This window comes from Polaromonas sp. P3_A5, assembly GCF_056403055.1.
Window position 1 is genome coordinate 1,624,137 of record NZ_JBFUGF010000001.1, and the last position, 55,852, is coordinate 1,679,988.

The 55,852-nt window shown below is 62.9% G+C and carries 52 protein-coding genes (2 of these 52 only partly in view); 21 read left to right on the top strand and 31 right to left on the bottom strand.

The features are described 5' to 3' along the window. From AC1DU8_RS07780 to AC1DU8_RS07790, 3 genes are all read right to left on the bottom strand, one after another. Nucleotides 1-1,257: the 5' portion of a PhoH family protein gene (locus AC1DU8_RS07780; RefSeq protein WP_457280422.1), read on the bottom strand. Its footprint begins 426 nt before the window's first position; 1,257 of the gene's 1,683 nt are visible here — the first part of the coding sequence; it begins with the start codon at nt 1,255-1,257; the stop codon falls past the left edge of the window. 178 nt (nt 1,258-1,435) lie between these two features. Continuing rightward, on the bottom strand, nt 1,436-1,912 hold the full coding sequence (locus AC1DU8_RS07785; protein ID WP_457280423.1) for a peroxiredoxin: 477 nt from the start codon (nt 1,910-1,912) through the stop codon (nt 1,436-1,438). Nucleotides 1,913-2,035: 123 nt separating this feature from the next. Next, nucleotides 2,036-2,434 carry an Mth938-like domain-containing protein gene (locus AC1DU8_RS07790; RefSeq protein WP_477665775.1) on the bottom strand — a complete coding sequence of 133 codons (399 nt, stop codon included), beginning with the start codon at nt 2,432-2,434 and terminating at the stop codon, nt 2,036-2,038. A 197-nt stretch (nt 2,435-2,631) separates the two neighbouring features. Here AC1DU8_RS07790 and AC1DU8_RS07795 point away from each other — a divergent pair, with 197 nt between their 5' ends. From AC1DU8_RS07795 to moaD, 6 genes are all read left to right on the top strand, one after another. Next, nucleotides 2,632-3,855, top strand: a complete 1,224-nt coding sequence (locus AC1DU8_RS07795) for a pyridoxal phosphate-dependent aminotransferase (RefSeq protein ID WP_477665776.1) — start codon at nt 2,632-2,634, stop codon at nt 3,853-3,855. Nucleotides 3,856-3,951: 96 nt separating this feature from the next. Continuing rightward, nucleotides 3,952-5,274 carry a homoserine dehydrogenase gene (locus AC1DU8_RS07800; protein WP_457280973.1) on the top strand — a complete coding sequence of 441 codons (1,323 nt, stop codon included), beginning with the start codon at nt 3,952-3,954 and terminating at the stop codon, nt 5,272-5,274. Then, nucleotides 5,274-6,689 (top strand): threonine synthase, encoded by a 1,416-nt coding sequence (gene thrC / locus AC1DU8_RS07805; protein ID WP_477665777.1) that lies wholly within the window; start codon nt 5,274-5,276, stop codon nt 6,687-6,689. The genes AC1DU8_RS07800 and thrC overlap by 1 nt, the downstream gene beginning before the upstream one ends. A gap of 95 nt (nt 6,690-6,784) precedes the next feature. Beyond that, nucleotides 6,785-7,333 (top strand): molybdopterin-guanine dinucleotide biosynthesis protein B, encoded by a 549-nt coding sequence (mobB, locus tag AC1DU8_RS07810; protein ID WP_457280427.1) that lies wholly within the window; start codon nt 6,785-6,787, stop codon nt 7,331-7,333. A gap of 60 nt (nt 7,334-7,393) precedes the next feature. Next, the gene (locus tag AC1DU8_RS07815; protein ID WP_477665778.1) at nt 7,394-8,677 is read left to right on the top strand and encodes a molybdopterin molybdotransferase MoeA; all 1,284 of its coding nucleotides are present in this window, start codon (nt 7,394-7,396) and stop codon (nt 8,675-8,677) included. A 22-nt stretch (nt 8,678-8,699) separates the two neighbouring features. Continuing rightward, nucleotides 8,700-8,951, top strand: a complete 252-nt coding sequence (gene moaD / locus AC1DU8_RS07820; RefSeq protein WP_457280429.1) for a molybdopterin converting factor subunit 1 — start codon at nt 8,700-8,702, stop codon at nt 8,949-8,951. Nucleotides 8,952-8,970: 19 nt separating this feature from the next. Here moaD and dapA read toward each other — a convergent pair whose 3' ends face one another. After that, the gene (gene dapA, locus AC1DU8_RS07825) at nt 8,971-9,882 is read right to left on the bottom strand and encodes a 4-hydroxy-tetrahydrodipicolinate synthase (RefSeq protein WP_477726599.1); all 912 of its coding nucleotides are present in this window, start codon (nt 9,880-9,882) and stop codon (nt 8,971-8,973) included. Between the two features lie 318 nt (nt 9,883-10,200). Between dapA and AC1DU8_RS07830 the strand changes: the two genes are divergently transcribed. The 4 genes from AC1DU8_RS07830 (at nt 10,201) to AC1DU8_RS07845 (ending at nt 15,474) form a co-directional block, all read left to right on the top strand. Further along, nucleotides 10,201-10,773: a molybdenum cofactor biosynthesis protein MoaE gene (locus tag AC1DU8_RS07830; RefSeq protein ID WP_477726600.1), complete on the top strand. Its 573-nt coding sequence runs from the start codon at nt 10,201-10,203 to the stop codon at nt 10,771-10,773. Between the two features lie 184 nt (nt 10,774-10,957). Continuing rightward, nucleotides 10,958-11,359: a hypothetical protein gene (locus AC1DU8_RS07835; RefSeq protein ID WP_457280432.1), complete on the top strand. Its 402-nt coding sequence runs from the start codon at nt 10,958-10,960 to the stop codon at nt 11,357-11,359. Between the two features lie 305 nt (nt 11,360-11,664). Continuing rightward, nucleotides 11,665-14,265 carry an ATP-dependent chaperone ClpB gene (clpB, locus tag AC1DU8_RS07840; RefSeq protein ID WP_457280433.1) on the top strand — a complete coding sequence of 867 codons (2,601 nt, stop codon included), beginning with the start codon at nt 11,665-11,667 and terminating at the stop codon, nt 14,263-14,265. Between the two features lie 276 nt (nt 14,266-14,541). After that, a complete protein-coding gene (locus AC1DU8_RS07845; RefSeq protein ID WP_457280434.1) occupies nt 14,542-15,474 on the top strand; it encodes a histone deacetylase family protein in 933 nt (310 codons plus the stop codon). 36 nt (nt 15,475-15,510) lie between these two features. Here AC1DU8_RS07845 and AC1DU8_RS07850 read toward each other — a convergent pair whose 3' ends face one another. From AC1DU8_RS07850 to AC1DU8_RS07880, 7 genes are all read right to left on the bottom strand, one after another. Next, nucleotides 15,511-16,224: a YebC/PmpR family DNA-binding transcriptional regulator gene (locus AC1DU8_RS07850; protein ID WP_457280435.1), complete on the bottom strand. Its 714-nt coding sequence runs from the start codon at nt 16,222-16,224 to the stop codon at nt 15,511-15,513. Between the two features lie 288 nt (nt 16,225-16,512). Beyond that, nucleotides 16,513-18,405: a PAS domain-containing hybrid sensor histidine kinase/response regulator gene (locus tag AC1DU8_RS07855; RefSeq protein ID WP_477702106.1), complete on the bottom strand. Its 1,893-nt coding sequence runs from the start codon at nt 18,403-18,405 to the stop codon at nt 16,513-16,515. Between the two features lie 59 nt (nt 18,406-18,464). After that, on the bottom strand, nt 18,465-19,184 hold the full coding sequence (locus tag AC1DU8_RS07860; RefSeq protein ID WP_477702087.1) for a glutathione S-transferase N-terminal domain-containing protein: 720 nt from the start codon (nt 19,182-19,184) through the stop codon (nt 18,465-18,467). A 110-nt stretch (nt 19,185-19,294) separates the two neighbouring features. Then, on the bottom strand, nt 19,295-19,801 hold the full coding sequence (locus AC1DU8_RS07865; protein ID WP_477726601.1) for a CreA family protein: 507 nt from the start codon (nt 19,799-19,801) through the stop codon (nt 19,295-19,297). 178 nt (nt 19,802-19,979) lie between these two features. Then, on the bottom strand, nt 19,980-21,080 hold the full coding sequence (locus AC1DU8_RS07870) for a DNA alkylation repair protein (RefSeq protein ID WP_477726602.1): 1,101 nt from the start codon (nt 21,078-21,080) through the stop codon (nt 19,980-19,982). A 77-nt stretch (nt 21,081-21,157) separates the two neighbouring features. Next, the gene (locus tag AC1DU8_RS07875; RefSeq protein ID WP_477665783.1) at nt 21,158-21,472 is read right to left on the bottom strand and encodes a chaperone modulator CbpM; all 315 of its coding nucleotides are present in this window, start codon (nt 21,470-21,472) and stop codon (nt 21,158-21,160) included. Continuing rightward, on the bottom strand, nt 21,469-22,464 hold the full coding sequence (locus AC1DU8_RS07880) for a DnaJ C-terminal domain-containing protein (protein ID WP_457280440.1): 996 nt from the start codon (nt 22,462-22,464) through the stop codon (nt 21,469-21,471). The genes AC1DU8_RS07875 and AC1DU8_RS07880 overlap by 4 nt, the downstream gene beginning before the upstream one ends. A 211-nt stretch (nt 22,465-22,675) precedes the next feature. Between AC1DU8_RS07880 and AC1DU8_RS07885 the strand changes: the two genes are divergently transcribed. From AC1DU8_RS07885 to AC1DU8_RS07900, 4 genes are all read left to right on the top strand, one after another. After that, nucleotides 22,676-24,100, top strand: coding sequence for a coniferyl aldehyde dehydrogenase (locus tag AC1DU8_RS07885; RefSeq protein ID WP_477665784.1), 1,425 nt, complete (start codon nt 22,676-22,678; stop codon nt 24,098-24,100). 201 nt (nt 24,101-24,301) lie between these two features. After that, entirely contained in the window at nt 24,302-24,526 is a 225-nt protein-coding gene (locus tag AC1DU8_RS07890; RefSeq protein ID WP_477665785.1) for a hypothetical protein, read from the top strand. After that, the gene (locus AC1DU8_RS07895) at nt 24,523-24,885 is read left to right on the top strand and encodes a carboxymuconolactone decarboxylase family protein (protein WP_477665786.1); all 363 of its coding nucleotides are present in this window, start codon (nt 24,523-24,525) and stop codon (nt 24,883-24,885) included. The genes AC1DU8_RS07890 and AC1DU8_RS07895 overlap by 4 nt, the downstream gene beginning before the upstream one ends. A 63-nt stretch (nt 24,886-24,948) precedes the next feature. Then, the gene (locus tag AC1DU8_RS07900) at nt 24,949-25,695 is read left to right on the top strand and encodes a hypothetical protein (protein ID WP_477665787.1); all 747 of its coding nucleotides are present in this window, start codon (nt 24,949-24,951) and stop codon (nt 25,693-25,695) included. Nucleotides 25,696-25,721: 26 nt separating this feature from the next. On the opposite strand, the gene AC1DU8_RS07905 is transcribed toward AC1DU8_RS07900, so the two are convergent. Further along, entirely contained in the window at nt 25,722-26,558 is an 837-nt protein-coding gene (locus AC1DU8_RS07905; protein WP_477665788.1) for a CAP domain-containing protein, read from the bottom strand. A 186-nt stretch (nt 26,559-26,744) separates the two neighbouring features. Continuing rightward, a complete protein-coding gene (locus AC1DU8_RS07910; RefSeq protein WP_477726603.1) occupies nt 26,745-27,581 on the bottom strand; it encodes an AraC family transcriptional regulator in 837 nt (278 codons plus the stop codon). Nucleotides 27,582-27,714: 133 nt separating this feature from the next. Between AC1DU8_RS07910 and AC1DU8_RS07915 the strand changes: the two genes are divergently transcribed. The 3 genes from AC1DU8_RS07915 (at nt 27,715) to AC1DU8_RS07925 (ending at nt 30,464) form a co-directional block, all read left to right on the top strand. Beyond that, nucleotides 27,715-28,950, top strand: coding sequence for an MFS transporter (locus AC1DU8_RS07915; RefSeq protein ID WP_457280447.1), 1,236 nt, complete (start codon nt 27,715-27,717; stop codon nt 28,948-28,950). Nucleotides 28,951-29,062: 112 nt separating this feature from the next. Then, on the top strand, nt 29,063-29,860 hold the full coding sequence (locus AC1DU8_RS07920; protein WP_477665789.1) for a MipA/OmpV family protein: 798 nt from the start codon (nt 29,063-29,065) through the stop codon (nt 29,858-29,860). Nucleotides 29,861-29,885: 25 nt separating this feature from the next. Then, entirely contained in the window at nt 29,886-30,464 is a 579-nt protein-coding gene (locus AC1DU8_RS07925; RefSeq protein ID WP_477665790.1) for a histidine phosphatase family protein, read from the top strand. Between the two features lie 15 nt (nt 30,465-30,479). Here the strand turns inward: AC1DU8_RS07925 and AC1DU8_RS07930 are convergent, their stop codons facing one another. The 8 genes from AC1DU8_RS07930 to AC1DU8_RS07965 form a co-directional block, all read right to left on the bottom strand. After that, a complete protein-coding gene (locus AC1DU8_RS07930) occupies nt 30,480-31,358 on the bottom strand; it encodes a sugar phosphate isomerase/epimerase family protein (RefSeq protein WP_477726604.1) in 879 nt (292 codons plus the stop codon). A gap of 32 nt (nt 31,359-31,390) precedes the next feature. Beyond that, nucleotides 31,391-32,287, bottom strand: a complete 897-nt coding sequence (locus AC1DU8_RS07935; RefSeq protein ID WP_477665792.1) for an NAD(P)-dependent oxidoreductase — start codon at nt 32,285-32,287, stop codon at nt 31,391-31,393. Between the two features lie 4 nt (nt 32,288-32,291). After that, complete coding sequence (locus tag AC1DU8_RS07940) at nt 32,292-32,993, bottom strand: SDR family NAD(P)-dependent oxidoreductase (RefSeq protein WP_477665793.1); 702 nt, start codon at nt 32,991-32,993, stop codon at nt 32,292-32,294. A gap of 11 nt (nt 32,994-33,004) precedes the next feature. Beyond that, entirely contained in the window at nt 33,005-33,970 is a 966-nt protein-coding gene (locus AC1DU8_RS07945) for a Bug family tripartite tricarboxylate transporter substrate binding protein (protein ID WP_477665794.1), read from the bottom strand. A 159-nt stretch (nt 33,971-34,129) separates the two neighbouring features. Further along, complete coding sequence (locus tag AC1DU8_RS07950) at nt 34,130-35,311, bottom strand: dihydrodipicolinate synthase family protein (RefSeq protein ID WP_477665795.1); 1,182 nt, start codon at nt 35,309-35,311, stop codon at nt 34,130-34,132. A gap of 63 nt (nt 35,312-35,374) precedes the next feature. After that, nucleotides 35,375-36,538 (bottom strand): Gfo/Idh/MocA family protein, encoded by a 1,164-nt coding sequence (locus AC1DU8_RS07955; RefSeq protein WP_477665796.1) that lies wholly within the window; start codon nt 36,536-36,538, stop codon nt 35,375-35,377. Between the two features lie 94 nt (nt 36,539-36,632). Beyond that, nucleotides 36,633-37,613: a Bug family tripartite tricarboxylate transporter substrate binding protein gene (locus tag AC1DU8_RS07960; RefSeq protein WP_457280463.1), complete on the bottom strand. Its 981-nt coding sequence runs from the start codon at nt 37,611-37,613 to the stop codon at nt 36,633-36,635. A gap of 160 nt (nt 37,614-37,773) precedes the next feature. Further along, nucleotides 37,774-38,424, bottom strand: coding sequence for a TetR/AcrR family transcriptional regulator (locus AC1DU8_RS07965; protein ID WP_477702102.1), 651 nt, complete (start codon nt 38,422-38,424; stop codon nt 37,774-37,776). A 145-nt stretch (nt 38,425-38,569) separates the two neighbouring features. Here AC1DU8_RS07965 and AC1DU8_RS07970 point away from each other — a divergent pair, with 145 nt between their 5' ends. Together AC1DU8_RS07970 and AC1DU8_RS07975 are read left to right on the top strand one after the other, a co-directional pair. Next, nucleotides 38,570-38,878: a hypothetical protein gene (locus AC1DU8_RS07970; protein ID WP_457280465.1), complete on the top strand. Its 309-nt coding sequence runs from the start codon at nt 38,570-38,572 to the stop codon at nt 38,876-38,878. Nucleotides 38,879-39,120: 242 nt separating this feature from the next. Then, nucleotides 39,121-40,827 carry a thiamine pyrophosphate-binding protein gene (locus tag AC1DU8_RS07975; RefSeq protein WP_477726605.1) on the top strand — a complete coding sequence of 569 codons (1,707 nt, stop codon included), beginning with the start codon at nt 39,121-39,123 and terminating at the stop codon, nt 40,825-40,827. Between the two features lie 32 nt (nt 40,828-40,859). On the opposite strand, the gene AC1DU8_RS07980 is transcribed toward AC1DU8_RS07975, so the two are convergent. From AC1DU8_RS07980 to yedA, 8 genes are all read right to left on the bottom strand, one after another. Next, nucleotides 40,860-43,085, bottom strand: coding sequence for a DNA/RNA non-specific endonuclease (locus AC1DU8_RS07980; RefSeq protein WP_457280467.1), 2,226 nt, complete (start codon nt 43,083-43,085; stop codon nt 40,860-40,862). Nucleotides 43,086-43,323: 238 nt separating this feature from the next. Beyond that, on the bottom strand, nt 43,324-44,961 hold the full coding sequence (locus AC1DU8_RS07985; RefSeq protein ID WP_457280468.1) for an ABC transporter substrate-binding protein: 1,638 nt from the start codon (nt 44,959-44,961) through the stop codon (nt 43,324-43,326). Between the two features lie 136 nt (nt 44,962-45,097). After that, a complete protein-coding gene (locus AC1DU8_RS07990; protein ID WP_457280469.1) occupies nt 45,098-46,108 on the bottom strand; it encodes a peptide ABC transporter ATP-binding protein in 1,011 nt (336 codons plus the stop codon). Then, complete coding sequence (locus tag AC1DU8_RS07995; RefSeq protein ID WP_457280470.1) at nt 46,105-47,121, bottom strand: ABC transporter ATP-binding protein; 1,017 nt, start codon at nt 47,119-47,121, stop codon at nt 46,105-46,107. The genes AC1DU8_RS07990 and AC1DU8_RS07995 overlap by 4 nt, the downstream gene beginning before the upstream one ends. A 132-nt stretch (nt 47,122-47,253) precedes the next feature. Then, nucleotides 47,254-48,153, bottom strand: coding sequence for an ABC transporter permease subunit (locus AC1DU8_RS08000; RefSeq protein WP_457280471.1), 900 nt, complete (start codon nt 48,151-48,153; stop codon nt 47,254-47,256). Beyond that, nucleotides 48,150-49,160, bottom strand: a complete 1,011-nt coding sequence (locus AC1DU8_RS08005; RefSeq protein ID WP_457280472.1) for an ABC transporter permease subunit — start codon at nt 49,158-49,160, stop codon at nt 48,150-48,152. The genes AC1DU8_RS08000 and AC1DU8_RS08005 overlap by 4 nt, the downstream gene beginning before the upstream one ends. 415 nt (nt 49,161-49,575) lie before the next feature. Then, complete coding sequence (locus AC1DU8_RS08010) at nt 49,576-50,034, bottom strand: SWIB/MDM2 domain-containing protein (protein ID WP_122956824.1); 459 nt, start codon at nt 50,032-50,034, stop codon at nt 49,576-49,578. Between the two features lie 110 nt (nt 50,035-50,144). Beyond that, complete coding sequence (gene yedA / locus AC1DU8_RS08015) at nt 50,145-51,068, bottom strand: drug/metabolite exporter YedA (RefSeq protein WP_457280473.1); 924 nt, start codon at nt 51,066-51,068, stop codon at nt 50,145-50,147. Between the two features lie 92 nt (nt 51,069-51,160). On the opposite strand from yedA, the gene AC1DU8_RS08020 reads away from it, so the two are divergent. Both AC1DU8_RS08020 and rraA read left to right on the top strand, forming a co-directional pair. Continuing rightward, nucleotides 51,161-51,652 (top strand): Lrp/AsnC family transcriptional regulator, encoded by a 492-nt coding sequence (locus AC1DU8_RS08020; RefSeq protein ID WP_007873193.1) that lies wholly within the window; start codon nt 51,161-51,163, stop codon nt 51,650-51,652. Beyond that, complete coding sequence (gene rraA, locus AC1DU8_RS08025; RefSeq protein ID WP_457280474.1) at nt 51,649-52,161, top strand: ribonuclease E activity regulator RraA; 513 nt, start codon at nt 51,649-51,651, stop codon at nt 52,159-52,161. Before AC1DU8_RS08020 ends, rraA begins: the two co-directional genes overlap by 4 nt. 204 nt (nt 52,162-52,365) lie before the next feature. Here rraA and fdhF read toward each other — a convergent pair whose 3' ends face one another. Both fdhF and AC1DU8_RS08035 read right to left on the bottom strand, forming a co-directional pair. Next, entirely contained in the window at nt 52,366-55,203 is a 2,838-nt protein-coding gene (gene fdhF / locus AC1DU8_RS08030) for a formate dehydrogenase subunit alpha (RefSeq protein ID WP_457280475.1), read from the bottom strand. 109 nt (nt 55,204-55,312) lie between these two features. After that, nucleotides 55,313-55,852: the 3' portion of an NAD(P)H-dependent oxidoreductase subunit E gene (locus AC1DU8_RS08035; protein ID WP_477665803.1), read on the bottom strand. The gene runs 1,155 nt beyond the window's last position; 540 of the gene's 1,695 nt are visible here — the last part of the coding sequence; the start codon falls outside the window, past its right edge; the stop codon is at nt 55,313-55,315.

Genomic DNA, 55,852 nt, shown 5'->3' on the forward strand with positions numbered 1-55,852 from the left:
GGTACCCGGCAGGAAACCGATGTCTTCGCCAACGCTCACGGTGGCGCGCGTCATGATGATCTCGGTGTAGCGACGGTCATCCAGCACCTGCGTGAGGCCGCTGGCCAGTGCCATCAGCGTCTTGCCAGTGCCTGCCGTGCCGGCTAGCGTGACGAAGTCCACTTCGGGGTCCATCAGCAGGTTCATCGCGAAGTTTTGCTCGCGGTTGCGCGTGGTGACGCCCCAGACGGCGTTTTTGAGGTGGTTGTAGTCCTTCAGGGTCTTCAGAACGGCGGTTTTGGCCCGAATTTCCGTCACGCGGGCATACAGCGGGGGTTCGCCGGGGGCTTCAAAAAAAACAAACTGATTGATCAGCAGGCTACCCACGATGGGGCCCGTGATGCGGTAGAAGGTGTGGCTGCCTTGCTGCCAGCTTTCGACGGTTTTGCTCTGGCGCGTCCAGAAGTCAGCCGGCAGGGCCAGCGAGCCCGAATACAGCAGGTCGCCATCTTCCAGGGTTTTGTCGTTCTGGTAGTCGTCTGTGGCCAGGCCCAGGGCGCGGGCCTTGACGCGCATGTTGATGTCCTTGGACACCAGAACCACCTCGCGCGGCGCGTATTCCTTGCGCAAGGCCTCGACCACGCCCAGGATCTGGTTGTCGGCCTTGCCCTGCGGCAGGCTCATGGGCAGGGTGTAATCCAGCGGTTTGGTCTGGAAAAACAGGCAGCCACCAGCTTCAGGGTGGCCGGTGGTGTCCAGTTTCAGGCCTTTGGCAATGTCAGCGCCCTGGGTGCCTGCCAGCGCGTCCAGCGTCCGGCTGGTCTGGCGGGCGTTGCGCGCCACCTCGGTCATGCCCTTTTTGTGGCCGTCGAGCTCTTCAAGCACGATCATGGGCAGGAAGATGTCGTGCTCCTCAAACCGGAACAGGCACATTGGGTCGTGCATCAACACATTGGTGTCGAGCACGAACAATTTGGTGGGGCCGGTGCGCTTGGCCTTTTTGGGCTTGGCAGCCGGCTGCGGCAGTGGAATGCTCTCTTTTTTATAGCTGCTTGCGCTCGTCCTTGAAGGGTTGGCAGGCTCTTTTCCTTGAAACGCTGACGGATGCTGGCTGCCATCCCCTGCTGCGCGGCTGTCAAACAGGTCCATCACCGGGGGTTTCTGGGCGGATTCGGCACTTTCCGTCTTGCGTGCTTTGGAGGGCGAGCGGGCGGGCGCGTCAAGCGCGTCGGGGGAGAGCAGGGCGGCACGTTTGGTCGGGGCGGGGGGCAGGGGCATAGTGCTTAAAACTCTCTAAAAAAGAAGGGTTCCAGAAGCGAAAAAGCCGCCTTGAAACCAGGGCGGCTTGTTCTTTTGGCGCAGTTGCGAAGGTCAACAGCATGAGTTCATTATGCACAACTCGCGTGACAGGGCAATCCTTTGCAATTCTTTGTTGCTAACTGGCGTCAGGGCTGTTTCAGGCAGCCTTTTTGAGCGCCTTGACGGCCTTGAGCACGTCGTCCACGTGGCCGGGCACCTTCAGGCCGCGCCACTCTTCTTTCAGCTGACCGTCGGCGCCCACCAGGAAGGTGCTGCGCTCGATGCCCTTGACCTTCTTGCCGTACATGATCTTGTTTTTGACCACACCGAACATGTGGCACATTTTTTCTTCGGTGTCCGCAATCAGTTCGAACGGGAGTTCAAGCTTGGACTTGAACTCGTCGTGGGACTTCATATTGTCGCGGGACACGCCGAACACGGTTGCGCCGGCCTTGACGAAGTCCTTGTAGCGATCACGGAACTGCATGGCTTCCGTGGTGCAACCCGGTGTGTTGTCCTTGGGATAGAAGTACAGCACAACGACTTTGCCGAGGTGGGATGTGTTGGAAACCTTGATGCCGCTTGTGGCGATCGCTTCAAATTCGGGGAGTGGTTTATTGACGACGACTGCCATACTGAGTAGACCCTGACGAAAGTAGTTGTAATTAGCCGCGCCTTTTGGCAACCGGCCCGGGACGTGAGTCCTGGATGTGGTGCCAAGTGCAACCCTAGATTTTACCCTGAAAGAGAGGGCATTTCAGCCTTCTGTTCCTTCTGTTTCAATCAGCAGGGCAGCAATTACCTGCCGGCCTTCTCCCGCGAGGATGTTGTAGGTGCGGCATGCCGCCAATGTGTCCATGGTCTCAATGCCGATGCGGCGCTCCATCAGCGTGCGCAGGAAGGCCGGAGGCGGAAAGCGCAACCGGGAGCCGCTGCCAAAAATCACGAGTTCAGGCTGCGTCGCGGCCAGCAGGGCGAAATGCTCTGCCGTGAGTTGCTCAAAACGCGTGCAGTTCCAGTCAAACTTCTCGCCCCTTGAGCCAATCACGATGCTGTGTTCGATTTTCTCCGCGACACCATTGCTTCCCAGGCCGACCCAGCCTGGACCGTAGCCAAGGATGGACTGAACATCGAGACGGTCTGGCTGAAGTTTCATACGGGATTATTTGGGCGTTTCGATGGTGCGGAGGGCGCCGATGCACGGGGCGGTTTGACGGGTTTTAGAGGCGAAAACCCTCTTTTATGTGGTCAAATTATAGATTCCGCCCGAATTTCCCGCCGCAGTGCTGACGCTTCTTCCCCGTTGCCAGCATGGTGGGCCCCGAGGCCTTGCCCACATACCGATAAAACCGCATGAAACCGATCACCAAATCTGCCAAGCTGGCCAATGTCCTTTATGACATCCGCGGTCCGATCATGGATGCCGCCAAGCAGATGGAAGAAGAAGGCCAAAAGCTCATCAAGCTCAATATTGGCAATCTGGCGGTGTTTGGTTTTGATGCGCCCGAAGAAGTCCAGCAGGACATGATCCGCAACCTGCCTGCCTCGGCCGGTTATTCGGACAGCAAGGGCATTTTCGCGGCGCGCAAGGCCGTGATGCACGAAACCCAGAAGCAGGGCATCAAGGGCGTGACGCTGGACGACATTTACCTCGGTAACGGCGCGAGCGAACTGATCTCGATGGCCACCAACGCATTGCTCGACGACGGCGACGAGCTGCTGCTGCCGGCGCCAGACTACCCGCTGTGGACGGCTTCCACCAGCCTCTCGGGCGGCACGCCGGTGCATTACCGGTGTGATGAAAGCAATGGCTGGATGCCCAATCTGGACGATATCCGCGCCAGGATCACGCCAAAGACCAAGGCCATTGCGGTCATCAACCCCAACAACCCGACGGGCGCGCTGTACTCCGACGAACTGCTCAAAGGCATCATCGACATCGCACGCGAGCACGGTCTGGTCATTCTCGCGGACGAGGTTTATGACAAGGTGCTGTACGACGGTGTGAAGCACACGGCCATCGCCAGCCTGTCGACTGACGTGCTCACGGTGACCTTCAATTCGCTTTCCAAGAGCTACCGCTCATGTGGCTACCGCGCCGGCTGGATGGTGGTGTCCGGCCCCAAGAAGCAGGCGCAGGACTACATCGAAGGCCTGAACATGCTGGCCAACATGAAGCTGTGCTCCAACGTGCCCGGCCAGTGGGCCATCCAGACGGCGTTGGGCGGCTACCAAAGCATCAACGACCTGACTTGCGAAGGCGGGCGCTTGCGCCGCCAGCGCGACCTGGCCTATGAGCTGATCACCGCCATTCCGGGCGTGAGCTGCGTCAAGCCCAGCGCTGCGCTCTACATGTTTCCCCGTCTCGATCCCAAGGTCTACCCAATCAAGGACGATCGCCAGTTTTTCCTGGAGCTCCTCAAGGAGACCAAGGTCATGCTGGTACAGGGCACGGGATTTAACTGGCCCGAGCCGGACCACTTTCGCATCGTCTTCCTGCCGCATGAGGAAGACCTGCGCGAAGCCATTGGCCGCATTGCGAAGTTCCTCGAGAACTACCGCAACAACCGAACTTGACCCTGCATTCGGCCCCATTCCTCTTCCTCGCTCTTTTGAGGGCAGGACTCCAAATCAACGTAAAGCAAGACCTCAGCGACTATGAAACCGACGAATTTGAGCCCGATCCGGGTAGGCCTTCTGGGCATTGGCACCGTGGGTAGCGGCACCTACAACGTACTACAGCGCAACCAGGAAGAAATCCGCCGCCGCGCCGGCCGCGGCATTGAGATCACCATGGTGGCCGACCTCGACGTGGCGCGCGCGAAGGCCGCAGTCGGCCCCGGTGTGCAGGTCGTGGACGACGCCCGCAAGGTCGTGGCCAGCCCTGACGTCGACATCGTGATCGAACTGATAGGCGGCTATGGCATCGCCAAACAACTGGTGCTTGAAGCCATCGAAGCCGGCAAGCACGTGGTCACCGCCAACAAGGCGCTGCTGGCTGTGCACGGCACCGAGATTTTTGCAGCGGCTCACCGCAAGGGCGTGATGGTCGCGTTTGAAGCGGCCGTGGCCGGCGGCATCCCCATCATCAAGGCCTTACGCGAAGGCCTCACCGCCAACAGCATCCAGTGGATCGCCGGCATCATCAACGGCACCACCAACTTCATCCTGTCCGAGATGCGCGACAAGGGCCTGGACTTCGACGTCGTGCTGAAAGAAGCACAGCGCCTGGGTTACGCCGAAGCCGACCCCACCTTCGACATCGAAGGCGTGGACGCCGGCCACAAGGTCACGCTGATGTCGGCGATCGCCTTCGGCATCCCGGTGCAGTTCGACAAGGCTTACGTCGAAGGCATCACTGGCCTGGCCGCACAAGACATTCGCTATGCCGAACAACTCGGTTACCGCATCAAGCTGCTGGGCATCACCAAGCGCGCCGCCAATGGCATCGAGCTGCGTGTGCACCCGAGCCTGGTGCCGGCCAAGCGCCTGATCGCCAATGTTGAAGGCGCGATGAACGCCGTGGTGGTGCAGGGCGACGCCGTCGGCACCACGTTGTACTACGGCAAGGGCGCGGGCAGCGAGCCCACCGCCAGCGCCGTGATCGCCGACCTTGTGGACATCGCCCGTCTGCACACCGCAGATCCCGAGCACCGCGTGCCGCACCTGGCCTTCCAGCCCGATGCGATGAGCGACCTGCCTGTGGTGCTCATGTCCGAAGTCGTCACCAGCTACTACCTGCGCCTCAAAGTCGCAGACCAGGCCGGTGTACTGGCCAAGGTCACCGGCATCCTGGCCGGCACGGGCATCAGCATTGACGCCGTGCTGCAGCGCGAAGCCGATGAAGTGGGCGGCGTGGGTTCCACGCACACCGACCTCATCATCCTCACGCATGAGTGCGTGGAAGCGAAGATGAACGAAGCCCTGGCGCAAATGCAGGCGCTGCCTACGGTGCTGGCGCCCATCACGCGCATCCGCAAGGAGGAGCTGGCCTGATGCTGTACATCTCCACCCGCGGCCACGCCGAACGCAAGCGTTTTTGTGAAATCCTGCTCGAAGGCCTGGCGCCCGACGGTGGCCTCTACTTGCCCGAGCAATATCCGCAGGTGGATGCCGCCACGCTGCAGAAGTGGCGTGGCCTGCCTTACGCTGAACTGGCGTTCGAGGTTCTTTCGCTCTACGTCGACGACATTCCCGCCGTCGACCTCGAGGCTATCTGCAACAAGACCTACACCGAAGAGGTGTTCGGCACAAAAGCCATCGTCCCGCTGAAAAAGCTTGAAGACGGCCTCTACCTCGAAGCCCTCTCCAACGGCCCCACGTTGGCCTTCAAGGACATGGCCATGCAGCTGCTGGGCAACCTGTTCGAATACGAACTGGCCCGCCGAGGCGAAGAACTCAACATCCTGGGCGCCACCAGCGGCGACACTGGCAGCGCAGCCGAATACGCCATGCGCGGCAAAAAGGGCGTGCGCGTCTTCATGACCTCGCCGAACGGCCGCATGAGCCCCTTCCAGCAGGCGCAGATGTTCAGCTTGCAGGACGAGAACATCCACAACATCGCGATCGACGGTGTGTTTGACGACTGCCAGGACATCGTCAAGGCCGTCTCCAACGACCTGACCTTCAAGCGCCAGTACAAGATCGGTACCGTCAACTCAATCAACTGGGCGCGCCTGATGGCGCAGGTGGTGTATTACTTCGCGGGGTATTTTCAAGCGACCCAATCGAATGCCGAGAAGGTCAACTTCACCGTTCCTTCCGGCAATTTCGGCAACGTCTGCGCCGGCCATGTCGCCCGCATGATGGGCCTGCCTATAGCCAAGCTGGTAGTGGCCACCAACGAAAACGACGTGCTCTACGAGTTCTTCCGCACCGGTGTCTACCGCGTGCGCAGCAGCGCCGACACACACGAAACCTCCAGCCCGTCCATGGACATTTCCAAGGCTTCGAACTTCGAGCGCTTTGTGTTTGACCTGCTGGGCCGTGACGGCGCCAAGACCAAAGCCTTGTTCCATGACCAGCTCGGCAGCCAGGGCTACTTTGACCTGAGCGCGGAGGCAGCCTTCAAGTCGACCGCGCAGCGCTACGGTTTTGTGAGCGGCAAGAGCACCCATGCCGACCGGCTGGCCACCATCCGCGACACCTACAAACGCTTCGGCACCATGATCGACACCCACACCGCCGACGGCGTGAAGGTGGCGCGCGAGCAGTTGCAACCCGGTGTGCCCATGATCGTGCTGGAGACTGCGCTTCCCATCAAGTTCGCGGCGACCATTGAAGAAGCCCTGGGCCGGTTGCCCACGCGGCCGGCGAAGTTCGAAGGCATTGAGGCCTTGCCGAAACGCGTCAAGGTGCTGCCGGCCGATGCAGCCGTGATCAAACGCTACATTGCCGACAATGTGCATTAAATCGGGCTGTAGCCCATATCTGACTTGCGCAAGCAGCTATATTTTTAATAGCGGCCTGGGCGTCTTCCGGCCTTTCTTTCTGTGAGAGCGACATCATGAACGTGGTCGGATTTGCCGGGTATTCCGGTTCGGGCAAGACGACACTGGTCGAAAAGCTGATCCCGGCACTGAAGGCCAGAGGCCTGCGCGTGTCGGTGGTCAAGCATGCGCACCACAAGTTCGACATTGACCATCCCGGCAAAGACACTTTCCGGCATCGCCAGGCCGGTGCCTTTGAAGTGGTCGTGGCCTCGCCAAACCGGCTTGCGCTGATGCGTGAATTTGAAAAGCCGTCCGAGCTCACCGTTCACCAGCTGATCGCCGAGCTGTATGGCGGCGTGGACTGGGTGCTGGTAGAGGGCTTCAAGAGCAGCGACCTGCTCAAGATCGAAGTCTGGCGTGCGCCTTCGGCCGACTATGCCGGCAAGCCCCCGCTCTACCCGGACGACGATTTCATCGTCGCCGTTGCCACGGATGCACCCGGCAAGCTGCCCCAAGCAACCTTGCGCCCGGTGCTGGATTTGGACGACGCCGACGCCGTGGCGGAGTACCTGGTCAACAATCAGGAACGCTTCGCCTATTCGTTTGAAGACCGTTTCGGTTAAACGTTCGCCAAAGCAGGCTTTTTTCGTTCCGTTCATGTTTTTGTTCCGGACACCCCGACCATGAGTTCTGTTTCCTCCGCGCCCGCCGGCCCGGCGCTTGCGCCGCAGCCCGGCCGGGCCCCCTTGAAGCCGCTGGACCAGGCGCTGGCCGAGTTGCTGGGCCGCGCGGCATTGCTGCCAGGTGCCGAGACGGTTTCCACCTTCGATGCCGACGGCCGGGTGCTGGCCCAGGACTTGGTGTCCAGCCTCGATGTGCCGGCACACGACAACAGTTCCATGGACGGCTATGCGGTGCGTGTTGCCGACTGGTCGGCCGATGCGGTGCTGCAGGTCAACCAGCGCATTCCGGCCGGCAGCAGCGGCCACATGCTCGCGCCAGCCTCTGCGGCGCGCATTTTCACCGGCGCCCCCATTCCGCCGGGCGCCGACGCGGTGGTCATGCAGGAAGACTGCGAGACGGTCAACGCCGGCAGCGAAAGCCAGGCCGGCGTGCGCATTCAGACAGCGCCCAGAGCGGGCCAGTGGATTCGCCGTCGGGGCGAAGACGTCGCTGCCGGCGCCGTGGTGCTGCACCGTGGCGAGCGCCTGACGCCGGCCTCGCTTGGTCTTGCCGCCAGCATCGGCTTCGACAGATTGCAGGTGGCGCCCCGGGTGCGCGTCGCCCTGTTTTCCACGGGCGACGAACTTGTCATGCCTGGCGAGGTTGCACCCGCCGACATGAAGCCCGGCGCCATCTACAACTCCAACCGCTTCTTTTTGCGTGCGCTGCTGCTGCGCCTGGGCTGTACGGTCACTGACCTGGGCATCGTGCCCGACCGCCTGGACGCCACCATCGCCGCGCTCAAGGGCGCCAGCGAGCAGCACGACCTGATCCTCACCAGCGGTGGCGTGTCGGTGGGCGAAGAAGACCATATCAAGCCCGCCGTGCAGGCGCTGGGCGAACTGGCGCTCTGGCAGATCGCCATGAAGCCGGGCAAGCCCTTCGCCTACGGCAAGATTGCAGGCTCCCACTTCATCGGCCTGCCTGGCAACCCGGTGTCCAGTTTTGTGACCTTCCTGGTCCTGGTGCGGCCCTTCCTGCTCAAGTTGCAAGGGGCTGTGCAAACCGCCGTCAGCCCGATTGCGGCGCCGGCCCATTTCAATTGGCCCAAAGCCGACAAGCGCCGCGAATTCCTGCGCGTCAGGCGCAACGCGTCCGGCGGGCTGGAACTGTTCACCAACCAGAGTTCCGGCGTGCTGACCTCGGTGGTCTGGGGCGACGGCGTGATCGACAACCCGGCAGGCCAGACCATCGCGCACGGGGACGTGGTGCAGTTCCTTCCGTTTTCAGCCTTGATGTCGTGAGGGCATTCCCGGTAAGACCTTTATGAAAATCACCGTCAAATACTTTGCCTCGATCCGCGAAGCCATAGGGCAGGGCAGCGAGTTGCGCGACACTTCTGCCGCTACGCTGGCCGCGCTGCGCGATGAGTTGCTGGCGGCCACGCCCGCGCACGCTGCAGCGCTTGCGCGCGGCAAGTCGGTGCGCATGGCGCTCAACCAGGTCATGAGCGATGAGTCGGCTGTACTCAGCGAAGGCTGCGAAGTCGCCTTCTTTCCCCCCGTCACCGGCGGTTGATTCACTCACTCTCGGCGGCTCAAACCACCAGCGCATCCAGCTTCACAAGCCGCTCCACCAGCGCCGCAGACGCGCGCGTCATCGGGCTGCGCAACTCGTCACTCAGCAAACTCTGTCGCGCCAGCAATGCCTTGAGCGGGCCTGGATTGGGTTCTGCAAACAGGGCTTCAATCAGCGGCGGCAGCGGTCTCCACAAAGCCTCGGCCCCAGCTACGTCACCCGCTCGAAGGCGCTGAACAATTTCCGCAAATCGCGACGTATGCAAATGCGCCGCTGCCGCGATAGCGCCCCGGCCGCCTGCTGCCACAGTCGCGAAGATGTTCGCATCCTCACCGGCCAACACCTGCAATTGCCCATCGGCGATCAGTGCCCGCGTTTTTGCCGGGTCACCCCCGCAATCCTTGACGGCCTGTATGCGCGGGTGCGCCGCCAGCGCCCGGATGGTCTCAAGCGCCATCTGGCTGCCCGTGCGGTAGGGGATGTCGTAAAGCACCACCGGCACCGCGCTGGCATCGGCCAGGGTGGTAAACCACTCGACCAGGCCCGCCTGCGAGGGCCGGATATAGCTGGGCGCCGGCAGCAAGATGCCCGCGAGGTTCAGTGGGCTCAAAGCACGAACGCGCGCCACTGTTTTGCCCAGGTGATAGCCCGACAAGCCCATGATCACAGGCAGGTCGGGGGCTTCGGCCATCACGGTTTGCAGCACCTCTAGTTGCTCTTCATCGCTGAGCGCGGCAGCTTCACCCGTAGAGCCGCATACCACCAGCCCGGCGATGCCGCTGGCCTGGTAGTGCGCTACCAGGCGCTTCAAGGCACCGTAGTCGACCTTGTCCTGGTCAAACGGGGTAACGAGCGGGATCCAGAGTCCCGAGAAATCGTGAGTTGCCTGAGTGGCTTGATTTGCCTGCTCGGCATTGAGCACTGTTTGCATGAATACACATCCCAAAAAACTGACCGGCTAAAAAGGCCGTCATCAGAACAAGAGAAGGTGTCCGCAAAAGACTCTGAAAAAGTAACCGGCGGCTCCATCGCTCATTCGACGACGGAACCGCAGCCCCGGTCAAATGAGCAACGGTTTTTTCGATTTGCTGGCGCACGCCTCAAAGCCGCGGGCGCTGTCGTGCGTCCGGTTGGCAAGAAGGTGAATGTGGCCAGTCATGCAGCCATATTACTTGAGGGGCCGGGCTGTGGCACTGTTTCGGCGTTGAATATGCACCGGCCTGGTTGGCCCAGTGGCAAAATTGCCACTATGGCCCAGTCTCCCCCCCGCGTCCTCATCACCACCGACGACTTCAACCTCGCCGATGAAGTTGCCGCGCTGCGCGCAGACGACAAGCGCGTCGGCGCCGTCTGCACCTTCACCGGCACGGTTCGGGACCGCAATATGGCCCCCACGCTCGGCACTGGCGTGTCCTCGCTGCCCCCCGAGGGGGCTGAACTTGCTCGGGGCGGCCCTTCGCTGCGTTCGTCGGCCGGCGCGGGAGAAGTACTTTCCATGGAGCTCGAACACTACCCCGGCATGACCGAAAAAGCCATCGAAGCCATGATCGACGAAGCGATGGCACGCTTTGACATCTTTGGCGCGCGCGTGGTGCACCGCGTGGGCCTGCTGCAGCCGCTGGACCAGGTGGTGATGGTGGCCGTAGTGTCAGCCCATCGCGGCGAAAGCTTTAAGGCCTGCGAATTCCTGATGGACTACCTGAAAACCCAGGCGCCGTTCTGGAAGAAGGAAGAAACGCCGGAAGGCGCCCGCTGGGTGGATGCCCGCGTCACCGACGATGCGGCGCTGGCCAAATGGGGAATTTCGGCCCGAAACGCTTAGCCCCGCAATTTTCTGATTTCTCTGGAAGGTATTTATGTTTCGTTGTTACAGAGTTCTATCGCTGTTTATCTGCTTCATAGGCTTGGCTGGTTGTGCAAGCAATATCACGCGACAAACACCCGATGTGCAGACCAGGCGGGTAAGCAGCGCCGAAGTTGTGTGGGTCAATCCTGGCGCCATACCCATGGCCGTCACCGTTTCCACTTACGGCTATTCCCCTCCGCCTGTCAGCGGCGCATATGTCGTATCTGCCAGGAAAGAGGTCGAAGAGCTGCTGACTGAAATCCGGGGGCAAATGACTGCCCAGATTGAAACAGCGCTAAAAGACGGCGGTGCAACGCGCGGCGATGATGCGCAGATTCGTATCCGGGTCACTGGGACTCACCACACCATAACGGGTCCAGGGGCTGTTCTGGTTGTTTCCGTTCACTTCAAGGAATCACCGCCAGGCACAAAGCCTTGGTCCGTTGAAATCAAGGGAGGTACGCCCATCGGCAGTGACAGCAAAAGCGTGGCGGGCAAATTTGCAAGAACGGCTGTTGCGGAGCTGGCTGCGGCAGGAATTATCAAGGTCAGGGCGCAGTAGTTTGGCGGTTTTCAAGTTCAGGTAGCAGGCCGTTGCGCTTCACGCAAGCAAAAACACCTTGATCTCTGTGACCGGCAGTGGCTCTTTTCCCAAGGGCAGCGAGGCGTCTTTGGCTGGTGGATCCCGAAGCCGCTGGACAAGGTGGTCCGGCAACGCCTGAACCGGGCGGGCTTGACGCACATCAAACGCGGCCCAATGGCTTGCCTTGCTTGCTGCTAGATGACTTGAAAAGGGGCGTAAAAGCCCCAAACTCGGCAATAACCGCTCCTTTGTGAGCCCGGAGCCCCTTTGCGGAGTCAAATTCAATGCGACAAGACAAATTAACCACCAAATTCCAGGAAGCCCTGAGCGATGCGCAGTCCCTCGCGCTGGGCAACGACAACGGCTATATCGAGCCGGTTCACCTGTTGGCAGCCATGCTGCGCCAGGAAGACGGCCCGCGTGCCCTCCTTGAAAAAGCCGGCGTCAACGTGGGCGGCCTCACGCAGGCAGCTGATGCGGCCGTTAAAAAACTGCCGCAGGTGCAGGGCCAGGACCAGATCCAGGTCAGCCCCGACCTCGCCAGGCTGCTGCAGGCCACTGAAAAAGAAGCCATCAAGCGCAACGACCAGTTCATTGCAGGTGAACTCTTTTTGCTGGCTGTGGCCGACAGCAAGAGCGACGTGGGCCGGCTGGCCAAAGAAAACGGCCTGACCCGCAAGGCGCTGGAAGCGGCGATCGACGCCGTGCGCGGCGGGCAGGGCGTGAACAGCGCCGACGCCGAAGGCCAGCGCGAAGCCCTCAAGAAATACTGCACGGACCTGACCGAGCGCGCCCGCCTGGGCAAGCTCGACCCGGTGATCGGCCGCGACGATGAAATCCGCCGCGCGATCCAGGTGCTGCAGCGCCGAACCAAAAACAACCCCGTGTTGATCGGCGAGCCCGGCGTCGGCAAGACCGCCATCGTAGAAGGCCTGGCCCAGCGCATCGTGGCCGGTGAGGTGCCGGATTCGCTCAAGGGCAAGCGTGTGCTGAGCCTGGACATGGCCGCACTGCTGGCCGGCGCCAAGTTCCGCGGTGAGTTTGAAGAGCGCCTGAAAACCGTGCTCAACGAACTCGCCAAGGACGAAGGCCAGACCATCGTCTTCATTGACGAGTTGCACACCATGGTGGGCGCCGGCAAGGCAGAAGGCGCCATGGACGCGGGCAATATGCTCAAACCTGCGCTGGCACGCGGCGAGTTACATTGCGTCGGCGCCACTACGCTCGACGAATACCGCAAGTACATCGAAAAAGACGCCGCACTGGAGCGCCGCTTCCAGAAGATTCTGGTGGGCGAGCCGAGCGTGGAGGCGACGATTGCCATCCTGCGTGGCCTGCAAGAGAAATACGAAGAGCACCACGGCGTGCAGATCACCGACCCGGCCATCGTGGCCGCGGCCGAGCTGAGCCATCGCTACATCACCGACCGTTTCCTGCCCGACAAGGCCATCGACCTGATCGATGAAGCCGCGGCCAAGATCAAGATAGAGATGGACTCCAAGCCCGAGGTCATGGACAAGCTCGACCGCCGCCTGATCCAGCTACAGATCGAGCGCGAAGCCGTGCGCCGCGAAAAAGACGAGTCTTCGAAAAAGCGCTTCGACCTGATTGAAGAGGAGATCGCCAAGCTGCAAAAGGAGATATCCGACCTCGATGAAATCTGGCAGGCCGAAAAAGCCCAGGCGCTCGGCTCCAAGGACGTGATGGAAGAAGTCGGCCGCATCCGCTTCCAGATCGAGGAATTCACCCGCAAGGGCGACTTCAACAAAGTCGCCGAGCTGCAATACGGCAAGCTGCCCGAGCTGGAAAAGCGCCTCAAAGAAGCGCAGGCTAGCGAAGCCAGCAAGGGAAAGTCCAGTGCGCCCACCTTGCTGCGCACCCAGGTCGGCGCTGAAGAGATCGCCGAGGTCGTGGCGCGCGCCACCGGCATCCCCGTCAGCAAGCTGATGCAGGGCGAGCGCGACAAGTTGCTGCTCATGGAAGGCAAGCTGCACGAGCGTGTGGTCGGCCAGGACGAAGCCATCGGCGCCGTGGCCAATGCCATCCGCCGCTCGCGTTCGGGTCTTTCCGACCCGAACCGGCCTACGGGATCTTTCCTGTTCCTGGGCCCCACCGGCGTCGGCAAGACCGAGCTGTGCAAGGCGCTGGCGGGTTTCCTGTTCGACAGCGAAGACCACCTGATCCGCATCGACATGAGCGAGTTCATGGAAAAGCATTCCGTGGCCCGCCTGATCGGCGCGCCTCCGGGCTACGTGGGCTACGAGGAGGGTGGCTACCTGACCGAAGCCGTGCGCCGCAAGCCCTACAGCGTGCTGCTGCTCGATGAGGTGGAAAAAGCCCACCCCGATGTCTTCAATGTGCTGCTGCAGGTGCTGGACGATGGCCGCCTGACCGATGGCCAGGGCCGCACTGTGGACTTCAAGAACACCGTGATCGTGATGACCAGCAATATCGGCTCGCCCATCATCCAGTCCATGGTGGGACAGCCGTATGAGGATGTGAAAGAGGCGGTAGAGGGCGAGCTGAAGAACTACTTCCGGCCCGAGTTCCTGAACCGTATCGACGAGACCGTGGTGTTCCATTCGCTCGACGCGAAAAACATCGAGTCCATCGCCCGCATCCAGCTGCGTACCCTGATAGCGCGTCTGCAGAAGATGGACCTCAACATGGAGGTGTCGGAAGCGGCGATTGCCGAGCTCGCCAAGGTCGGGTTCGACCCTGTGTTTGGCGCGCGTCCGCTCAAGCGTGCGATTCAGCAGCGCATTGAAAACCCGCTGTCGAAGTTATTGCTTGAGGGCAAGTTCCCGCCCAAGAGCACCATCCCGGTGGATGTGGACCCGATCCAGAATCCGGGGGTGTTCAGCTTCGAAGCGGCGGCCGGGTGAGGCCGGGCTGAGCGGCGCCTGCAGCTTGCTATCGGATTGATAGCTGCTCGCGCTTACCAGCCGGGGGCTGGTGGCTATTTTTGATGTGAAAAAGACAAAAACCCGTTCCTGCACACGCAGGTAACGGGTTTTTTCTTGCTCGCCGTCTGAAGCGGCTGGCAGAGCGGCTTGCTGACAGGATCCGTTAAAGTCATTCGCAAGACCGTACAAAAACCCGCAGCCATGAAAGCCATCGACTGCATGGCGGCGCCGGCGCTGCAAAGGAGACAAACGCCCATGAGCACCCTGATCTACACCCACGAAGCCTGTTTCGACCATCGTCCCGGCCCGCACCACCCGGAGTCGCCCGAGCGTCTCGAAGCCGTGCTGCGGGCACTGAAGACACCGGAGTTTGCGAAGGCGCTCTGGCGCGATGCGCCGCTGGGCTCCTTCGATCAGGTGCTCCACGTGCACACACCCGGCTATGTGGAGCAAGTGCAGGCTGTGTCGCCGGCCGAGGGTTACCGCGCGCTCGATGCCGGTGACACCATCCTGTCGCCGGGCTCGCTGGAGGCGGTGATGCGTTGCGTGGGTGCGGCCTGTGCCGGCGTGGACGATGTGGTGACAAGGGAGGCGAGCAACGTTTTTTGCGCTACCCGCCCCTGCGGCCACCATGCCGAGGCCGACCAGGCCATGGGTTTTTGCGTGTTCAACCAGGCGGCCATTGCAGCGCTGCATGCCCGCGAGCGGCACGGCATCCAGCGTGTTGCGGTGGTGGACTTCGACGTGCACCACGGCAACGGCACGCAGAACTCGTTCTACGACGACCCGGACCTGTTCTACGGTTCCTGCCACCAGTCCCAGTTTTACCCCGGCACCGGCGCGCGCCATGAAACCGGCGTGGCTGGAAACATCGTGAATGTGCCGTTTCCGCGGGGCACCGGGTCTGCCGCCTTCCGCGCCGCGATGACCGACCAGTTGTTGCCGGCCCTGCGCAAGTTTGCGCCCGGGCTGCTGATCATCTCCGCGGGCTTCGATGCCCATCATCTGGATCCGCTGGGCGGCCTGAAGTTCACGGACGACGATTACCACTGGATCACCCGGGAGTTGATGAAGGTGGCCGATGAAACCGCCGAGGGCCGTGTGGTTTCCGTCCTCGAGGGAGGCTACAGCATGGAAGGCCTGGCCAGCGGCACGGCGGCGCATGTGCGCGCGCTGATGGGCAACTGACCCGGGAAACGCCCGGGGAACGCAAACAGACAGGCCCTAGCTGCCCAGGCCCGCATAAATGGTCTGCACATCGTCATTGGCATCGATGGCGGCCAGGAAGGCTTCGACTTCCTCGAGTTCGGCGGCGCTGAGGGTTGCCGGATCGACCGGGTTTTTCGGCTTGTAGCCCAGCTTGGCCGACAGCACGCTGAAACCCTGGGCCGGCAGTGCGCGGCTCACCAGGTCCAGGTCGACTGCGTCGGTCAGGAACAGGGTGGTGCCTTCTTCTTCGCCCGGCTCAAAGTCCTGGGCGCCCGCTTCAATGGCGGCCAGCTCGGGGTCGGCGCCTGCTGCGGCAGGTTCGGCTTCAATCATGCCCACGTGGTCAAAATCCCAGGACACCGAGCCGGAAGTGCCCAGCTGCCCCTTGCGAAACAGCACACGAACTTCGGATGCGGTGCGGTTCAGGTTGTCGGTCAGGCATTCGACCATGACCGGCACGCGGTGGGGGGCAAAACCTTCGTAGATCACGTGTTCAAAATGAACCGCATCGCCCGTGAGGCCGGCGCCTTTTTTGATGGCGCGCTCCAGCGTGTCTTTGGGCATGGAGACCTTGCGGGCCTGCTCCACCACCAGCCGCAGGCGGGCGTTCAATGACGGGTCGGCACCGCTGCGCGCGGCCACCATGATTTCCTTGGCCAGTTTTCCAAATACCTTGCCCTTGGCATTTGCGGCCAGTTCCTTGCCTTTTGCTTTCCACTGCGCGCCCATGTTTGATCTTCCTTGGTGTGTCGTGGCGCCCGATGCGCCCGGCTTGATGCTTATTGATGTGAGGTGAGCGGCCACGCGCGGGATGAGGAAAAAGCGCGGGACCGGGGGCTCTGGTTATACACCCATGGCCGCGGCGGCCTGCCGGCGGGCCTTGCGGGCGAGCTACACACATTGGCATTCCTGAAATTGCTATCTATTTGATAGCTGCTGGCGCACGATGTTATTAGGCTGCAGACATTTTTGATGCCTGAAAAGGGGCAGAAACAGCCTTCCTGGCCGCCCAAACGCTCAAACCACCACGCCGGCGGTCTGTAGAAATGCCTGCAGGGCGGTAAAGTCCAGCGGCTTGGTGAGGTGCTCGTCGAACCCGGCGGCCAGCGCGCGGCTTTTGTCTTCGTCCGTGCCGAAGCCGGTGAGGGCCGCGACCGTCACCTGCTCGCCGCCGTGCAGGGCGCGCAGGGCTGCCAGCACCTCGTAGCCGTTCATTCCCGGCATGCCGAGGTCCAGCAAAACGGCCTGGGGTGCCTGCTGGCGAAACATCTCCAGCGCAGCGGGGCCGTCATAGGCCACTTTCACCTGGCAGTCCATCAGCCTGAGAATCTCCGCCAGGCTATTGGCTGCGTCGCGGTTGTCGTCCACCACCAGGATGGCCGCGCCCGGACCGCTTGCGTCATCGGTGCCGTGCACGCCTGTCTGCGCATTGGGCAGGAAAAAAGTGAATGTGCTGCCGCGGCCTGGGCCCTCACTTTCAGCATGCAGTGCGCCGCCGTGCATTTCCACCAGGGAGCGTGCCAGCGTCAGGCCGATGCCCAGCCCGCTTTCCCGCGCGGCTGTCTGCGCGTCGCCCTGGGAGAACAGCTCGAAGATCTGGCTGAGCGCCTGGGACGACAGACCCAGCCCGTTGTCGCGGACCGAGGTGTAGAGCTGCGTGCCCTCTTGCCAGACTTTCAGCTCGATCAGGCCCGCCTCGGGGGTGTACTTTGCGGCATTGACCAGCAGGTTCTGCAGGACCTGGGCAAGCCGTGTGGCGTCTCCCTGCACCAGCGGCGACGCGGCCGGGATGTCTGCCTTCAGGCGGTGGCGCCGCGCATCAAACAAGGGGCGCACGGCCTCAATGGAGCGGGCCACCACCTGGTTGTAGGAAACCTGCTCCGCCTTGAACCGGATCTTGCCGGTGGTCAGCCGCCCGACATCGAGCAGGTCGTCGACCAGGCGTGTCATGTGCGTGAGCTGCCGGTCAATCATGTCGCGGCTGCTTCGAACCAGCGGGCTGGGGGAGGGTTCCAGTTGCAGGATGGTGATGGCGTTGCGGATGGGCGCCAGCGGGTTGCGCAGCTCGTGCGCCAGCATGGCCAGGAACTCGCTCATGCGCTTGCTGGATTTTTCCAGCTCGTGCAGGCGCCGCCTTTCGGTCATGTCGCGTGTGACTTTGACAAAGCCGCGCAGTTGCCGGCCCGTGTCATACACCGGGGCGATCACCACATTGGCCCAAAACACCGAGCCGTCCCGCCGAACGCGCCAGCCTTCTTCTTCAGCGCGGCCATGCTCCAGGGCCGCCTTCAGCTCGGCTTCGGGTTTGCCGGCCTCCAGGTCTTCAGGGCGGTAAAACAGGCTGAAATGTTTGCCGATGACTTCGCTCGGGCTGTAGCCCTTGATGAGCTGCGCGCCGCTGTTCCAGCTCTCGATCACGCCGTCGGGGCTGAGCATGAAGATCGCGTAGTCCCGCACCCCTTCGATCATGAACCTGAAGCGTTCCTCGCTCTCGCGCAGCGCTTCCTCGTGAGCCCGGCGTTCCGTGAGGTCGCGTGTGACCTTGCCGAAGCCGGCGAGTTTTCCGTTCTCGTCCCTGAGCGCGGTAATGACAACATTGGCCCAGAAACGGCTGCCGTCCTTGCGTATGCGCCAGCCTTCTTCCTCGAAGCGCCCGTCTCTTTCCGCGCGGCGCAGCTCCTCGGCGGGCCATCCGGCGGCGACGGCCTCAGGGGGATAAAAGGTGGAGAAATTCCGGCCGATGATCTCGTCGGCCCGGTACTGTTTGATGCGCTGGGCGCCGATATTCCAGGACATCACGTTGCCCGCGGTGTCGAGCATGAAGATGCCGTAGTCCTGCACCGCATCCACCAGCAGGCGAAAGCGATCCGTTGTAATCTGTTCCGGGCTAGGAGCTGGCTTGGCGGACATGCCCGCCATGATAGCCAACTTGACCATCCCGGCCTATCGGCCGTGTTCGCGTGGGGGCGTCAGCCGCGCGCGGGTATGCCCAACCCCGTGACGACGGCAGGGCGCGCCACAAACGCGTCGAGCACGCGCGTCACGTTGGGAAATTTCTGGATTTCCACCAGCTCACCGGCGCCATAAAACCCGATCAGGTTGCGCACCCAGCCGAAGGTGGCGATGTCGGCAATGGTGTAGTCGTCGCCCATGATCCAGCTGCGGCCTTCGAGCCGCTGGTTCAGCACGCCGAGCAGGCGGCTGGACTCGGCGACATAGCGGTCGCGCGGGCGCTTGTCCTCATAGTCCTTGCCGGCGAACTTGTGAAAAAAGCCGAGCTGGCCAAACATCGGGCCGATGCCGCCCATCTGGAACATCAGCCACTGGATGGTTTCGTAACGGGCAGCTGCGTCCGTTGGCAGGAATTTACCGGTCTTCTCGGCAAGGTAGATCAGGATCGCGCCGGACTCGAATAGGCCCAGCGGTTTACCGCCAGGACCGTTCGGATCGAGGATGGCCGGGATCTTGTTGTTCGGGTTGAGCGACAGAAATGCCGGCGACATCTGGTCGTTGCTGCCAAAGTCAACGAGGTGCGGCTCGTAGGGCAGGCCGCACTCTTCCAGCATGATCGATACCTTGACGCCATTGGGCGTGGGCAGCGAATACAGCTGGATGCGGTCAGGGTGCTGGGCGGGCCATTTCCGGGTGATGGGGAAATCCGCAAGGGAAGTGTTTGTGGGTTGGGTCATGGGTCGAAATTCTGTTGTCAAAAGCGAAAACGCCGACGGCGCAGCCCGCTAGTCCCGCCGGCCAGCGGGGGTATTCAGGCCCGCCAGCCGCGAAGACCGTGGCCGGCCCTTTACTTCACCGGAATCACCGTGCCCGCCGGCACCGGAACCGCTGTCACGCTGTTCTGCGGCGAACCTTCGATCACGCGGTCGGAATAGGTGAGGTAGACGAGGGTGTTGCGTTTGGTGTCCACCATGCGCACCACACGCAGCTTTTTGAAGACGAGCGAAATGCGTTCGCTGAACATTTCTTCCTGCTTATCGATCGGTTTGCCTCCCGGGAAACTGATCACGCTGGTCTGCCGGCAGGCTATCGAGGCTTCGGCCTTGTCTTCGGCCACGCCGAATGCGCCCTTTATACCGCCCGTCTTGGCGCGCGAGACATAACAGGTGACGCCGCTCACCTTGGGGTCGTCATAGGCTTCCACCACGATCTTGTGGTCCGGCCCGATGAATTTGAAGACCGTGTCGACCGCGCCGATCTCTTCACCGCCGGCGCCTCCGCAGGCGGACAGAAGCAGCACCAGGCTGAGGGCGCAAGAGGCGGGGCTGAATCGTTGCAGGGTGAGTGGGCGCATGAACATGTCCTTGGTGCTTGGTATGGGAATCGGAAGGGCGACGGGAGGGCGTCAGGTAGCTACTGTACAAAGCCCGCCGCCAGGTGCCTGGGCTGCGCGGCCCTGCGACAAGGTAGTATATTGGATTGCTATATATTTGATAGCTGCTTGCGCTTGTCTTTATTGGGCTGTAGCCATTTCAGGTCTTCACCAGGTCAAAATGCCCGCTCGCAAGGCGTTCCCCATTGACCATGATGTCCACCGCGTGCCGCCCGGCATGGTGCACACGGGTGGTGAAGTCGCGCACGACCTGGCTGCGCGACAGCTGCACGCTTTCGCCGGCGGCCAGCGTTAACTCCTTGAGTTTGAATACCTTGGCCGAGCTGCTGCCCGATTTCTTGACGTAGTGCACCGCGTAGTCCACCACCAGCCGCTGGCTTTGGCGCGAGGTGGATTGCAGTGTGAACGACAGTGACATCCGCTCGCCCAGGGTGAGTTTCTTGGGGGTGATGGACAAACCGCTGATGCCGACGTCCGCCTTATTGCCGGCGCCGATCACGCCCAGCGCGTGCCTGTCGCCCTGCTTGATCAGTGTGCGCAGCGCGTGCCGGGCAATCCACGCGGTGTGCGGGTTGTCCAGCGGCCAGCTCTTCAGACGCTCCAGCACCCAGTCGGGGTGCAGCTTGGTGACGTCGTTGAGGTGGTTGGCCACCGACTTGCGTACGTAGAGGCTGCTGTCGGACTTCAGCGATTCCAGGATGGGCGCGGCAAGTTCGGGGTCGGCCATCAGCGCATCCAGCCTGAAAGACCAGGGCAGGCGAGGGCGGCTGCCTTCGCTGGCCAGGCGCCGCACATGCTCGCTCCCGTCTTTGGCCCAGGCCTTCATCACGGCCAGCGTGCGCGCAGGGTCCTGGCGGATGAATTCACGGATGGCGAACTCCGAGGTCCCGAAGGCGGTGAAAAACTTCAGCGCCTCCATGGAGGTGTCGAAATCATCGCGCCCATACAGGCCCACATAGTCCGGCAGTACCAGCGTGACGAAGCCGCTGTTGATGCGCGGGGCCAGCTTGCGCAGGATGGCGATGGCTTTTGGGAAGTCAGCCGGCAATGTGGCGTGCAGGCACTCGCTGGTGCGCCGCAGGCGCTGCATCAGCGAGAGCTCGTCCAGGCCAGGGAGCGCGAGTGCAAGAAATTTTTTACCGTCAAAACGCGGGTAGATCACAGCGGTTTCAGCCGCGATGTGGTGGTAGCGCGCCTTGTCAAAGATGTTTTTCAGGGCGGGCGCTGCTTCGGTGGACATGGCGCGAATTCTCCCATGCTGCTTTGGCAGCGAGCGCCATGATCTGTCCTATATAGAAGATTGCCCGCGCCGATGAGTCAGTTGTCCTGCAGCCGGTGCAGCTGTCGGCGCAGACTGTCCAGCTCGTCCATCAGTTCCATTGCCAGCGCCGCACCTGCTGGGTTCACCCCCAGGTCGCGCTGCAGGCGCACAGCCACGGTGGCCCGGTGCAAGTGCACGCCGGTGAAGCGCCAGACCTCAGGAGCCTCTCCCACAGGCGCCAGCAGGCCTTCGTGTACCAGGTCCACGATGAGCTCCGACTGCGCGGAGCAGGCCCGGCAGAGATCGTCAAGGGTGAGTTCATCCTGGTCTTCCAGGATGAAGCCGGCGAGGTAGCGGGTGGGGGTGTTCATGCCTTGGCTCCCGAGGTTTGCAGGGCGGTGCGCGGCCTGAAGGCCTTGAATGCCGCCGCCATGTCTTCGTACGCTTTCTTTGCCGCATCCGTGTCCGCGGCCGGCAAGACCACCTGCAGCACAAAATAAAAATCTCCCGGGGTCTTGCCCGGCAGCCCGCGTCCCTTGAGCCTGAGCTTGCGCCCGCCGGCAGAGCCCGCCGGGATTTTCAGCTCCACCTCGCCGGTGGGCGTGGGCACTTCCACCTCGGCGCCCAGCGCGGCTTCCCATGGCGCGACGGGCAGATTCATGTACACGTCATGGCCCTCGGCACGGTACAGGGCATGCGGCAGAAATTCAACATCCAGGTAAAGGTCGCCCGGGCTGCCTTGACCCATACCGGGAGAGCCCTGGCCCGCCAGGCGAATGTGCTGGCCTGCGCGTATGCCCTTGGGGATGACGAACTCGATGCTGCGGTCCTGCATCGTCACGCCGGCTTCACTCTCCATCGGCATGCGCAACTGCAGCTTGCGCGTGGCGCCGCTGTAGGAGTCGCCGATGTCGATCTGGATTTTGGCGTGCTGGTCCTGGCCATGCATGTCAAAGCTTCGGCTGCCGCGCATATCGTCAAAACCACCCCGGCCTTGCGGCCCTCCGCCCATGCCGCGGAAGATCGCGTCGAAAAAGTCGCTGTGGTCAAAACCTTCGGCTCCGCCAAAATGGGGAGCGCCGGTGGCACCCCTGGAGGCCTGCCCCGGGTTCCAGCCCGGTGGCGGGCGGAAGTCCTGCCCGGCCTGGTAGTTGGCGCCCAGTTGGTCGTAAGCGGTGCGCTTTTCAGGATCGCGCAACACCTCGTAGGCTTCGGCGATTTCCTTGAAGCGTGCCTCGGCGTTTTTTTCCTTGCTGACGTCGGGATGGTATTTGCGTGCCAGCTTGCGGTGTGCCTTTTTGATCTCGTCGGGCGTGGCGCTGCGCTCTACGCCCATGACCTTGTAGTAATCCTTGAATTCCATGAAACACTTTCATCAGGGATGGTTTACCTGCCAACCACCATAGCGGATAAGTGCCGGCGCGATTGTCAGCCAAATGCCTGAGAACCCGTTTAGACCGTCAACAGGTTCTGCATCAGGTCTGTAAATGGGGTCAAGTGCCTCAGGGTCAACCCGCAGTGCTGCTGGAGTTGCGTCCCTACTGCTCTGCCCCTGTGGCCCCTATCATGGCCGCATGAGTTCCAGCACACCTCCGTCCGTCCTTCGCACATTGTTCGAAGCCCAGCACCAGGCCAGCCGGGCACAGACAGAGGTTCCGCTGGCCCTGCGGCGGGAGCGCCTGCTGCGTATTCGTGCTTTGCTGGATGAGCACGGCAGCGCGCTGGCACAGGCCGTCAACGCAGACTTCGGCGTGCGGTCGCCCCAGCTCACCGAAATCGCCGACATCTTTGTGCTGCGCTCGCTGCTGTCCAGTACCCTGCGGCATTTGCCAAAGTGGATGAAACCCGTGAAAGTGCGCACGCCGCTGTACCTGCAGCCCGCGCGGGCCTACCTGCAGCGCCAGCCCTTGGGCGTGGTGGGCGTGGTGTCGCCGTGGAACTACCCGGTGCAGCTGTCGCTCGGGCCGGTCATCACCGCGCTGGCGGCCGGCAACCGCGTCATGCTCAAGCCCAGTGAGCTGACGCCGAAAACTTCTGCCTTGCTGGCGGCCCTGATTGAACAATCCTTCGCACCTGATGAACTCTGCGTGGTGCAGGGCGACGGCGTCCTGGCCGCCGAATTTGCCGGGCTGCCGTTTGACCACCTGTTTTTTACCGGCTCCACCGCCGTGGGCCGCAAGGTCGCCGAAGCGGCCGCCGCCAACCTCACGCCCACCACGCTGGAACTGGGCGGCAAGTCACCCTGCATCATCGACGCGTCCTGCGACATCGACAAGGCCGCCATCAAGATCGCCCACGGCAAACTGCTGAACGCCGGCCAGACCTGCATCGCGCCCGACTACGTGCTGCTGCCCAAGGGCAGTGAAGCCGCGTTTGGCGAAGCCTTTGCGCGCGCCGTGGCCGCGCTGTTTCCCACCATCGCCGGCAACCCCGATTACGCTGCCATCATCAGCCCGCGCCACCATGAACGCCTGCAGGCGCTGCTGGCCCAGGCCGAAGGTGAGGGCGCGCGCCTGCAAACCATCCAGGCCGGTGCGCCCGGCGCGGGCGCGGCGTCGCGCCAGATGGCGCCGGTGCTGGTGTTCGATGTGCCCGCCGGCTCGAAACTGCTCAGCGAGGAAATCTTCGGCCCCATCCTGCCGGTGATTCCCTATGCGTCGATCGATGACGCGATTGGCTATGTCAACGCCCGCCCCAGGCCGCTGGCGCTGTACTGGTTTGGCACCGACGCCGGTGCCCGCGACCACGTGCTGGCGCGCACCGTGAGCGGCGGCGTCACTGTCAACGACACGCTGATGCACATCGCGCACGAGAACCTGCCTTTCGGCGGTGTGGGCGAAAGCGGCTGGGGCAGCTACCACGGCGAAACCGGTTTCCTGCGGCTGACGCAGCAAAAGCCGGTGATGGTGCAGTCAAAGTGGGCGAGGGGCGACCTGTTTTATCCGCCTTATGGCAAACGCTTTGACCAGGTGATGGGCTTGCTCAAGCGCTTGATCTGAGGTTTGACCTGAAGGGCTGGCGTTCTGGTGATGGCGCCGTTCAAATTTCTTTGAGGAAACCCGAATCCTTTTGCTGAATGTGGGCCTCTTTGCCGGTATCAACCACCGACAAGGAGATCCTGATGTTTTTTCCGCAACGAAATCTTCCTGACTGTGCGCCGGGCGGCACCATGGGTGGCACCGCATCCACCGGAGGTGCCCATGTTCTGTAGCACCTCGGTCACCCAACATCTGCTGCGCGGGATAGGCGCGCTGGCCTTGCTCGTGTGCGCCGCTCTGGTTTTCCAGGTGCATTCCCTGTGGGCGTTGCTTCCCCTGGCGGGCGCGCTGGTGTTGATGCGCGGCTGCCCGATGTGCTGGCTTGTGGGCCTGTTTGAAACCATCGCGCGGCGCCGCAGGTCAGCAGACAGCAAAGGCCAGCCATGAGCGCCGGTTACCAGTCACCCCAAGACCTGCAACTGGCGCCAGCCTTCGTGCGGCTGGCGCCTGTGGAGGCCCGGGCTTTCCTCGCGTTTGACCATGCGGCCAAGCGCGAAGGCGGCCATCTTGAGCCCCGTGTGCGCGAGCTGATTTCGCTGGCGGTGGCGCTTACCACCCAATGTGGCTATTGCCTGGACGTGCACACCCGCGCGGCCAGGCGGCTGGGCGTGACGCGCGAGGAGCTGGCGGAAGTGGTACTGGTTGCGGCGGCTGTGCGGGCAGGCGCCAGCGTGGGGCACGGCCTGCTCGCCTTGCGCCTATTTGATGGCGATGGGGAGGAGACGGCGCTTCCTGCCGGTAACTGAAAGGTCTGGCCCATTCCTTAACGCCCCTTTAGAATCCCCCCAAAATAACTGGAGGGATGGGCCATGCCTTTTGTCGGATTGGGACTTCATTTCATTGTGGCGGTGTTCTTTGCCGTTCATGCCTTGCGTAGCGGCCAGCAGATGTACTGGCTGATCATCCTGTTTTCGTTTCCCATGCTGGGCAGCCTCGTCTACTTCCTGGCGGTCTACCTGCCGGATTCGCGGCTGGAACGCGGTGCGCGCAAGGTCGTGGCCGCAGCCGCAAAAACACTGGACCCGACACGCGAACTCCGTGAAGCACACGCTGCGTTTGACTACACGCCCACCGCGCAGAACCAGATGCGGCTGGCCTCTGCGCTGCTCGAAGCCGGCCAGGCGCTGGAAGCTGCGCAGAGTTACGACGCATGCCTAAAGGGCCCATTCGCCTCCGACCTGGAAATCCGGCTGGGCGCCTCAAGGGCCTATTTCGCCTGCGAGCGCTATGCCGAGGCCATCACTCACCTTGAATTCATCCGCAAGACCGACCCCGCCTTTCGCGCGGAGCTGGTGTCGCTGCTGCTTGCCCAGGCCTTTGCCGGCGCCGGCAGGGGGGCGGACGCGAAAGCGGAGTTTGAATCCGCCGTGGACCGTTTTGGCAGCTTTGAAAGCCGCGCTGAATACGCCATCTGGGCCGCGATGAACGGGGATACCGCCACCAGCGCGCGCCTGCAGATTGAGCTGCAGCGGTCCATGGAACGCTGGAACAGGCACACACGCGAGCTGAACAAGCCCTTGCTGCGCCGCCTCAACGCGGCGTTTGAAAAACACTGACAGCAGGGCGCCCCGGGCAAGGTGACTTACCGCTGCGCCCCGAACACCTGCACCCAGTAAATACCGGCGCTGCTCTGGGTGTTGACCGCAAAGGCCGTGCCCATTTCGGTATACGCGGGCGCCATGATGTTCGCGCAATGGCCGGGGCTGTTCAGCCAGCCCTGCACGGCGGTGTCGGCCTGCATCTGCCCCGCGGCGATGTTTTCGCCAATGGCCTTCCAGCCGTAGCCCGCGCGTGTGGCGCGGCTGGCCACGTCGCTGCCATCGCGCCCGGTGTGGCTGAAGTAGCTGTACCTCGCCATGTCTGTGGCATGCACCCCGGCGATGTTGTACAGCAGGGGGCTGTATTGCAGCGGTCCTGCGGCTGCAAAAGCCTGCGCACCGCAGCGGCGCGGGCTGGCGCGTGCTTCATTGACCAAAGCCAGCACCCGCGCTTGCACATCGCCGGCCTGGGCCGCCGCGGGAGGCGAGAAGGGGGCGGCCAGAATGACCCAGGTTTGTGCCCCGCGCTGGTAGAAACCGGCTTCAGCGAGCTCGGCATGCATGACTGCGCTGCATGATTTGCCCAGGGTCCTGCGCGCCAGCGCTGAGGGGCCGGTCGCGCCGCGCACGGCAATCTGTGCGGTCCGCACGGCGCGGTAGTCGACAGCTTTCAACGCCTCGTCCATCGTGCGGCCGCCGCCCATGAGCTGTGCCGCCCGCGACAGGGCGCTGTTTTCACGCAGCAGGGAAACCTTGGCGCCGCGCCCGTCACAACCGTCCTCCCGTACCCGGTTCAGCTCGCGCAGCAGGGTTGGGTGGTTTGAGGGGGCTGGCTGTGCGTGTACCTGGCTGGCCGCGGCCAGCCAGGCGGTCAGTGCCACGCATGCTGCGGCACGCCACCGTCGGCTTTGCTGGGTATTCTTTGTCGCGGGGAGTTGCATCAAGCCATGATAGCCAGCGAGGGGTATTTCACCAGTGGGGGCCGAGGGTCCGGCTTTGCCGGCCCCAGGCACCGCCCCCTTGAGGGGGGAACGGGCTACACGAAGTGAGCCCGGACGGGGGTAGGTCTATTTACTCTGAAAATGACTGGGTGGCTGGCCCATGGCGGCCTTGAACATCGCGGTGAAGGCGCTGTCGCTGGCATAACCGCTGGCCGCCGCCACGGTGCTGACCGATTGCCCGCGCGTGAGCAGGGGCAGGGCGTGGGCCAGGATGGCTTGCTGGCGCCATTGCTGGTAGCTCAGGCCCAGTTCGTCGCGAAAAAGCCTGGCCACCGTGCGTTCGCTGGCGCCGGTGCCGGCAGCCCATTCGGCCAGCGTGGCCCGCTCTGACGGTGCGCGCAGAACGGCTTCGCAGAGCGCGCGCAGCCGCTTGTCCCCGGTTTGCGGATGCGGCATGGGCACGCCGAGGGCCTGGGTGTCGGCACATACGAGCTCGTCGAGCACCAGGCTGGAAAGAAGCTGTTCCCGGGCAACCGGTAGCGGCTGCTCTGGGGTGGCCGCGTCGAGCGCGTGGATGGACTCGCGCAGCAACGGTGACACCACCATCACGCGGCAACCAGTCCAGCCCTTTGGGGTGGCGCTGGCGTCGAGGTACAGCGTGCGGAATTCGGCCGCTTCCAGCACGGTGACATGGTGTTGCGCCCCCGGCGCGATCCACACGGCGCGGGAGGGCGGCACGATGTAGGTGACTTCGCCGCCGGCATGGCCCGCCTTTTCGGCGGTGACCTGCAAGACACCCGTAGAGCAGTAAGCCAGTTGCGCCCAGGCATGGGAATGGGGCTTGAAATGGGTATCGGCTTCCAGCGTCCGCGCCCGCACGCGCACCGGCCGCTGGCGGCTGGGTGTGAAGTTGTCGGTGTCGCCCACCGGCACGAAATGGAGCGGGGCTTTACGTTGCGGCATGGTTGGAGATTCTGTTCACCTGAATCTGGATGTGATCGTGGGGCGAATGCCATCAAAGCGGTTTGTCTGAAATTCGCCGAAACATGGCTTTATGTCGCATTTCAGAAGGCTTGGCCAATACTACGATAGCGCCATGAATACTTCAAGTACGACCCTGAACGCGCCCGCTGCAGTCCCTTTTCGTGCCGACGCCAGCGTGATCGGCCTGGTGGGCCTCGCACACATGATCAGCCATTTCAGTCAGCTGCTGCTGGCGCCGCTGTTTCCCTGGCTCAAGGAAGAGTTCAGCGTCAGCTATGCGGAGCTGGGCTTCTTGATGACGATCTTTTTTGTGGTGTCATGCGCGGTGCAGGCGCTCTCGGGTTTTGTGGTCGACCGCTTCGGGCCGCGCCCCATTCTGTTTGCCGGGCTGAGCCTGCTCGGTGTGGCGGCTTTTGGGTATTCCGTCAGCACCAGCTACTGGATGCTGGCCGGCTTTGCCGTGATTGCCGGTGTCGGCAACGGTGTGTTTCATCCGGTGGACTACACGCTGCTGAACCGCAAAGTCAGCGCGCCGCGCCTGGGCCACGCCTACAGCGTGCACGGCATCACCGGCAGTCTGGGCTGGGCACTGGCCCCCGCAGTGGTGGTGACGCTGACGTTTGCCTATTCGTGGCGCGTGGCATTGGCGGCGGCCGGTGTGCTGGCTTTTGCGGTGCTGGCGGTGCTGGTGATGAACCGCGACAAGCTCACCCTCACGATGGCGGCACCGGTCAAGGGCGCGCCCGCGGCCGACAGCAGTCTGGGTTTTCTGAAGATACCGGCCGTCTGGATGTGTTTTTCTTTCTTCTTCTGGTATGCCATCGTTCTCAGCGTGGTGCAGGCCTTTGCACCCGAAGCCGCGCGCCACCTGCATAACGTGCCGCTCGCACTGGTAGCTATCTGCCTGACGGTTTATATGGTGTGCAGCGCGGGCGGTATGGTTTTTGGCGGCTTCCTGGCATCGGATCCCGCACGCTGCGAGCGCATTGTGGGCATCGGGTTTGGTGCGGCGGCTGCCGTGGCGGTGCTGCTGGCCGCAGGCAGCTATCCCGCATGGGTCGTGCCTGTGCTGTTCGGCATCATGGGCTTCGCCACTGGCATCGCCGGGCCGTCGCGTGACCTGCTGGTCAAGCGCTCAACCCCCGAAAACGCCTCCGGCCGGGTTTACGGTGTGGTGTATGCAGGCCTGGACATCGGCCAGGCCGTGTCGCCGCTGATCTTCGGCGCGATGATGGATCATGGCTACTACCGCGGCGTGCTGCTGGGCCTGGCGCTGATGCAGGCGGTGTTGATCGCCAGCGCCTTCAATGTGCGCCGGGTGCGCCGCACAGTACTCGCCACGGCCTGAGCGTTCCGGGGCTTGAGTGTCGCGGCCCCGCGACGCGCCTGCAGGACGGATGCGCAGTTTTTCCTGCCCGGTCCTATACTGGATCGCATCATTTCCGGAAAGAAGGCATGCGATGAAACGTCTTACCCGGGCTTCTTCTCCTGTACCTCAGGGTGTTCGGTTTTTGCCGTCCGCTGTGATCTTCACCGGCTTGGTGTTTACGGGCATCGCGCAGGCACAACCCACCCCGCTCAAATACCAGCTGACGGGCGACATTGGCGGCGCCGTGTATGGCACGCAAAGCGTGATCCGCAGCAAGAGCAACGACACCGCCTTGCTGCCCTATGCCTATGCGGACTATGGCCGCTTCTTTGCGCGTGTCGACACACTGGGCATCAAGACCGCAAGGATGGGCTACGGCTACCTGGAATTTTCCGGCCGCATCAGCCAGGACGGCTGGCGTGCCGATACCGCCGCGCTGTCGGGGCTGAAAGACCGCAAGCGGCCGATCCCGTTGGGCATAGGGACCTTTCAGGAAACGCCTTACGGCGGGTTTTTCGTGAACGCGTTTGTGGACGCCAACAAGTCGCACGGTGCATTGCTGGAAGCCACTTACGCGGCGGAGTTCAAGGTCGGCAGCTGGTCGTTCTTTCCGCAGGTGGGGCTGGAACACACCAGCGCCAAATACAACAACTACCTCTACGGTGTGACCCCGGCCGAGTCAGCCGCCAGCGGGTTTACAACCTACAACGCCGGCGCCTCGACAGCGCCCACGCTGGGCCTGGGGGTCGATGTGCCGCTGGGTGACCCCTGGGTGCTGACGATGCAGCTGCGCCGCAAGTGGCTGGGGTCTTCGGTTCAGGGCAGTCCCCTGGTCAGCCGCCGGACGCAGGACACCGGGTTTATCGCCGTGTCGTACCGCTTCCGCTAGGCCTGCAAGGTCCATGGGGACTGCGATGACCCACAACAGTATCGGGCGGCTGCTGGCCTTGACGGCGGCACTGGTGTGGGCGCCTTTTGTCTGGGCGGACGAGGCCTTGTGGGCGCTGCTCAAGAGCGGCGGCCAGGTGGTGCTGGTCCGCCATGCATTGACCACACCCGGCGTGGGCGACCCGCCCGGCATGAAGATCGGCGACTGCGGTACGCAGCGCAACCTGAGCGATGAAGGCCGCGCGCACGCGCGGCAGCTGGGCGAGGCCTTCCGTCAGCGCGGCATTGCCGTCGGGAGCCTGCTCTCCAGCCCGTGGTGCAGGTCGATCGAGACGGCGAAGCTGGCTTTTGGAAAAGCGCCGGACCTGACGCCGGCGCTGGGCAACCTCTTCGGCCGCAGCGAGGAGTCGGGCCGGCAACTGGCCGCGCTTAGGCCCTTGGCCGGGCAGATTCCTGTGAAGGGCAATACGGTGATGGTCTCGCACGGCTCGACCATTTTGGCCCTGACCGGCATATCGCCGGACACCGCCGAGATGGTGGTGCTCACGCCGCAGGGCGAGGGCCGCTTCAAAGTGGCGGGGCGGATGATCGCCCATAAACCCTGAACGCGCCGTGTTGATTTACACCGCTGAACGATGGCGCGCAATGCAGGTGTCCAGCACCTCGCCACCATCCCGCAGCCACCAGTTGGCTGCCGAAAAAATCTCAACCTCGCTGTAACCCGCAAAGCCCTGGGCTTCCACCCAACCGCGAATCTTCGGGATGTCGATGACGCCGTCGCCCATCATGCCGCGGTCGTTCAGCAAGTCGGCCGTGGGTGTCAGCCAGTCACAGGCGTGGAAGGCGAGCAGGCGTTCCTTGCCGGCCCGTTCGATTTGCCGCTGCAGTTTCGGGTCCCACCACACGTGGTACACGTCTACCGCCACACCGAGCGCGCCACTTCTTGAGGGGTCAAGGGCATCGCAGACGTCGAGTGCCTGCTCCATGGTGTTGATGCAGGCGCGGTCTGCCGCATACATGGGGTGCAGCGGCTCGATGGCCAGCGGCATGTTGCAGCTTGTGGCGTATTCGAGCAATTGGGCAATGCCGTCGGTGACCTGGCTGCGCGACAGCGCCAGGTCTTTGTGCGCCGCCTTGCCGGCCAGCGCACCGGGCAAACCGCCCACCACCAGCACCAGGCAAGCGGCCTTGAGTTCGCAGGCTTCATCGACGGCGCGGCGGTTGTCGTTGTGGGCAGCCTGCAGGCCGGCGGCGTCGGCTGCGGGGAACATGCCGCCGCGGCAGTAGCCGGAGAGTTCAAGCCCGTGGGTTTTGACGAGTTTCGAAACAGCGGGCAGGCCGGCGGCCGTGACCTGGTCGCGCCACGGCGAGATCGCCTTGATGCCGCGCTGCACGCAGGCTTCGATGATGGTGGTCAGCGGCTGCTCGACGCCGCGGCTTTTGCGCACGGTCGCGGTGTTGATGGAGAGCCAGCGGTGGTCCTGGGAAAAATTACGCATGCGGTAAAGGTAGGGGTGTAGTTTTAGTGAAGTCAGTTGGACGGTGGTGCGATTTTCTGCCGGCGCAGTTCGCGGATGATGGCTGCGTTGTCGAGCTCGCCGTCGCCGGCGGCAATGGCTGCACGCATCAGCGCTGCATGGGCTTCGGACAAGGGCAGTTTCTGGCCTTCGGCCGCGGCACTGTCAATCATCAGCTTGACGTCCTTGAGATGCTGGTGGATGCGCGACTGCGGCGCAAAGTTTTCCTCCACCATCATCCGGCCCTTGGCCTCGGCCGCGCCTGATGTGGCCGGGCTGGCCAGCACCAGCGCCAGGAATTGCTCGGGGGGAATACCCATGTTTTCGGCAAAGACCATGCCTTCGGCCAGCACCGCCCGGTTCAGGCCCAGCACCAGGTTGGTAGCCAGCTTGGCTTTGGCGCCCATGCCGGCGCCGCCGACGTGGATGCGTTGGTCTGAAATGGCGGCCAGAACGGATTCGCATGCTTGCAATGCCCCGGCCTCGCCGCCCAGCAGCAGGGTGGCTTCACCGGCGGCGATCTGCTGGCTGGAGCCCGAGAGCGGCGCTTCGATGAAGTTGATGCCGCGTGCTGCGAGCCGCGCGGCCAAGGCCGCGAGTTCGTGAGGTGTGCCGGTGGAGCAGTCGATGATGCTGCGAACGCCGAAGACGGACAGCAGGCCGCCCGGCCCTTCGACCACCTTGAGCACGTCGTCGGTATTGAAGACCGCCAACACCATGCAGGAAGCCGCATTGGCAACTTCGGCCAGGGAGCCGGCAGCGCGGCCGCCCTGGGCGGTGAGGGCCGCGCGGGCTTCTTCGCGCAGGTCGAAGCCGGTGACCTGGAAACCGGCGGCCATCAGGCGCTGCGCCAGCGCGGTACCGACGAGGCCCAGACCGACAATGCCGATAGCGTTTGCAGCTGGAGCCATGCCTTCACGCCGCAAGCGACGCGCCTCCGCAGATCTGGATCTCCTGGCCGGTGATGGCCGCGGCGTCGGGTGAGAGCAGGAAGGTGACCAGCGCGGCAATCTCCCGCGGCTGGATCAACCGGCCCAGCGGCGGCAGCTTCGGCGGGACCGTCGTTCGCGCAGGGTCGGCAAGCATGGCTGTTTCGGTGGCGGCCGGCGACACCACATTGACAGTGACGCCTGAAGCCACGGTTTCGGCAGCCCAGCTGCGTGCTAGGGCCACCAGCGCGGCCTTGGTTGCGGCGTACTGGCTGCGGCCGGCCATGCCGCGCGCCACGCGGCTGCCGACCAGCACCACGCGGCCTGTGCCCGCTTGTGCCATGGCCGGTACCACCAGGTTGGCGATGCGCGTGACGGCATCCACGTGGAGCTGCCACATCAGCGCTGAATCTTCGTTGCGCAGCGCACCAAGCTGGCCGACGCGCAGCACGCCGGCGGCGTGGATGAGCGCCTGCACCCCGCCAGCCGCACGCACGGCGCGCTCCGTGGTTTCGGTATTGCACAGATTGACTTCGGTGGACGAAAACGCCGGATGCACGATGCGCGCAGGCGCCAGGTCCAGGCCGACCACGTCCCAACCCTGGTCCAGCAGCGCTTGCGCAATGGCCAGGCCGATGCCTGAGCTGCTGCCCGTGACCAGGGCGCGTTTCACATCTTCAGTGGCCATGGTTGTGCATGTTATTCGACACGGATGTTGCCGTCCGTGATGATCTTCTGCGAGCGTGCCATGTCACTGCTCTGGAACTTCGCGAAGTCTTCGGGCGTGCCGGGTGTCAGCACCAGGCCTTGCTGGAGGAGCTTTTCACGCATGTCGCTGGCGAGCGCCTTGTTGGTTTCGGCGTTGAGTTTCTGCGTGATGTCTGCCGGCAATTTTGCCGGGCCCCACAGGCCGTACCAGCTGTAAAACTCGTAGCCGGGAATTGTCTCGGCCACGGTCGGCACATCGGGCAGATTGGGCACGCGCTTGTCGCCGGTCACGGCAACGACGCGCAGCATGCCGCTCTTGTGGTACTGCAGCGAGCCGAGGATGGGGTCGATGAAGCCGTCGATCTGGCCGCCGATCAGGTCCTGGAACGCCGGCGCCGTGCCCTTGTAGGGCACCACGGTGTATTCGATGCCGCCGGCGCGCTTGAGGAGTTCGGTTGACAGGTGGCCGGCCGAACCAATGGAGCCGACCGCAAACGTCATCTTGCCGGGATTGGCCTTGGCGTGGGCAATCAGCGACTTCACGTCGGTGATCGGCAGGTTCTTGTTGATGGCAATCGACAAGGGCGCCTTGGCAACCAGCGAGACGGGCGTAAAGTCTTTCACCACACCGTAAGGCACCGACTTCATCGTCATGGGTGCGGTGGTGAAAGTGGAGGCATTGAAGAGCAGGGTGTAGCCGTCTGCTGGCGCCTGCGCGACCACATGCGCGCCGATGGTGCCGTTGCCGCCCGCACGGTTTTCCACCACAAAGGGCTGGCCCATCTGTTCGCTGAGCTTTTGCGCCAGTTGCCGGCCCACCGCGTCCAGCGTGCCGCCGGGCGGGAAGGGGATGATGACCTTGACCGGGCGGCTGGGGTAAGCCTGCGCCGCGGCGCCGAAGGCTGCGGCTGCGAGGGCTGTGGCCAGGGTGGCCTTGAGGAAAGTGCGTGTCTTCATGGTTGTCTCCAGGTGAATTTATTTATGAACGATCTGACAGGAATATCGCGACGGTTTTTTCAAGCAGGCGCCGCGGAACCGGCTTTGCCGGGCCGCCAGCGCCGCCCCCTTGAGGGGGGAGACCGCTACACGCAGTGAGTCGGCAACGGGGGGGAACCATTACATGCCGTGCAGCGCCAGTAGCGTCTTCATGCGCTGGGTTGCCAAGTCCGGTTGTTCAAGCAGGTTGGAGGCATCGGCCAAGCGGAACAGCTCGGCGAAGTGCTGCAGCGAACGCGTGCTCTGTTGCCCGCCCACCATCGTGAAATGCTTCTGGTGGCCATTGAGCCAGGCCATGAAGACCACGCCGGTTTTGTAGAAACGTGTGGGTGCGGCAAAAATGTGGCGCGACAGCGGCACGGTGGGGCCGAGGATGGCGTGAAATTTCTCGACATTGCCTTGCGCGAGTTCGCCTAGTGCGGCGCTGGCGGCCGGTGCGATGGCGTCGAAGATGCCCAGCAGCGCATCACTCTGGCCGTGCATCGCTTCCTTGCCGAAACCATCGCCGGCAATCAGCTCGGCGTAGTTGAAGTCGTCGCCCGTATACATGCGTACGCCCGCTGGCAGCCTGCGGCGCATCGCGATTTCCTTGTCCTTGTCGAGCAGCGAGATCTTGATGCCGTCAACCTTGTCGGGGTGGGCGTTGATGATGCCGAGCGCCGTGTTCATGGCTTTCTCAACATCGCTGCTGCCCCAGTAACCCGCCAGCGCCGGGTCGAACATGTCGCCCAGCCAGTGCAGCACCACGGGTTGCCTGGCCTGGCTCAGGATACGGTCGTAGACGCGTTCATAGTCTGCGGGGCTTTTGGCGACGCGGGCGAGCGCGCGGCTGGCCATCACGATGAGCTTGCCGCCGAGTTTTTCAATCGCGGCCATCTGCTCTTCGTAGCCGGCGATGACTTCATCGACGCTCTTGACGTTTTCCAGCACCAGGTGGTCGGTGCCGCAACCGGAAGCGACCAGCGCGCCCGGCACTTCCTTGGCGGCGTCGAGTGAACGGCGGATCAGTTCCAGAGAAGTGGGCCAGTCCAGGCCCATGCCGCGCTGCGCCGTGTCCATGGCTTCGGCCACACCCAGGCCCAGCGACCACAGGTGACGGCGGTAGGCAATAGTCGTGTCCCAGTCGATCGCGCAATTGACCCAGGGGTCGATCGCGGCCAGCGGGTCGGCGACCACGTGGGCGGCCGAGTAGGCGATGCGGTTGAATTTGACGCCCGGTGCGGGCTTCACCGGTGTGCGGCCTTGCAGCGTGTAAGGCCGCAGGCCGCCCGCGGCGACAGGCAGGGAAAGGGTTAAAGCCATGAATCTACCTTTTCTGTATGAAAAATGTGCCTGTAGCCCTTATCTCATGGGCGCGAGCAGCTATCAAACTTGTAGCGCGGGCACGTCCACCCAGCGGCGTTCCTTCCAGCTTTCGAGCGCGGCTTCAACCAGCTGCACGCCTTTGGCGCCTTCGGGCAGCGTCCATTTGTAGGGTTCGTTTTCCACCACGTGGCGGATGAAGTGCTCCCACTGGATCTTGAAGCCGTTGTCGTAGGTCTGGGAGTCCGGCACTTCCTGCCACTGGTCGAAGAAGTTCATGGTCTGCTTCTCGTCGGGGTTCCAGACCGGACGTGGTGTGGTCACACGCGACTGGGCCCGGCAGGACGACAGGCCGGCGACGGCCGAGCCGTGTGTGCCGTCGACATGGAAGGTGACCAGGTCGTCGCGGCGCACGCGTGTGGCCCAGGACATGTTCATCTGCGCAATGACGGGTTCACCGTTGTGACCGACCAGTTCAGCCGTGGCGTAGGCCGCGTCGTCGGCGGTGGCCTTGTAGGGCTTGCCGGCTTCGTCCCAGCGTTCGGGAATGTGGGTGGCGCCTATGCAGGAGATGGACTTGACTTCGCCGAACAGGTTGTCCAGCACGTAGCGCCAGTGGCACATCATGTCCAGGATCATGCCGCCGCCGTCTTCGGTGCGGTAGTTCCAGCTCGGGCGCTGGATCGGCTGCAGGTCGCCTTCAAAGACCCAGTAACCGAACTCGAGCCGTACCGAGAGCATCTTGCCGAAGAAGCCGGCGCGGCGCAGCATGTCAAGCTTGCGCAGGCCGGGCAGGAAGAGTTTGTCTTGTACGGCGCCGTGTTTCAGGCCGGACTTTTCGGCCAGGCGGGCGATCTCGACGGCCTCGTTGAGGTTGGTGGCAATCGGCTTTTCGCAGTAGACATGTTTGCCGGCGCGGATGGCCTTGGCCAGCAGGGTGGGGCGCATCTGCGTGGTGCCGGCGTCGAAGAAGATGGTGTCGTCCTTGTTCTTCAGCGCCTCGTCGAGGTCGGTGCCCCAACGCGCGAGGCCATGGGCTTTGGCCAGGGCTTCAATCTTTTCGGCGTTGCGGCCGATCAGGATCGGGTCGGGCATCACCTTGTCACCGTTGGAGAGCGTGACGCCGCCCTGTTTGCGGATCGCGACGATGGAGCGGATCAGATGCTGGTTCATGCCCATGCGTCCGGTGACGCCGTGCATGATGAGTCCTAGTCGTTGAGTAGCCATGGGGTCCTTTGAGGAGGTGAAAAATGCGGCGGCCCTACCTGGTCCGGCCAGGGGTGTTGGAGGGACGGGACGCTGCGGGGAAACTGACCGGGTGTTACTGGGTGGGCTGCAGGCCAGCGGCCTTGACCAGCACGGCATTGCTCTTGATCTCGTCCTTGATATAGGTGTCGAACTGCTCGGGCGAGAGTGTCCAGGTGTCGGCGCCCAGGGCGGCGAAGCGTTCCTTGACTTCGGGCGTGTTCAGGGCCTTGATCACTTCGTCGTGCAGGCGGTTGACGATGTCGCGCGGTGTTTTCGCGGGGGCCATCATGCCGATCCAGAAGTTGAACTCTGAACCCGGAACGCCGGCTTCAGCCGTGGTGGGGACCTGGGGCAGGGCGCTGGCGCGTTTGGGCGAGCCGACCGCGAGGGCCACGAGCTGGCCGTTCTTGATCTGGCCTATCACCGGTGCGATCGGCGAGAAGTAGTAGTCGACGCGGCCGGCCATCACTTCTGTCACGGCTTCACCGGAGCCCTTGAAGGGAATGTTGGTGGCTTCGATTTTGGCGGCGAGCTTGAATTTCTCGGCGTTCAAGTGGGTGGCGCTGCCCTGGCCGGCCGAGGCGAAGTTCATGCTGCCGGGCTTGGCGCGAGCCGCGGCCAGCAGCTCCTGCAGGGTCTTGATGTTTTTGGCCGGCGACATGACCAGCACATTGGGCGTGCTGGAGATCGGCGTCACACCCGTGAAGTCGCCCAAGGTGTCGAACGGCAGCTTGGCGAATGTCGAGGGGCTGACCGTGTGCGAGGACGAGTGGATCATGATGGTATAGCCGTCCGGCGCGGCCGTGGCCACGGCCTGCTGGCCGATGGTGCCGCTGGCGCCGCCGCGGTTGTCGATCACCAGTGTCTGGCCCATGCTTTGGCTCATCTTGTCGGTGATGGCGCGGGCAATGATGTCGGTGGTGCTGCCCGCGGCAAAAGGCACGATGACCCGGATGGGCTTGTTGGGGTAGGCGCCCTGGGCGCTGGCCACCAGGGGTGACAGTGCCGCCAGGCAGGTGAGGCTGGCCACTGCGGCACGACGTGTGAATTTCATGTGCTTTGTCTCCTGAAAGGGGTCATTGAAGGACTGCGAAAGACCTGTGCATGCCGCCGGTGTTGTTGGGTTACCGGAATGCAGTTTACTCATAATTCACCAATAAGTGAATTACGAATTGTAAAAATGGCCTCGTCGCTGCGTCAATGACTGCCCGGAATCAGTTTCTAAGGACATACCCTAGGATGACCTCGCACATGTGCGAGAGTCGCTCGTGGCGGGCTTTGGGCGTCATGAGATCGCGCCCGAAAATGGCCGACAGCGTGTGGTTGTTCGACAGGTAGAAATACGACATGCCGGCAATGGAAACGTAGAGCTGCACCGGGTCGATGCCGCCGCGAAACAGCCCGTCTGCGCGCCCGCGCTCCAGGATTTCCGCCAGCGTCTGGACCAGGGGCGAGTTCATTTCCTGTACGCGGCTGGACATGGCCAGATGCCGCCCCTGGTGCAGGTTTTCACTGTTGAGAAGCGTCAAAAACTCCGGATGGGCAATGTAGTATTCCCAAGTGAATTCCGTGAGGCGGCGGATGGCTTGCGCCGGATTCATGTCGCGCAGATGCAGCTCTGTTTCTGCCTCGCGGATGTCGGCATAGGCGTTTTCCAGCACCGCCAGGAAGAGCTCGTCCTTGCTCTTGAAGTAGTAGTAGATCAGGCGTTTATTGACGTCGGCGCGCTCGGCAATCCGGTCTACCCGCGCACCGCCCAGGCCGTGTTGTGCGAACTCGTCACGGGCCGCCAGCAGGATGGCCAGCTGGGAGCGGTCGGCATCGCGCGAGCGGGGTTCGGCGGGCTTGGTTTTAGGGGTCGGCATGGCAAGAATTTAACTGTTTGGTGAATTAAAGCAAGAACACTCGAGAGTCATCGTTATTGGATGACAGACAGCGGCCAAGGGTACCTCCATAATGAGGCAGGTACCGGCCGTCCGCGCCGGCGCCCCTGAGGCAAAGGAGATGGTCATGAACAATTCAGACACGCCGAAAGACGGCGACTTCGCAAACTGGGTAGACCAGAAAGCCGAGGCGCTCAAATTTGAACTGGGTGAAAAATTCCCGGTACCGCCGTCCGAACTGCATTCTCCCTCGGTGCACGTAGAGACCGGCCGGCAGAAGCTGGAAGAAGTACTGCTCGAACACGAGGAGCCGACGCAGGAGTTCCTCGACGAACTGGCCGCCCTCGAATCGGCCCCGCCGCTGAGCGACGAAGAGCTGGCGCGCCAGGCCCTCGCCGCCGGCGGTGGTGACGGCGACGCGGCTACGCCCGAATAATTGTTCCACCCCCGTCCAGGCTCACTGCGTGTAGCCTGTTCCCCCCTCAAGGGGGCGGCGCCTGCGGCCCGGCAAAGCCGAAAAATTGAGCCACCCCTATCGGGCTCACTTCGTGTAGCCCTTTTCCCCTTGCAGGGGACGGCGCCTGCGGCCCGGCAAAGCCGGTTCCGCGGCACCCGCTTGGTTGAAGAGTCGCCGCTAGGTCGCTGCGCCTGTGCACATTCCAGCGGCACAATAGGCTCATGACCACCCCTCAACTTGCTGGCCACCTTCTCGTCGATTGCCTTCTGGCCCAGGGCGTTACCCATGCATTTGGTGTTCCGGGTGAAAGCTATCTGGCCGTGCTCGACGGCCTGCATGCGCGCCAGGACAGGATCCAGTTCGTCACCTGCCGGCAAGAGGGCGGCGCGGCCTTCATGGCTGAGGCCCACGGCAAGCTGACGGGCCGGCCGGGCGTGTGCATGGTCACGCGCGGGCCGGGCGCCACCAATGCGTCCATCGGCGTGCACACGGCCTTCCAGGATTCAACCCCCATGGTGCTGCTGGTTGGGGACGTGGCCAGCGACTGCCGCGACCGCGAGGCTTTTCAGGAAGTCGATTACTTCAACTTTTTTGGCCCGAGTACCAAAGGCTTTGCCAAGCGCGTGGAGCGGATCGACCAGGCCGACCGCATTCCTGAATACGTGGCGCGCGCCTTCGCCACCGCCATGAATGGCCGGCCCGGCCCCGTGGTGCTGGTGCTGCCGGAAGACATGCTGACGCAGATGACCGCCGCCCAACCGTTGCCGCGCGTGGAGGCGGTGCAGGCCTGGAGCGACCCGGGCTCGCTGCGTACGCTGCGCGAGATGCTGCTCAAGTCCGAGCGCCCGCTCGTCATCGCCGGCGGCGGCGGCTGGACGCCGCAGTCGGCGCAGGCGTTGCAGCGCTTTGCCGAAAACTGGAAGCTGCCGGTGGGCAATGCCTTTCGCTTCCAGGACACCTTTGACAACCACCATCCGCTCTACGCGGGCGACGTGGGTATCGGCCTGAACCCGAAGCTGGCCGCACGCGTGAAGGCAAGCGACCTGATCATCGCCATAGGCCCGCGCCTGGGTGAGATGACGACCGGTACTTACACGCTGCTGGAGGCGCCCCGGCCCAAGCAAAAGCTGGTGCATATCCATTCGAGCGCCGAGGAGCTCAACCGCGTCTACCAGGCCGATCTGGCCATCAACGCCACCATGAACGCGGCTGCGCGATCGCTGGAGGTACTCACGGCGCCGGTGTCTGTGGCCTGGGAAGCCTGGACCACATCCGCGAACGAGGACTATCTGGAAAACCTCAAGCCGACACCTTCCGCGAACCTGCCGGGTGATATCGACATGCCCGCCATCGTCGGCATGCTGCAAAAGCACCTGCCGGCGGATGCAGTGCTGACCAACGGCGCCGGCAACTTTGCCAGCTGGGTGCATCGTTTCTTTCAGCATCACGGTCTCGTCAAAGGCCACAAGACGCAGCTGGCCCCCACCGTGGGCGCGATGGGTTATGGCGTGCCGGCCGGTATTGCTGCGGCCATCACGACAGGACGGGTGGCTTTCACCATCGCGGGTGATGGCGACTTTTTGATGAACGGCCAGGAGCTGGCCACTGCCGTGCAGCACGGCGCCAAAAGCATCATCGTGCTGCTCAACAACGGCATGTACGGGACGATCCGCATGCACCAGGAGCGGGAGTATCCAACACACCAAAGTGGTTCAAGCCTGAACAACCCGGATTTTGCGGCGCTGGCGCGCGCCTACGGTTACGCCGGCGTGCGCATCACGCGCACCGCGGATTTTGAGGCGGAATTGCTTGCGGCGCTGGCTCGCAAGGAGGGCACGGTGATTGAGGTCACGCTGGATCCGGAAGTCATCACCACGCGTGGCACCTTGTCGGCGATTACGCAAAACGCTCTGGCCAAGGCGCCGTAACCATTGCAGCAATGCGGGCCGCTACCGGATAGCTACTGGCCTGCGTACTGGTCCGCGGCGACGATTTTGGGGTCGAACTTCAAGCCGGCCAGTTCCTCGATCTCCGCGATGGCGGCCTGGTTGCGTTCGAAGGCCGGCATGTCTATCGACTCATAGGTGTCGCCGAACTGCCTGATCGGTTTTTCCTGACTGAAGACGAAACCATAGGCCAACAGCTTCGCGCCGCGTTTTTGCGATTCGGGCACGACCACAACCTTCCAGAATTTTTTGGGGATTTTGACCTTGCCGGTTCCCCAGTTTTTGGACTCGAAGAATTCGGTGAGCACCGGCCCCGCGAACAGCACGGCGCGCCCGCCCGACTCCTGAACCTGGTCGGTGAGCAGGCGCTCAAACTGGCCCCAGATACCGACCACTCCGCCTTCATAGACGCGCTGGCCGCTGCGGTCATTGGGGTTCTCCTGGTTGAATGCCTCATGCTGCGGCGTGCAGTTGGGCCAGTGGTAGCTGTCGGCGTTCGCGAATTCGGTTTCGTCCGCGTCGGCGCCCCAGCAGTTGTCTTCGCGGCGGACAATGTGCCCGCGGTCAATCCGTTTGGCCGGGCCGTAGACGTCCTTGTTGAGCAACTGGTATTCCAGCGGCAGCCGCGGGTCTTCTCGCCAGTTTTCCCCTCCGAAATCCGCCCGCTTCCGCGGGTCGGTGCGTGATTTGGGGCGGTAGTCGTAGTTCGAGGCGGTCCACAGGCACATGCGTGTCGGCTTGTGCATCACGAGGGAAAAGTGGTGGTAGTCAAGCGGTAGCGGATCGGTCGGCGCCAGGTGGCTTGTCTTCACTGCGGGCACGTCGTCCACACCGGCATTGAATTCCTCATAATCGGCAACCGAATAGAGGGCACCATCCCATCGCGATTGGGCCACAGGGGCTGGAACCTCCTGGCCGAGGAATTTCGGGTTGTATCCCTTGCGGCCCGCGTAGTCCTCGTCGAAAACCAGGGACTTTTCCTGAAAGGCGGTGAAGAGGCCATCCGCCGAAGGCGCACCGGAACCATCAGGCAAACGAACTTGCGCGGCCGCCGCCGGTGCAGGCACCGACACGGGCGCAGCGGCGGCAGGCACGCCGGGCTGAAGCGCCTGCCCGCCATAGACGTGCAGGGTTACAGGCCCCGAGAAATTGAAGGTGTTGCCGCCGCCGGGCCGTGAGGCGAGAGGTAAGAGGGATGACGAGGGGGGGCCGGCCGGCACGCTCTCTGTGCCGGTGAGCGGGTCTGCCGTGGTCGCCAGCAATTGCCGGGCGATCATGCGCATGGATTCTGGAATCGACATGGATTTAAGCCTTTCAACGATGAAACTGACGCGCGCGCCCTCATTGGCGATCCACTGGATGTCGTCGTCGCTTTGCGACTCCGGGTCCCAGGGCGCGCCCCGTTTGTCCAGGATCCGGCCGTCCCGCATCGCCGGCACGCCGCAGTGGTGCAGCGCCACCAGTTCCCAGTCGGTGTTGTAGACCGGGGAGCCGGAGGAGCCCGGCCGCGTGTCCGTCTCATAGTGAAGAAAGCCGGTGGGCAGGATGTCCATTAACTTGTTGTCGCTGATGGCGAAGGCCCGCGGCCCGCCGGCGGGGTGCTGGATGATATTGACCGGAGCGCCCGTCAACACCTTGCCCGTTGCCTCGATCAGCCGCGTCCAGCCGCATGAGGCAATCTGGTCGCTCTCGCGGCTGCGGGGCTGCACCGCCACGATCGTGAAGTCGAGGTCCGGGTCGGTAACAAAGAAACGGTCTGGATCGAAGTCGTAGTATTTGCCGTTGTTGATGCCGTACTCATCGCGCACGTAGAAAAAATTCGCCGCGTGGCCGTCGACGTCGATCTTCGAAGGAAACACGTGATGATTCGTCAGTAGCAGGTCGAACCCGATCAGCAGGCCCGTGGCCACGCCGATGGGCGTATGGCCGGCGCTGCGCTGCTGGACGATGCGGGCCACGGGTTTCGCGGCGTCCGAGGCCTGGACGCTGGGCGCGTATTCCACGGGATTCCACGTACCAATGGCACGCTCGGGGAAAAGGGGAAAGCCGCCCGCGGCCCTGGTTAATTGACGGGCTGTCCATTCCGCTTGGCGCTTGGGTGTGTCGGCGGCGCCCGGGCCTTGGTTCCGGATTTTTTCAAGGCCGGTTTCGCGCTGCTTCATGCGCTCTTCCCAACGCCGGGCCGCATCCGTCAGGATGCCCTGTTGCCTCGTCTTGACCGCTCCGAGTGTCTGTCCCATTTCTTGTTCCTTCGCCGGCCTTCGGCCTGCAGAATTCGGGGAAATGGATATTCCTCCATTCCACGGGAAAATGCACCCTCCAGTCGGAGGAGGCTTCACAAGCAGGGTTAGTGCAGACCTGTAAAGACGTACAGCGGCTCGCGAAAAACAAGGCGCCACAATGAAAAAACCCTCCTTGAAGAAGGAGGGTTTTGAATGGAGGCGGCTTTATGACAAAGCCGCTTCAAGCCATGAAGGATTATTCCTTGATGTCGACAGCGTAGAAGTTGTGGCGGCCGAACGGGCTGTTCTTGTAGCCGATCACGCTTTTGCGGATGGGCTTGAGCTGCACCGCGTGGGCGATGGTGAACCAGGGAGCCTGTTCCTTGAAGATGACCTGGGCCTGCTGGTAGAGCTTGATGCGCTCGGCAGGATTGGTCACCGTCTTGGCTTTCAGGACCAGGTCTTCATAAGGCTGGTAGCAGAACTTGGCGATGTTGGAACCGCTGGCGGACTGGGCTGAAGCGCAGCCGAGCAGGGTGTACATGAAGTTGTCAGGATCGCCGTTGTCGCCGGTCCAGCCCAGCATGCCCATCTGGTGTTCGCCAGCCTGCAAACGCTTGCGGTACTCGCCCCATTCGAAGCTCTTGATCTCGGCGGTCACACCGACCTTGACCAGGTCAGCCTGCATCAACTCGGCAATGCGCTTGGCGTTCGGGTTGTACGGGCGCTGCACGGGCATGGCCCACAGGTCGGTGGTGAAACCGTTGGGGAAGCCGGCCTGGGCCAGCAATTTCTTGGCGGCTTCGGGGTTGTACTCGTCGTCCTTGATGGCGTTGTTGTATGCGGCCATGGTTGGCGGGATCGGGTTCTTGGCGGCAACACCGGTGCTCAGGTACACACCGTCAACAATGGCTTTCTTGTTGATGGCCATGTTGATGGCCTTGCGCACGCGCACGTCGTCAAACGGCTTCTTGGTCGTGTTGTAGGCGAGGTAGCCCACGTTCAGGCCGGCCTGCTCGACGATCGTCACGTTCGCGTCCTTGCGGATCGCGTCGAGGTCGGCGGGATTGGGGTAGGGCATGACGTGGCATTCGTTCTTCTGCAGCTTGGCCCAGCGGACCGAAGCGTCAGGCGTGATCGAGTACACGAGGTCGTCGATCTTGGCTTTGCCGCCCCAGTATTGCGGGAAGGCCTTGTAGCGGATGACCGCGTCTTTTTGGTACTGAACCAGGTAGAAGGGGCCGGTGCCGACCGGGTCCTGGTCGATTTTTTCCGGCGTGCCGGCTTTCAGCATGGCGTCGGCGTATTCCTTGGACTGCAAGGCCGCGTAAGGCATGGCCAGGTTGGCGAGGAACGGTGCTTCAGGCTTGTCCAGCGTGATCTTGACGGTGTAGTCGTTGACCTTTTCCACCGATTTCAGCAGCTTGGGCATGCCCATGTCGCTGAAGTAGGAGTGGTTGGGGCTGGTGACCTTGAAGAAAGCGTTGTCTTCTTTCCACTGGCGTTCGAACATGAACAGCACGTCGTCTGCGTTGAAGTCGCGCGTTGGTTTGAAGGCCTTATTGCTGGCATGCCACTTCACGCCCTTGCGCAGGTGGAAGGTGTATTCCTTGCCGTCGGCGGAAATGTCCCATTTTTCGGCCAGGCCGGGAACGACCTTGGTGCCGCCGTATTCGAATTCCACGAGGCGGTTGTAGACGGGTTCGTTGGCATCAAACGACGTACCCGTGGTGTTGACGCCAGGGTAGAAGTTTTCGGGGCTGCCTTCAGAGCAGAACACCAGCGTCTTCGCGGAGACGGGTGAAAGTGCCAGCAGCGCTGGCAGGGCAACAGCGCACAGCAATGCGCGCTGGACCGGACGCAGCCGGCTTGCACTTGGTTTGGTCTGAATCATTTGACGATCCCTTTGGAGGTTAATGCTGCTTCTTGCAGCGGGGCTTGCGGCCAGATTGCACAACATTTGTGACGTTGTGCGCCCTGGTCATTGAAAAACGTGGCCTGAAACCGGTGCTTGAGCGCATGGTTTCAGGTCACGCAGTGAGAAAGTTTTCAGCATAGTGGCACGCAACCTGCCGCTCTGCAACTTCACGCAGCTGCGGCCTTTCGGCGCGGCAACGGTCGGTGACGTGGGGGCAGCGGGTGGAAAACACGCAACCGGTGGGCGGGTTCAGCGGCGAGGGCAGCTCGCCCTTGAGCACGATGCGCTGTTTGACGCCGGTGCCGGCCAAGCCGGGTGTGGAGGCCAGCAGGGCCTGGGTGTAGGGGTGCAGGGGTCGGTTGAACAGGGCATTTTTCTCGCCTTGTTCAACGGCATGGCCCAAGTACATCACCAGCACGTCGTGGGCGATGTGGCGCACCACACCCAGATCGTGCGAGATGAACAGGTAAGCCAGGCCCATGGACTGCTGCAGGTCGGCCAGCAGGTTGAGCACCTGGGCCTGGATGGAGACGTCAAGAGCCGACACCGGCTCATCGGCCACTACCACGATGGGGTTGAGCATCAGCGCGCGCGCGATGGCGATGCGTTGGCGCTGGCCGCCTGAAAACATGTGGGGATAGCGGTCATAGTGCTCTGGGCGCAGGCCCACCATGGCCAGCATGGCGCGTGCCTTTTCGGCGCGCTCCGCAGCGTTCAGGGTGGTGTTGATTTCAAGCGGCGCTTCAAGGATGGCGCCGATTTTCTTGCGCGGGTTGAGTGAGCCGTAGGGGTTCTGGAACACCAGCTGCACGGCCTTGCGCAGGCCCACGCGCTTTTCGGGGGAGCCGACGGCGTCGATGCCGGTGATGCGCAGTTCGCCGCCCGTGGGCGTTTCGATCAGCGACACCATGCGGGCCAGCGTCGATTTGCCGCAGCCGGATTCGCCCACGACAGCCAGCGTCTTGCCGGCATGGACCGAGAAGGACACGCCGCCGACGGCTTGCAGGTGGTCGGACTTGCGCATGAAACCGCGGCGGATTTCGTAAACCTGTTTGAGGTTTTTGGCCTCGACGACGGGGCCGGTAGGCAGGGTGCCTGGGGTAGTGACGGTGGCGGTGCTCATTGCGCGGCCTCCATCACGGGGGTGTCGCGTTCGATGTTGGCCTCGCGGCTGGGATCACCCAGTGGGTAGTGGCAGCGAACCATGCCGTCCTTCCAGGCGCGCAGCAGCGGGCGCTCGTTGCGGGAATGTTCGGTGGCATAGGCGCAGCGCGGGGCAAACAGGCATCCGGCAGGGCGGTCATAGAGGCCGGGCACCATGCCGGGGATGGTTGCCAGGCGCGCGCTACCGTCGCTGCGCTCGGGCAGGGCCGACAGAAGTGCTTCGGTGTAGGGATGCTGCGGGGTGTTGAAGAGGGCGTGTGCGCTTTGCTCTTCCATGATCTGGCCGGCGTACATCACCGCGATGCGCTGTGCCATTTCGGACACCACGCCCATGTTGTGCGTGATCAGCACCAGGGCCATGCCACGCTCTTTTTGCAGGCTGCGCAGCAGGTCCAGGATTTGGGCCTGGATGGTGACGTCGAGCGCCGTGGTGGGCTCGTCGGCAATCAGCAGGCGCGGGTTGCAGGCAATCGCCATGGCAATCATCACGCGCTGGTTCATGCCGCCCGACAGTTGGTGCGGATAGGCCTTCAGGCGGCTTTCGGGTGAATTGATGCCGACCTGCTCAAGCAGTTCGATAGCCTTGCGTGTGGCCGCCTTTTTATCCATGCCCAGGTGCAGACGCAGGGTTTCGGTGATCTGGAAGCCGACGGTGAAGCAGGGGTTCAGGCTGGTCGTGGGTTCCTGGAAGATCATCGCGACGTCTTTGCCGATGAGCTTGTTGCGCTCGCCTTGCGACAGCTTGAGGAGGTCGTGGCCGGCAAACCGCAGTTTGTCGGCTTTCACGCGGCCGGGGTAGGCCACCAGGCCCATCAAGGCCATCATGGTGACGCTCTTGCCGGAGCCGGATTCGCCCACGATGCCGAGGACTTCGCCTTCTTCCAGCGACAGGCTGATGCCGTCGACGGCGTGCATCACGCCGTTTTGTGAGGGAAATTCAACAGAAAGATTTTCGATTTCAAGAAGGGCCATATTAGTAACTCCCCCTTCTCGGCTCACTTCGTGTAGCCGGATCCCCCCGCAGGGGGCAACAGCTGCGGCCCGGCAAAGCCGGTTCCGCGCTGTTACTTGCGAAGAGGTTCATGAGGGGTGGGTGAATCTTGTTCATCTTTTTAGCTTGGGATCGAATGCATCACGCAGTCCGTCGCCGAGCAAATTGAAGGCCAGCACAGTGATCAAAATTGCGAGGCCGGGGAAGGTGACTACCCACCAGGCGCGCAGGACGAATTCGCGGGCGTCGGCCAGCATGGTGCCCCATTCGGGTGAGGGCGGCTGGGCGCCCAGGCCCAGGAAGCCCAGGGCGGCTGCGTCCAGGATGGCGGTGGACACGCCGAGCGAGGCCTGGACGATCAGCGGCGCCGTGCAGTTGGGCAGGATTTCGCTGAACATGAGGCGGATGCGGCTGGCACCGCTCATGCGTGCGGCGGTTACGTAGTCGCGCGAGGTTTCGGCAATCACCGCGGCGCGTGTGATACGGACGTAATGCGGCAGCACGACGATGGCGACAGCCAGCATCGCGTTCATCAGGCCGGGACCGAGGATGGCCACGATCACGATGGCCAGCAGCAGGCTGGGCAGCGTGAGGATGATGTCCATCAGGCGCATCACCGCGATCTCGAAGATGCCGCGGAAAAAGCCTGCCAGCAGGCCCAGCACCGTGCCGACGACCACCGACAGCGCCACCACAGCCAGGCCGATGACCAGCGACAGGCGGGCGCCGTACATCAACCTGGTCAGGATATCCCGGCCGATCGCGTCTGTGCCCAGGGGGTAAGTCCATGACCCGCCGGTTTGCCAGGCTGGGGGTTTGAGGAACACCGCGTTGTTGGTGATATTGGGCGCATGCGGCGCCAGCAGCGGCGCGAACAGCGCGATCAGCAACACGCCAATGACAATGACCAGGCCGATCACGGCGCCGTTGTTTGCACTGAAGTAGTTCCAGAATTCGCGCAGCGGATGCGGTGGCGCGGGCGCAGTAGCGGGTTTCAAGGTGGCCGTGCTCATCGCTGATGCCTGATGCGTGGGTTAATGATGCCGTAGGTGATGTCCACCAGCAGGTTGACGGCCATGACGATGGCGCCCAGCAGCAGGATGCCGCCCTGCAGCACGGGGTAGTCGCGGCGACTGATGGCTTCGATCAGCCACTTGCCGACGCCCGGCCAGGAAAAAATGGTTTCGGTGAGGATGGCGCCGGTGAACAGCACGCCCACCTGCAGGCCGATCACGGTGACCACCGGGATCAGCGCGTTGCGCAGCGCATGCAGGGCCACCACGCGCAGGTTGGAGAGGCCTTTGGCGCGCGCGGTGCGGATGTAGTCCTCGCCCAGCACTTCCAGCATGGCCGAGCGCGTCATGCGCGCGATCACCGCCAGCGGGTTGGTGCCCAGCACGATCATGGGCAATATCAGGTGCGAGGCGGCCGACCAGAACGCGCCCTTGTCGTCCGACAGCAGCGAGTCGATCAGCAGAAAGCCGGTGGTGGGCTCGATGAAGTACTGCACGGAGAGCCGGCCCGACACGGGTGTCCAGCCGAGCTGCACCGAGAACAGCAGGATCAGCAGCAGCCCCCACCAGAAAATAGGCATGGAATACCCCGTGAGGGACACCCCCATGACGCCATGGTCGAGTATGGAGTTTCGCTTGACCGCCGCCAGAATGCCCGCGGGGATGCCGATCAGCAGTGCAAACAAGATGGCGCACACGGCGAGTTCGATGGTGGCCGGAAACAGCGTGAGGAATTCGCGCAGTACAGGCTCCTGCGTGATCAGGGACTTGCCCAGGTCACCCTTGAGGACCCGGCCGATGTAGATGCCGTACTGCACCATTACGGGTCGGTCCAGGCCATATTCCTTGAGCAATTGCGCGTGGCGCACCGGATCGATGCCGCGCTCGCCCGCCATGGTTTCGATCGGGTCGCCGGGCACCATGCGGATCAGGAAGAAGGCCAGCAGAGTCATCCCCAAAAAGGTGGGAATGATCAGGCTCAGTCGGGTAAAAATAAAGCGCAGCATTATCGCGGGATGCTAAGGCAGGACTTGGCGCGGGGTGTGGGAAAACCGTCGCGCTGGTGACAGGCAGGGCGCGCGAAATTTTCCGCCGCCTCGGTTTTTGAATGCAGTAGCTGCAGTGGCATCGACATGGAGTCTTGTTTTGTTAAGTCTGGTGCGGGCGGTGCCGCGGGGAATTTTTTATCTTAGCAACAATAGCGTCGGTTTTCGACTGTGCCGCTGGTGGCAGGCTACCGAGTAACCCTATGGCATTAGCAGACGTTTCAGGTAGTTTTGGGCGTTAATGGAAGCGGGCGGAAGAGCGCCGGAGTAACGCAGGAAGCGTGCCAGCGGCTGGGCGCTTTGGCATAGGCCCCGCTGCACGCGCGCATAAAAAAAGGCCGGTAGATACCGGCCTTTTGATATCGGCAAGAGCCGATTACTTGACGTGCTTGCCGATCAGGCCAGCCATCTCGAACATCGACACCTGCGCCTTGCCGAAGACGGCACGCAGTTTTTCGTCGGCGTTGATCATGCGCTTGTTGACCTTGTCCTGCAGGCCCTTGGATTTGATGTAAACCCACAGCTTGCTGACGATCTCGGTACGTGGCAGAGGCTTGTCGCCCACCACGGCTGCCAGTGCGGGGCTCAAGGTCAGTGCCTTCATGAACGCTGCATTGGGAGTGCGCTTTTTGGCAGGCGCTTTTTTCGCTGCTGGCTTTTTGGCCGCAACTTTCTTGGCGGGAGCTGCTTTCTTCGCGGCTACCTTCTTTGCAGGCGCTGCCTTTTTCGCAGGAGCCTTCTTCGCAGGAGCTGCTTTCTTCGCAGCTACTTTCTTTGCCGGAGCAGCCTTTTTTGCAGGCGCTTTTTTAGCCGGTGCTTTTTTTGCAGTTGCCATGATTGATTTTCCTTCTAGAAGTTGATAAATCACCACACGGATAACTACTCTTCCTTGTGGCAATGCGGATGCTACTGGAGAAAAACGCAGTTTCCTAGTGCAAACGCACTTTATTTGCGCCTGGATGTTGCAGATTTACCTCTGAAAATCAGGAAAACGCCTATGAGAATCACGCCGCAAGCCGCCCATTCGCCCCCGGTGACGTGCTCTCCGGCGAAAAATGCGCCCAGAAAAATCGCGATCAACGGGTTCACAAAGGCGTAGCTGGTGGCCACTGCAGGTGACGCATTGGCCAGCAAATACAGGTAGGCGCTGAAGGCGATGAGCGAGCCGAACACCACGAGATAGAGCCATGCGAGCAGGGCTTCGGGCTGCGCCGGCCAGTTGGCGGCGGCCTGGTGGTGCTCACCCAATGCAAGAGAAATCACCATCAACACCGCGCCGCCACACAACATTTCGCTGGCAAAACCCGCGGGGCCGTTCGCCAGCGGCAGCCGGGTGGTGGACAGCACCGAGCCAAGTGACCACAGCAAGGTCGCCCCCGCAATGCACGCCATGCCGACGGGAGCAGCGCTAAAGCTGGAGCCTTGCACCAGCATCAGCACACCTGCCAGCCCCACCACCATGCCCAGGAACTCCAGCCTGCTGGGCCGCTGGCCCAGCAGGAGGCCCCAGGCCGACACCATCATGGGAACCACCGCGATGAAGGTGGCGATCAGTCCGGAGCCGATGTGAACTTCAGCCGATGCTGTCAGCCCCATCCCGCCGCCCAGCATCAGGGTGCCGATGACGGCGGCGTTGGCCCACTCGCGCCTGCTGGGCAGCTTGTGCCCGCGTATCAGCACCCAAGCCATCATCAGAAGGCCGGCCGCCAGGAAACGCGTGCCCATCTGGAAGAAAGGCGGAAAGCTGATCAGGGCAAAGCGGATTGCCAGGTAAGTGGAGCCCCACACCAGGTAACAGGCGAGCAGGGCAGGGATCAAAAGCGCCGGCGCTTTGCCGGTGGCGGAGGATGAAATGAGTGCGGAGGTCATGCCCGCATGGTAGGTTGCCAAACGCCCTCAGACTATGCAAAACTAACGGCAAAACTGCAGCTGGCCTTTAAATTTAAAGCTTAAAAAGCGATATGACCGAAACCACCGAATGGGACCATTACGACAGCCGCATCCTCGGCGAACTGCAGCGCGATGCGCGGATCACCATGGCCGAGCTGGGCCGCCGTGTTCACCTGAGCCAGCCGGCAGTCACGGAGCGTGTGCGCAAGCTCGAACTGGGCGGCGTGATCAAAGGTTACCGGGCCGAGGTTGACCTGGCGCGGCTGGGTTACGGCATACGCGCTATCGCGCGGGTAGGGCGGGTCGAGTACGCCCGGGTGGTCAAGCTGATCGAGCAGACGCCCGAAGTGATCAATGCCTACAACGTCACCGGCGAGGACAGCTGGGTGCTGGAAATCGCGGTGATCGACGTGGCGCACCTGGACGCGGTGGTGACCAAGTTCTGCATCCTCACCGAGACCTCGACCTCCATCGTGCTGAATGCCCCCCGCGAGAATGCGGTGGTCTTGCCCGCCCGGCGCGAAGACATCAAACCCGTCATCAAGAAAGTCACCGGAAAATGAGCCAAGACAATCTCGCCTCCTTCGCCACCTGCGATCTCTGCGACCTCCACAAAGGCGACACCTCGGGCCGCTTCAGGGTGCTTCCGCCGGTTTTCAGGAGCTATGGCGGGCATCAGAAGTTCAGCGGGCCTGTGGTCACCGTTCAGTGCTTTGAAGACAACTCGCCAGTCAAGGCGGCGGTGGAGTCGCCCGGCGAGGCGCGCGTGCTGGTGGTGGACGGGGGCGCCTCGCTGCGCCGCGCGCTGCTGGGCGGCAATCTGGGCGCCGCCGCCGCCAAAAACGGCTGGGCAGGGGTGCTGATTGACGGTTGCGTGCGCGACGTGGCGGAGCTGGCGCAATGCCAGACCGGCATCCGCGCCCTGGCAAGCATGCCGCTGCCCACGGAAAGGCGCCAGGCGGGCCTGCGTGACATCGCTGTGCAGATACAGGGCGTCTGGGTGCGGCCGGGCGACTGGCTCTACTCCGACGAGGACGGGGTGGTGGTGATGCCGGCGCCTGCGCAAGCGTAGACGCAGGGCGCTTGCAATCCAGGCGCTCTGCCGCCGGGCGCAGAAGTTTGCAGCGGGGGCGCTGGATGGATTATTGGCAAAATCGGCCTGAAACCCAATAAACAAGGGCGTAAGCGGCTATAAATTTAATAGCACTCACGCGCTGTCTTTACGCAGCAGAGGCGGGCCGCTCATGCCCTGCTTCTCATTGCTGCCAAAAAATACTCAGAACCCCGCAAGAGCGATCGAGTTCTTCAGCGCTTGCCCACCGCCGTAGCTATCCTGCTCGGGTGGCACGCCGCCCAGCGACACGCGGATCGCGCAGTATTTGAACTCCGGGATCTTCGCAAACGGGTCCAGCGCGGCGTTGGTCAGCTTGTTGATGGCCGCCTCGTAGTAACAGAAAGGTACAAAAACCGCGCCGCGTGGCGAGCTTTCGTCGGCGCGGGCATACAGCTCCACCTTGCCGCGGCGTGACTCAATGGTCACCACGTCGCCGGGCTTGCCACCCATGGCGGCAAGGTCGAGCGGGTGTACCAGGGCGACAGGATCGGGCTCGATCGCGTCCAGCACCGTGGCGCGCCGGGTCATGCTGCCGGTGTGCCAATGCTCCAGCTGGCGCCCGGTGATCAGCACCATCGGGTATTCGGTGTCCGGGCGCTCATTGGCCGGGATGATGTCGGCCGGCACGAACTTCGCGCGGCCGCCTTCGCGGGGGAAGTCGTCCACGAATACCACCGATTGGCCGGGATCGCCTTCCTTCATGCAGGGGTAGGTGACCGAATGCTCGCGGTCAAGCCGGTCCCAGGTGATGCCGCCAATGCTCGGCATGGTGTGGCGCATCTCGTCGAAGACTTCGCTGACATGGTTGTAATGCCAGCCGCAGCCCATCCGGTTGGCGATCTGCGTAATGATCCAGAGGTCCTGGCGCGCATCGCCGGGCGGGTTGATCGCCTTGCGGCCCATCTGCACCAGGCGGTCGGTGTTGGTAAAGCTGCCGTCCTTTTCAGGAAAGGCGCTGGCCGGCAGGATCACGTCCGCCAGGTAGGCCGTTTCGGTCAGGAAGATGTCCTGCACCACGAGGTGCTCCAGCGCCGCCAGGGCTTCACGCGCGTGGTTGGCGTCGGGATCGGACATGGCCGGGTTCTCGCCCTGCACGTACATCCCCTTGATGCCGCCCTTTTTGATGGCGTGCATCACTTCGACCACCGTCAGGCCGACCTGGTCGTCCAGGGTGCCGGGGGCCAGCTTCCAGGCCTTCTCGAAACTGGCGCGGACCTCGGGCTTGGACACATGCTGGTAGTCTGGCAGCATCATGGGGATCAGGCCCGCGTCGGACGCGCCCTGCACGTTGTTCTGGCCGCGCAGAGGATGCAGGCCGGTACCGGGACGGCCGATCTGGCCGGTCATCAGCGAAAGGGCGATCAGGCAACGCGCGTTGTCGGTGCCGTGCACGTGCTGCGACACACCCATGCCCCACAGGATCATCGAGCCTTTGGAAGTGGCGAACAGCCGGGCCACATAACGCAGCGTGTCGGCATCGATGCCGCAGATAGGCGCCATCAATTCGGGCGTGTAGCCTTCGACGTTCTTGCGCAATTCTTCGTAGCCGATGGTGCGGCTGTCGATAAAGGCCTGGTCCACCAGGCCCTCGGTCACGATGACGTTCATCATCGCGTTGAGCATGGGCACGTCAGTATCGGGCTTGAACTGCAGGTGACGGTGCGCCACGCGCGTGAGGTCGGAGCGACGCGGATCCATCACGATCAGCTTGGTGCCGTTTTTCACGGCGTTCTTGATCCAGGTGGCGGCCACCGGGTGGTTCACCGTCGGGTTGGCGCCGATGATCACGACCACATCGGCCTTGGTGACATCCATGACGGGGTTAGAGACGGCGCCAGAACCAATGCCTTCCAGCAAGGCGACGACCGACGATGCATGGCACAGGCGCGTGCAGTGGTCCACATTGTTGCTGCCAAAGCCGGTGCGCACCAGCTTCTGGAACAGGTAGGCTTCTTCGTTGCTGCCCTTGGCAGAGCCAAAGCCGGCCAGCGATTTCTTGCCATGCTGGTCGCGGATGGCGGCCAGCTTGCCGCCGGCGAATTCCAGCGCTTCTTCCCAGCTGGCTTCGCGGAACACGTCCATCACGCGGTCCGGATCCATCGTGAAGTCGCCGGTTTTGGGCATGCCTTCGCGGCGGATCAAGGGTTTGGTCAGGCGATGGGGGTGGTGTGCATAGTCAAAGCCGTAGCGGCCCTTGACGCACAGGCGCTCATGGTTGGCGGGGCCGTCGCGCCCTTCAACAAACAGGATCTTGTCGTCCTTGACGTTGTAGGTCAGCTGGCAGCCGACACCGCAATACGGGCAGACCGACTCGACCTGCTTGTCCGGCACGGTGAGTGCAGCTTCACGGGCCGGCATCAACGCACCTGTCGGGCAGGCCTGGACACATTCGCCGCAGGCCACGCAGGTGGACACACCCATGGGGTCGTCCATGTCGAAAACAATCTTGGCCTGGTCGCCGCGGAAGGCCAGCCCGATCACGTCATTGACCTGTTCGTCACGGCAGGCGCGCAGGCAGCGCGTGCACTGGATGCAGGCGTCAAGGTTCACGGCGATGGCCGGGTGGGACACATCCTGACGCACCTGCGGGCGCGCCTCGAAGCGAGGCTTGCCGACCCCGATTTTGGCCGCCCACTGGTCCACCTCGTTGTTGCGGGTGTATTCCTTCTCGGGCATATCCGACAGCAACAGTTCCAGCACCATCTTTTGCGATGCCACGGCGCGCTCGCTATCGGTGACGACCTTCATGCCGGCGGCCGGTGCCCGGCAGCATGAGGGAGCGAGTACGCGCTCACCGTTGATCTCGACCATGCAGGAGCGGCAGTTGCCGACGGCTTCCAGGCCCTCCTTGAAGCACAGGTGGGGGATCTCCACGCCTTCGCGCTTGGCGACCTGGAGCAAGGATTCAGTGGCGCGGCCCTGGACTTCGCGGCCGTTGAGGCTGAAGCTTACGAGCGGCGAGTCGAGTTCGGCGAGTTCCTGGCGGGTAATTGCATTCATGGGAGATCCTTAAAGTGCACAGCTAGGCCGGCCGCAGCGCCGGGCCGCCCCAAGCAAGGCCAGCCCCCTCGGGGGGCAGCGTAGTACGCAAAGCGACAAGCGTGGGGGCTCATAGTTCATGGGAGAAGTACTTGACGACGCAGTCCATGGGATTGGGCGCTGCCTGACCGAGGCCGCAGATCGATGCGTCGCGCATGACCAGAGACAGGTCTGCCAGCAGAGCGAGATCCCACTTGGGTTGCTCCATGAGATGCGCCGCCTTTGCCGTGCCGACACGGCAGGGCGTGCACTGGCCGCAGGACTCGTGGTGGAAGAATCGCATCATGTTGCGTGCCGCATCGGTGGCTGTGTCCTTGTCGGACAGGATCATCACGGCGGCCGAGCCGATGAAACAGCCGTAAGGCTGCAGCGTGTCGAAGTCCAGCGGGATGGTGTTCATCGTGGCGGGCAGGATGCCGCCTGAAGCACCGCCGGGCAGGTAAGCATAAAACTTCTGGCCGTCCAGCATGCCGCCGCAGTATTCGTCGATCAGCTCCTGGATGGTGATGCCGGCCGGTGCCAGCTTGACGCCAGGCTCCTTGACCCGCCCGGACACGGAGAACGAGCGCAAGCCTTTGCGGCCATTGCGGCCGTGCGAAGCGAACCACTC

What these genes read in the sequence shown, in the direction of transcription:
- yedA (WP_457280473.1), bottom strand. Translation starts at nt 51,068, where the DNA reads ATGACCTCCGCACTCATTTCATCCTCCGCCACCGGCAAAGCGCCGGCG.
- AC1DU8_RS08000 (WP_457280471.1), bottom strand. Translation starts at nt 48,153, where the DNA reads ATGAGCACGGCCACCTTGAAACCCGCTACTGCGCCCGCGCCACCGCAT.
- AC1DU8_RS07955 (WP_477665796.1), bottom strand. Translation starts at nt 36,538, where the DNA reads ATGGCTACTCAACGACTAGGACTCATCATGCACGGCGTCACCGGACGC.
- AC1DU8_RS07845 (WP_457280434.1), top strand. Translation starts at nt 14,542, where the DNA reads ATGAGCACCCTGATCTACACCCACGAAGCCTGTTTCGACCATCGTCCC.
- AC1DU8_RS07880 (WP_457280440.1), bottom strand. Translation starts at nt 22,464, where the DNA reads ATGGAATTCAAGGATTACTACAAGGTCATGGGCGTAGAGCGCAGCGCC.
- AC1DU8_RS07980 (WP_457280467.1), bottom strand. Translation starts at nt 43,085, where the DNA reads ATGGGACAGACACTCGGAGCGGTCAAGACGAGGCAACAGGGCATCCTG.
- AC1DU8_RS07865 (WP_477726601.1), bottom strand. Translation starts at nt 19,801, where the DNA reads ATGCGCCCACTCACCCTGCAACGATTCAGCCCCGCCTCTTGCGCCCTC.
- rraA (WP_457280474.1), top strand. Translation starts at nt 51,649, where the DNA reads ATGAGCCAAGACAATCTCGCCTCCTTCGCCACCTGCGATCTCTGCGAC.
- AC1DU8_RS07875 (WP_477665783.1), bottom strand. Translation starts at nt 21,472, where the DNA reads ATGAACACCCCCACCCGCTACCTCGCCGGCTTCATCCTGGAAGACCAG.
- AC1DU8_RS07795 (WP_477665776.1), top strand. Translation starts at nt 2,632, where the DNA reads ATGAAACCGATCACCAAATCTGCCAAGCTGGCCAATGTCCTTTATGAC.
- AC1DU8_RS07835 (WP_457280432.1), top strand. Translation starts at nt 10,958, where the DNA reads ATGGCCGTCACCGTTTCCACTTACGGCTATTCCCCTCCGCCTGTCAGC.
- AC1DU8_RS07850 (WP_457280435.1), bottom strand. Translation starts at nt 16,224, where the DNA reads ATGGGCGCGCAGTGGAAAGCAAAAGGCAAGGAACTGGCCGCAAATGCC.
- AC1DU8_RS07935 (WP_477665792.1), bottom strand. Translation starts at nt 32,287, where the DNA reads ATGGCTCCAGCTGCAAACGCTATCGGCATTGTCGGTCTGGGCCTCGTC.
- AC1DU8_RS07790 (WP_477665775.1), bottom strand. Translation starts at nt 2,434, where the DNA reads ATGAAACTTCAGCCAGACCGTCTCGATGTTCAGTCCATCCTTGGCTAC.
- moaD (WP_457280429.1), top strand. Translation starts at nt 8,700, where the DNA reads ATGAAAATCACCGTCAAATACTTTGCCTCGATCCGCGAAGCCATAGGG.
- AC1DU8_RS07965 (WP_477702102.1), bottom strand. Translation starts at nt 38,424, where the DNA reads ATGCCGACCCCTAAAACCAAGCCCGCCGAACCCCGCTCGCGCGATGCC.
- AC1DU8_RS07950 (WP_477665795.1), bottom strand. Translation starts at nt 35,311, where the DNA reads ATGGCTTTAACCCTTTCCCTGCCTGTCGCCGCGGGCGGCCTGCGGCCT.
- AC1DU8_RS07885 (WP_477665784.1), top strand. Translation starts at nt 22,676, where the DNA reads ATGAGTTCCAGCACACCTCCGTCCGTCCTTCGCACATTGTTCGAAGCC.
- AC1DU8_RS07895 (WP_477665786.1), top strand. Translation starts at nt 24,523, where the DNA reads ATGAGCGCCGGTTACCAGTCACCCCAAGACCTGCAACTGGCGCCAGCC.
- AC1DU8_RS08010 (WP_122956824.1), bottom strand. Translation starts at nt 50,034, where the DNA reads ATGGCAACTGCAAAAAAAGCACCGGCTAAAAAAGCGCCTGCAAAAAAG.
- AC1DU8_RS07870 (WP_477726602.1), bottom strand. Translation starts at nt 21,080, where the DNA reads ATGTCCACCGAAGCAGCGCCCGCCCTGAAAAACATCTTTGACAAGGCG.
- AC1DU8_RS07940 (WP_477665793.1), bottom strand. Translation starts at nt 32,993, where the DNA reads ATGGCCACTGAAGATGTGAAACGCGCCCTGGTCACGGGCAGCAGCTCA.
- AC1DU8_RS07920 (WP_477665789.1), top strand. Translation starts at nt 29,063, where the DNA reads ATGAAACGTCTTACCCGGGCTTCTTCTCCTGTACCTCAGGGTGTTCGG.
- AC1DU8_RS07970 (WP_457280465.1), top strand. Translation starts at nt 38,570, where the DNA reads ATGAACAATTCAGACACGCCGAAAGACGGCGACTTCGCAAACTGGGTA.
- thrC (WP_477665777.1), top strand. Translation starts at nt 5,274, where the DNA reads ATGCTGTACATCTCCACCCGCGGCCACGCCGAACGCAAGCGTTTTTGT.
- AC1DU8_RS07995 (WP_457280470.1), bottom strand. Translation starts at nt 47,121, where the DNA reads ATGGCCCTTCTTGAAATCGAAAATCTTTCTGTTGAATTTCCCTCACAA.
- AC1DU8_RS08005 (WP_457280472.1), bottom strand. Translation starts at nt 49,160, where the DNA reads ATGCTGCGCTTTATTTTTACCCGACTGAGCCTGATCATTCCCACCTTT.
- AC1DU8_RS07815 (WP_477665778.1), top strand. Translation starts at nt 7,394, where the DNA reads ATGAGTTCTGTTTCCTCCGCGCCCGCCGGCCCGGCGCTTGCGCCGCAG.
- AC1DU8_RS07785 (WP_457280423.1), bottom strand. Translation starts at nt 1,912, where the DNA reads ATGGCAGTCGTCGTCAATAAACCACTCCCCGAATTTGAAGCGATCGCC.
- AC1DU8_RS07915 (WP_457280447.1), top strand. Translation starts at nt 27,715, where the DNA reads ATGAATACTTCAAGTACGACCCTGAACGCGCCCGCTGCAGTCCCTTTT.
- clpB (WP_457280433.1), top strand. Translation starts at nt 11,665, where the DNA reads ATGCGACAAGACAAATTAACCACCAAATTCCAGGAAGCCCTGAGCGAT.
- AC1DU8_RS07960 (WP_457280463.1), bottom strand. Translation starts at nt 37,613, where the DNA reads ATGAAATTCACACGTCGTGCCGCAGTGGCCAGCCTCACCTGCCTGGCG.
- AC1DU8_RS08020 (WP_007873193.1), top strand. Translation starts at nt 51,161, where the DNA reads ATGACCGAAACCACCGAATGGGACCATTACGACAGCCGCATCCTCGGC.
- AC1DU8_RS07975 (WP_477726605.1), top strand. Translation starts at nt 39,121, where the DNA reads ATGACCACCCCTCAACTTGCTGGCCACCTTCTCGTCGATTGCCTTCTG.
- AC1DU8_RS07855 (WP_477702106.1), bottom strand. Translation starts at nt 18,405, where the DNA reads ATGTCCGCCAAGCCAGCTCCTAGCCCGGAACAGATTACAACGGATCGC.
- AC1DU8_RS07860 (WP_477702087.1), bottom strand. Translation starts at nt 19,184, where the DNA reads ATGACCCAACCCACAAACACTTCCCTTGCGGATTTCCCCATCACCCGG.
- AC1DU8_RS07910 (WP_477726603.1), bottom strand. Translation starts at nt 27,581, where the DNA reads ATGCCGCAACGTAAAGCCCCGCTCCATTTCGTGCCGGTGGGCGACACC.
- dapA (WP_477726599.1), bottom strand. Translation starts at nt 9,882, where the DNA reads ATGCAAACAGTGCTCAATGCCGAGCAGGCAAATCAAGCCACTCAGGCA.
- mobB (WP_457280427.1), top strand. Translation starts at nt 6,785, where the DNA reads ATGAACGTGGTCGGATTTGCCGGGTATTCCGGTTCGGGCAAGACGACA.
- AC1DU8_RS07830 (WP_477726600.1), top strand. Translation starts at nt 10,201, where the DNA reads ATGGCCCAGTCTCCCCCCCGCGTCCTCATCACCACCGACGACTTCAAC.
- AC1DU8_RS07985 (WP_457280468.1), bottom strand. Translation starts at nt 44,961, where the DNA reads ATGATTCAGACCAAACCAAGTGCAAGCCGGCTGCGTCCGGTCCAGCGC.
- AC1DU8_RS07930 (WP_477726604.1), bottom strand. Translation starts at nt 31,358, where the DNA reads ATGCGTAATTTTTCCCAGGACCACCGCTGGCTCTCCATCAACACCGCG.
- AC1DU8_RS07925 (WP_477665790.1), top strand. Translation starts at nt 29,886, where the DNA reads ATGACCCACAACAGTATCGGGCGGCTGCTGGCCTTGACGGCGGCACTG.
- AC1DU8_RS07890 (WP_477665785.1), top strand. Translation starts at nt 24,302, where the DNA reads ATGTTCTGTAGCACCTCGGTCACCCAACATCTGCTGCGCGGGATAGGC.
- AC1DU8_RS07900 (WP_477665787.1), top strand. Translation starts at nt 24,949, where the DNA reads ATGCCTTTTGTCGGATTGGGACTTCATTTCATTGTGGCGGTGTTCTTT.
- fdhF (WP_457280475.1), bottom strand. Translation starts at nt 55,203, where the DNA reads ATGAATGCAATTACCCGCCAGGAACTCGCCGAACTCGACTCGCCGCTC.
- AC1DU8_RS07945 (WP_477665794.1), bottom strand. Translation starts at nt 33,970, where the DNA reads ATGAAGACACGCACTTTCCTCAAGGCCACCCTGGCCACAGCCCTCGCA.
- AC1DU8_RS07990 (WP_457280469.1), bottom strand. Translation starts at nt 46,108, where the DNA reads ATGAGCACCGCCACCGTCACTACCCCAGGCACCCTGCCTACCGGCCCC.